Origin of the sequence: Streptomyces rubellomurinus (assembly GCF_000961885.1) — a bacterium.
In the GTDB taxonomy this organism is placed as follows: Bacteria; Actinomycetota; Actinomycetes; order Streptomycetales; family Streptomycetaceae; genus Kitasatospora; species Kitasatospora rubellomurina.
Genome location: NZ_JZKH01000057.1, coordinates 1 through 50,683, shown reverse-complemented (window position 1 = coordinate 50,683; position 50,683 = coordinate 1). Strand labels below are relative to the sequence as shown.

The 50,683-nt window shown below is 75.8% G+C and carries 55 protein-coding genes and 1 pseudogene; 27 read left to right on the top strand and 29 right to left on the bottom strand.

Translation table 11 applies throughout. From position 1 onward, the window contains the following. Window positions 1-395: pseudogene (locus tag VM95_RS24800) on the bottom strand (hypothetical protein); the annotation flags it as partial. Window positions 396-561: 166 nt separating this feature from the next. Beyond that, complete coding sequence (locus tag VM95_RS24795; protein ID WP_045700325.1) at window positions 562-1,341, bottom strand: SDR family oxidoreductase; 780 nt, start codon at window positions 1,339-1,341, stop codon at window positions 562-564. Window positions 1,342-1,528: 187 nt separating this feature from the next. Between VM95_RS24795 and VM95_RS24790 the strand changes: the two genes are divergently transcribed. From VM95_RS24790 to VM95_RS24775, 4 genes are all read left to right on the top strand, one after another. Further along, window positions 1,529-2,071 (top strand): MarR family winged helix-turn-helix transcriptional regulator, encoded by a 543-nt coding sequence (locus VM95_RS24790; RefSeq protein WP_045700323.1) that lies wholly within the window; start codon window positions 1,529-1,531, stop codon window positions 2,069-2,071. Further along, window positions 2,068-3,333, top strand: a complete 1,266-nt coding sequence (locus VM95_RS24785) for an MFS transporter (RefSeq protein WP_045700360.1) — start codon at window positions 2,068-2,070, stop codon at window positions 3,331-3,333. Before VM95_RS24790 ends, VM95_RS24785 begins: the two co-directional genes overlap by 4 nt. A gap of 10 nt (window positions 3,334-3,343) precedes the next feature. Continuing rightward, on the top strand, window positions 3,344-3,607 hold the full coding sequence (locus VM95_RS24780; protein ID WP_045700321.1) for a hypothetical protein: 264 nt from the start codon (window positions 3,344-3,346) through the stop codon (window positions 3,605-3,607). An 80-nt stretch (window positions 3,608-3,687) separates the two neighbouring features. After that, the gene (locus VM95_RS24775; protein WP_157882191.1) at window positions 3,688-4,329 is read left to right on the top strand and encodes a hypothetical protein; all 642 of its coding nucleotides are present in this window, start codon (window positions 3,688-3,690) and stop codon (window positions 4,327-4,329) included. 13 nt (window positions 4,330-4,342) lie between these two features. Here VM95_RS24775 and VM95_RS24770 read toward each other — a convergent pair whose 3' ends face one another. Beyond that, complete coding sequence (locus VM95_RS24770) at window positions 4,343-4,909, bottom strand: DUF4240 domain-containing protein (protein WP_045700357.1); 567 nt, start codon at window positions 4,907-4,909, stop codon at window positions 4,343-4,345. 142 nt (window positions 4,910-5,051) lie between these two features. Here VM95_RS24770 and VM95_RS24765 point away from each other — a divergent pair, with 142 nt between their 5' ends. The 4 genes from VM95_RS24765 (at window position 5,052) to VM95_RS24750 (ending at window position 10,052) form a co-directional block, all read left to right on the top strand. Continuing rightward, window positions 5,052-8,642, top strand: a complete 3,591-nt coding sequence (locus tag VM95_RS24765; RefSeq protein ID WP_045700317.1) for a hydantoinase B/oxoprolinase family protein — start codon at window positions 5,052-5,054, stop codon at window positions 8,640-8,642. Further along, window positions 8,639-9,106 carry a hypothetical protein gene (locus VM95_RS24760; RefSeq protein WP_045700315.1) on the top strand — a complete coding sequence of 156 codons (468 nt, stop codon included), beginning with the start codon at window positions 8,639-8,641 and terminating at the stop codon, window positions 9,104-9,106. Before VM95_RS24765 ends, VM95_RS24760 begins: the two co-directional genes overlap by 4 nt. Before the next feature lie 110 nt (window positions 9,107-9,216). Beyond that, window positions 9,217-9,654: a universal stress protein gene (locus VM95_RS24755; RefSeq protein ID WP_045700313.1), complete on the top strand. Its 438-nt coding sequence runs from the start codon at window positions 9,217-9,219 to the stop codon at window positions 9,652-9,654. 41 nt (window positions 9,655-9,695) lie between these two features. After that, window positions 9,696-10,052 (top strand): DUF488 domain-containing protein, encoded by a 357-nt coding sequence (locus VM95_RS24750; RefSeq protein WP_045700311.1) that lies wholly within the window; start codon window positions 9,696-9,698, stop codon window positions 10,050-10,052. A 45-nt stretch (window positions 10,053-10,097) separates the two neighbouring features. On the opposite strand, the gene VM95_RS24745 is transcribed toward VM95_RS24750, so the two are convergent. Continuing rightward, window positions 10,098-11,141 carry a hypothetical protein gene (locus VM95_RS24745; RefSeq protein ID WP_045700309.1) on the bottom strand — a complete coding sequence of 348 codons (1,044 nt, stop codon included), beginning with the start codon at window positions 11,139-11,141 and terminating at the stop codon, window positions 10,098-10,100. A 281-nt stretch (window positions 11,142-11,422) separates the two neighbouring features. Here VM95_RS24745 and VM95_RS24740 point away from each other — a divergent pair, with 281 nt between their 5' ends. The 3 genes from VM95_RS24740 (at window position 11,423) to VM95_RS24730 (ending at window position 12,927) form a co-directional block, all read left to right on the top strand. Beyond that, the gene (locus tag VM95_RS24740; protein WP_157882190.1) at window positions 11,423-11,629 is read left to right on the top strand and encodes a hypothetical protein; all 207 of its coding nucleotides are present in this window, start codon (window positions 11,423-11,425) and stop codon (window positions 11,627-11,629) included. 12 nt (window positions 11,630-11,641) lie between these two features. Further along, on the top strand, window positions 11,642-12,598 hold the full coding sequence (locus tag VM95_RS24735) for an NmrA/HSCARG family protein (RefSeq protein ID WP_045700305.1): 957 nt from the start codon (window positions 11,642-11,644) through the stop codon (window positions 12,596-12,598). A 161-nt stretch (window positions 12,599-12,759) separates the two neighbouring features. Beyond that, the gene (locus VM95_RS24730) at window positions 12,760-12,927 is read left to right on the top strand and encodes a hypothetical protein (protein WP_045700301.1); all 168 of its coding nucleotides are present in this window, start codon (window positions 12,760-12,762) and stop codon (window positions 12,925-12,927) included. Between the two features lie 111 nt (window positions 12,928-13,038). Here VM95_RS24730 and VM95_RS43795 read toward each other — a convergent pair whose 3' ends face one another. Continuing rightward, window positions 13,039-13,578: a hypothetical protein gene (locus VM95_RS43795; protein ID WP_045700299.1), complete on the bottom strand. Its 540-nt coding sequence runs from the start codon at window positions 13,576-13,578 to the stop codon at window positions 13,039-13,041. After that, window positions 13,575-14,189: a hypothetical protein gene (locus VM95_RS24720; RefSeq protein WP_045700297.1), complete on the bottom strand. Its 615-nt coding sequence runs from the start codon at window positions 14,187-14,189 to the stop codon at window positions 13,575-13,577. Before VM95_RS24720 ends, VM95_RS43795 begins: the two co-directional genes overlap by 4 nt. A 178-nt stretch (window positions 14,190-14,367) precedes the next feature. On the opposite strand from VM95_RS24720, the gene VM95_RS40620 reads away from it, so the two are divergent. The 4 genes from VM95_RS40620 to VM95_RS24695 all read left to right on the top strand — a co-directional run bounded on the left by VM95_RS40620 (window position 14,368) and on the right by VM95_RS24695 (window position 17,163). Then, window positions 14,368-15,105: an STAS domain-containing protein gene (locus tag VM95_RS40620; protein ID WP_052707549.1), complete on the top strand. Its 738-nt coding sequence runs from the start codon at window positions 14,368-14,370 to the stop codon at window positions 15,103-15,105. Between the two features lie 109 nt (window positions 15,106-15,214). Continuing rightward, the gene (locus VM95_RS24705; protein ID WP_045700295.1) at window positions 15,215-15,409 is read left to right on the top strand and encodes a hypothetical protein; all 195 of its coding nucleotides are present in this window, start codon (window positions 15,215-15,217) and stop codon (window positions 15,407-15,409) included. 55 nt (window positions 15,410-15,464) lie between these two features. Continuing rightward, window positions 15,465-16,175, top strand: a complete 711-nt coding sequence (locus tag VM95_RS24700) for a phosphoribosyltransferase (RefSeq protein ID WP_052707548.1) — start codon at window positions 15,465-15,467, stop codon at window positions 16,173-16,175. Then, window positions 16,144-17,163 carry a phosphotransferase gene (locus VM95_RS24695; protein WP_078860474.1) on the top strand — a complete coding sequence of 340 codons (1,020 nt, stop codon included), beginning with the start codon at window positions 16,144-16,146 and terminating at the stop codon, window positions 17,161-17,163. The genes VM95_RS24700 and VM95_RS24695 overlap by 32 nt, the downstream gene beginning before the upstream one ends. A gap of 57 nt (window positions 17,164-17,220) precedes the next feature. Here VM95_RS24695 and VM95_RS24690 read toward each other — a convergent pair whose 3' ends face one another. From VM95_RS24690 to VM95_RS24645, 10 genes are all read right to left on the bottom strand, one after another. Continuing rightward, window positions 17,221-17,457, bottom strand: coding sequence for a DUF6296 family protein (locus VM95_RS24690; RefSeq protein ID WP_045700293.1), 237 nt, complete (start codon window positions 17,455-17,457; stop codon window positions 17,221-17,223). 115 nt (window positions 17,458-17,572) lie between these two features. After that, window positions 17,573-18,730 (bottom strand): baeRF2 domain-containing protein, encoded by a 1,158-nt coding sequence (locus VM95_RS24685; RefSeq protein WP_045700291.1) that lies wholly within the window; start codon window positions 18,728-18,730, stop codon window positions 17,573-17,575. A gap of 71 nt (window positions 18,731-18,801) precedes the next feature. After that, a complete protein-coding gene (locus tag VM95_RS24680) occupies window positions 18,802-19,230 on the bottom strand; it encodes an ATP-binding protein (protein ID WP_052707547.1) in 429 nt (142 codons plus the stop codon). 81 nt (window positions 19,231-19,311) lie between these two features. Further along, window positions 19,312-19,764 carry a hypothetical protein gene (locus VM95_RS43790; RefSeq protein WP_063773556.1) on the bottom strand — a complete coding sequence of 151 codons (453 nt, stop codon included), beginning with the start codon at window positions 19,762-19,764 and terminating at the stop codon, window positions 19,312-19,314. A 49-nt stretch (window positions 19,765-19,813) separates the two neighbouring features. Next, window positions 19,814-22,171 carry a PP2C family protein-serine/threonine phosphatase gene (locus VM95_RS24670; RefSeq protein ID WP_045700288.1) on the bottom strand — a complete coding sequence of 786 codons (2,358 nt, stop codon included), beginning with the start codon at window positions 22,169-22,171 and terminating at the stop codon, window positions 19,814-19,816. Between the two features lie 77 nt (window positions 22,172-22,248). Next, complete coding sequence (locus tag VM95_RS24665; RefSeq protein ID WP_078860472.1) at window positions 22,249-25,611, bottom strand: hybrid sensor histidine kinase/response regulator; 3,363 nt, start codon at window positions 25,609-25,611, stop codon at window positions 22,249-22,251. 144 nt (window positions 25,612-25,755) lie between these two features. Next, the gene (locus tag VM95_RS24660; RefSeq protein ID WP_045700286.1) at window positions 25,756-26,136 is read right to left on the bottom strand and encodes an STAS domain-containing protein; all 381 of its coding nucleotides are present in this window, start codon (window positions 26,134-26,136) and stop codon (window positions 25,756-25,758) included. 215 nt (window positions 26,137-26,351) lie between these two features. Beyond that, complete coding sequence (locus VM95_RS24655; protein WP_052707546.1) at window positions 26,352-27,263, bottom strand: SigB/SigF/SigG family RNA polymerase sigma factor; 912 nt, start codon at window positions 27,261-27,263, stop codon at window positions 26,352-26,354. A gap of 400 nt (window positions 27,264-27,663) precedes the next feature. Beyond that, window positions 27,664-28,122 (bottom strand): ATP-binding protein, encoded by a 459-nt coding sequence (locus tag VM95_RS24650; RefSeq protein WP_244178932.1) that lies wholly within the window; start codon window positions 28,120-28,122, stop codon window positions 27,664-27,666. Between the two features lie 13 nt (window positions 28,123-28,135). Beyond that, window positions 28,136-28,567, bottom strand: a complete 432-nt coding sequence (locus VM95_RS24645) for an STAS domain-containing protein (protein WP_045700283.1) — start codon at window positions 28,565-28,567, stop codon at window positions 28,136-28,138. Window positions 28,568-28,850: 283 nt separating this feature from the next. On the opposite strand from VM95_RS24645, the gene VM95_RS42740 reads away from it, so the two are divergent. From VM95_RS42740 to VM95_RS24635, 3 genes are all read left to right on the top strand, one after another. Then, entirely contained in the window at window positions 28,851-29,027 is a 177-nt protein-coding gene (locus tag VM95_RS42740) for a hypothetical protein (RefSeq protein ID WP_157882189.1), read from the top strand. An 80-nt stretch (window positions 29,028-29,107) separates the two neighbouring features. Then, complete coding sequence (locus tag VM95_RS24640; protein WP_045700281.1) at window positions 29,108-29,317, top strand: hypothetical protein; 210 nt, start codon at window positions 29,108-29,110, stop codon at window positions 29,315-29,317. A 57-nt stretch (window positions 29,318-29,374) separates the two neighbouring features. Then, window positions 29,375-30,523, top strand: a complete 1,149-nt coding sequence (locus tag VM95_RS24635; protein WP_045700280.1) for an AI-2E family transporter — start codon at window positions 29,375-29,377, stop codon at window positions 30,521-30,523. A gap of 39 nt (window positions 30,524-30,562) precedes the next feature. Here VM95_RS24635 and VM95_RS24630 read toward each other — a convergent pair whose 3' ends face one another. Continuing rightward, window positions 30,563-31,138, bottom strand: a complete 576-nt coding sequence (locus tag VM95_RS24630) for a TetR/AcrR family transcriptional regulator (protein ID WP_045700277.1) — start codon at window positions 31,136-31,138, stop codon at window positions 30,563-30,565. Window positions 31,139-31,252: 114 nt separating this feature from the next. On the opposite strand from VM95_RS24630, the gene VM95_RS24625 reads away from it, so the two are divergent. Further along, complete coding sequence (locus VM95_RS24625) at window positions 31,253-32,014, top strand: SDR family NAD(P)-dependent oxidoreductase (protein ID WP_045700275.1); 762 nt, start codon at window positions 31,253-31,255, stop codon at window positions 32,012-32,014. Between the two features lie 96 nt (window positions 32,015-32,110). Here the strand turns inward: VM95_RS24625 and VM95_RS24620 are convergent, their stop codons facing one another. Then, window positions 32,111-32,680, bottom strand: coding sequence for a TetR/AcrR family transcriptional regulator (locus VM95_RS24620; protein WP_045700273.1), 570 nt, complete (start codon window positions 32,678-32,680; stop codon window positions 32,111-32,113). 89 nt (window positions 32,681-32,769) lie between these two features. Between VM95_RS24620 and VM95_RS24615 the strand changes: the two genes are divergently transcribed. Next, window positions 32,770-33,255 carry an FBP domain-containing protein gene (locus VM95_RS24615; protein ID WP_045700271.1) on the top strand — a complete coding sequence of 162 codons (486 nt, stop codon included), beginning with the start codon at window positions 32,770-32,772 and terminating at the stop codon, window positions 33,253-33,255. Between the two features lie 64 nt (window positions 33,256-33,319). Here VM95_RS24615 and VM95_RS24610 read toward each other — a convergent pair whose 3' ends face one another. Further along, window positions 33,320-34,987, bottom strand: coding sequence for a SulP family inorganic anion transporter (locus tag VM95_RS24610; protein ID WP_045700337.1), 1,668 nt, complete (start codon window positions 34,985-34,987; stop codon window positions 33,320-33,322). Window positions 34,988-35,312: 325 nt separating this feature from the next. On the opposite strand from VM95_RS24610, the gene VM95_RS24605 reads away from it, so the two are divergent. From VM95_RS24605 to VM95_RS24595, 3 genes are all read left to right on the top strand, one after another. Continuing rightward, on the top strand, window positions 35,313-35,666 hold the full coding sequence (locus tag VM95_RS24605; protein WP_045700269.1) for a zinc ribbon domain-containing protein YjdM: 354 nt from the start codon (window positions 35,313-35,315) through the stop codon (window positions 35,664-35,666). 66 nt (window positions 35,667-35,732) lie between these two features. Then, the gene (locus VM95_RS24600; protein ID WP_045700266.1) at window positions 35,733-36,071 is read left to right on the top strand and encodes a GNAT family N-acetyltransferase; all 339 of its coding nucleotides are present in this window, start codon (window positions 35,733-35,735) and stop codon (window positions 36,069-36,071) included. A gap of 197 nt (window positions 36,072-36,268) precedes the next feature. After that, window positions 36,269-37,045 carry a sigma 54 modulation/S30EA ribosomal C-terminal domain-containing protein gene (locus VM95_RS24595; RefSeq protein ID WP_045700264.1) on the top strand — a complete coding sequence of 259 codons (777 nt, stop codon included), beginning with the start codon at window positions 36,269-36,271 and terminating at the stop codon, window positions 37,043-37,045. Between the two features lie 6 nt (window positions 37,046-37,051). On the opposite strand, the gene VM95_RS24590 is transcribed toward VM95_RS24595, so the two are convergent. The 4 genes from VM95_RS24590 to VM95_RS42735 form a co-directional block, all read right to left on the bottom strand. Beyond that, the gene (locus VM95_RS24590; protein ID WP_045700262.1) at window positions 37,052-37,492 is read right to left on the bottom strand and encodes a DUF5709 domain-containing protein; all 441 of its coding nucleotides are present in this window, start codon (window positions 37,490-37,492) and stop codon (window positions 37,052-37,054) included. A 233-nt stretch (window positions 37,493-37,725) separates the two neighbouring features. After that, the gene (gene lpdA / locus VM95_RS24585) at window positions 37,726-39,132 is read right to left on the bottom strand and encodes a dihydrolipoyl dehydrogenase (protein ID WP_045700260.1); all 1,407 of its coding nucleotides are present in this window, start codon (window positions 39,130-39,132) and stop codon (window positions 37,726-37,728) included. A 222-nt stretch (window positions 39,133-39,354) separates the two neighbouring features. Continuing rightward, window positions 39,355-40,890 (bottom strand): M28 family metallopeptidase, encoded by a 1,536-nt coding sequence (locus VM95_RS24580; RefSeq protein ID WP_052707544.1) that lies wholly within the window; start codon window positions 40,888-40,890, stop codon window positions 39,355-39,357. A 79-nt stretch (window positions 40,891-40,969) separates the two neighbouring features. Next, a complete protein-coding gene (locus VM95_RS42735) occupies window positions 40,970-41,131 on the bottom strand; it encodes a hypothetical protein (RefSeq protein WP_157882188.1) in 162 nt (53 codons plus the stop codon). 75 nt (window positions 41,132-41,206) lie between these two features. On the opposite strand from VM95_RS42735, the gene VM95_RS24575 reads away from it, so the two are divergent. Both VM95_RS24575 and VM95_RS24570 read left to right on the top strand, forming a co-directional pair. Continuing rightward, window positions 41,207-41,797: a TetR/AcrR family transcriptional regulator gene (locus VM95_RS24575; protein WP_045700258.1), complete on the top strand. Its 591-nt coding sequence runs from the start codon at window positions 41,207-41,209 to the stop codon at window positions 41,795-41,797. Window positions 41,798-41,811: 14 nt separating this feature from the next. Next, window positions 41,812-43,245 (top strand): MFS transporter, encoded by a 1,434-nt coding sequence (locus VM95_RS24570; RefSeq protein WP_078860468.1) that lies wholly within the window; start codon window positions 41,812-41,814, stop codon window positions 43,243-43,245. On the opposite strand, the gene VM95_RS24565 is transcribed toward VM95_RS24570, so the two are convergent. Then, the gene (locus VM95_RS24565) at window positions 43,232-43,759 is read right to left on the bottom strand and encodes a DinB family protein (RefSeq protein ID WP_078860466.1); all 528 of its coding nucleotides are present in this window, start codon (window positions 43,757-43,759) and stop codon (window positions 43,232-43,234) included. The genes VM95_RS24570 and VM95_RS24565 overlap by 14 nt on opposite strands. Window positions 43,760-43,953: 194 nt before the next feature. Further along, a complete protein-coding gene (locus VM95_RS24560; RefSeq protein WP_045700253.1) occupies window positions 43,954-45,297 on the bottom strand; it encodes an MATE family efflux transporter in 1,344 nt (447 codons plus the stop codon). Window positions 45,298-45,458: 161 nt separating this feature from the next. Here VM95_RS24560 and VM95_RS24555 point away from each other — a divergent pair, with 161 nt between their 5' ends. Both VM95_RS24555 and VM95_RS24550 read left to right on the top strand, forming a co-directional pair. Further along, entirely contained in the window at window positions 45,459-46,052 is a 594-nt protein-coding gene (locus VM95_RS24555) for a PadR family transcriptional regulator (protein ID WP_045700329.1), read from the top strand. Between the two features lie 177 nt (window positions 46,053-46,229). Further along, window positions 46,230-47,108, top strand: coding sequence for a class I SAM-dependent methyltransferase (locus VM95_RS24550; RefSeq protein WP_045700250.1), 879 nt, complete (start codon window positions 46,230-46,232; stop codon window positions 47,106-47,108). 3 nt (window positions 47,109-47,111) lie between these two features. Here the strand turns inward: VM95_RS24550 and VM95_RS24545 are convergent, their stop codons facing one another. The 4 genes from VM95_RS24545 to VM95_RS24530 all read right to left on the bottom strand — a co-directional run. Then, entirely contained in the window at window positions 47,112-47,597 is a 486-nt protein-coding gene (locus VM95_RS24545) for a hypothetical protein (RefSeq protein WP_244178931.1), read from the bottom strand. A gap of 38 nt (window positions 47,598-47,635) precedes the next feature. Continuing rightward, on the bottom strand, window positions 47,636-48,496 hold the full coding sequence (locus tag VM95_RS24540; protein WP_244178930.1) for a hypothetical protein: 861 nt from the start codon (window positions 48,494-48,496) through the stop codon (window positions 47,636-47,638). Then, window positions 48,475-50,295 (bottom strand): GMC family oxidoreductase, encoded by a 1,821-nt coding sequence (locus tag VM95_RS24535; RefSeq protein WP_045700246.1) that lies wholly within the window; start codon window positions 50,293-50,295, stop codon window positions 48,475-48,477. The genes VM95_RS24540 and VM95_RS24535 overlap by 22 nt, the downstream gene beginning before the upstream one ends. Then, window positions 50,292-50,683, bottom strand: a 392-nt coding sequence (locus VM95_RS24530) for a hypothetical protein (RefSeq protein WP_045700244.1), incomplete at its 5' end; no start/stop codon positions are given. The genes VM95_RS24535 and VM95_RS24530, both read right to left, overlap by 4 nt.

Below are 50,683 nucleotides of genomic sequence, written 5' to 3'. Positions count from 1 at the left end.
GCCGCGGCCTCCGGGGCGGCGGACGGCGCGTCGGACGGCGCCGCCGCCGGAGCGGGCGCGCTCGGCGCGGCGGGCTGCGGCAGCGGCAGGAAGGGCGCGTTCACGGTCGGGCCGCCGAGCAGCGTGCTCGCCAGCAGCACCAGGTACCCGCCCGCCGGCACGGCCGCCACCGCCCCGAGCCGCCGCATCCGGCGCTGCCGCCGCCCGGACTCGTCCACGAACACCGGCGGGGGCGCCGGCTCGGCCGGTTCCGCGACGACCGGTTCCGCGACGACCGGTTCCGCGACGGCCGGCAGCTCGACCGTCGGTGCCCCCGCCGTCTCGTCACCGTGGGCGAACGTCTCGGCGGGCGCTCGCTCGGCGATCGGCCACGCATGGTCCAGGTGGGTGGTCACGGCATCGAGTCCAGGGAGGTAGTCGGTTCACGGGCCTGCCCGAGCGCGGCCGGAACGGGCCGGACGGACGCGCTGGTCGTATGGTTCAGCGCCGACGCCGTGCGGACTGTCACACCTCCCCGCGTGCTTTTTCGCCCGGCCCGGATCGTGCGCGGCCCGCCCCCGGTCAGGCCGGCGGGATCGGCCCGAGGTACGTGCCGCCGGAGGCGTCGACGGTCTGGCCGGTCACCCAGCCGCCCTGCGGGGAGGCCAGGAAGCCCACGACGTCCGCGATGTCCTCCGGCCGTCCGATCCGGCCCAGGGCGGTGATCGACTCCAGCTCGGCCATCGCCTCGGGGGCGCTCGTCCACCCGGCCGTCATGTCGGTGAGGACGACGCCGGGGTTGACGGTGTTCACGGTGATCCCGCGGCGGCCGAGCTCGTTGGCGAGCGGCGCGGCGAGGGCCGTCAGCGCCGCCTTGCTCAGGGTGTAGCCGATCTGGAGGGGTGAGCCGATCCGGGTGGCCGCGGAGGCCACGTTCACGATCCGCCCGCCGTCGCGGAGCAGCGGCAGCGCCCGCTGGATGACGAAGACCGGGGTGCGCACGTTGATCGTGACCGCCCGGTCGAACTCCTCCTCGGTGAGGTTTCCGATCGAGCCGACGAGGTGGATGCCGGCGTTGTTGACCAGCACGTCCAGGCCGTCCTCGCCGTGTTCGGCCAGTCCGGCGGCGAGGCCGTCGAACAGCTCGTCCAGCGCGCCGCGCTCGCCGAACCGGGCCCGCACCGCGAACGCCCGGCCGCCGGCCTCGGCGATCGACTTCACCGTTTCCTCGGCCGCCTCCTCGTTGCCGCCGTAGTGCACCGCGACCAGCGCGCCGTCGGCGGCGAGCCGCTGTGCGACCGCCCGTCCGATCCCGCGCGAGCCGCCGGTCACCAGTGCCGTCCTGCCGTCCGGTTCGCCCATGGCCGTTTTGCTCCGTTCGTACCGCACCGGCCGGTCCGGGGCCGCTTCCGGGTCGTCCGGGCCCGATGCCCGACGATCCCTCATGCATGCCCGGAGCCGGGGAACCGATGCCCGTCCGGGCCTCGCGATCTCCGCCTCCCCGATCAAATTACGACAGTACTTATATAAGTGCCGTTACGATGGCGCCATGGCCGACGACGACCGCACCCCCGCCCCGGACCGCGCCCCTTCCCCCGACCCCGATCCCGACCCCACCCGGCAGAGCCTGTGGCGCCCACTGCGACTCCTCCAGGCGTCGATGGACGCCGAGATCGGCCGGCTCTACGCCGAGGCCCGGGTCGACGGGCTCAAGCCGAGCTACGTGATGGAACTGCTCCGGCTGCACGCCCTCGGGCCGATGACCATCACCGAGCTCGCGGAGTCGGTCGGCCGGACGCACTCCGCGCTCAGCCAGAAGGTCGCCGCGATGCGGGCGGCCGGGTGGGTGGAGACCGTCCCCGGCGAGGACGCGCGCAGCAAGAAGGTCACGCTCACCGACCGGGCGCACGGCGTCGTCGGCCGGCTGGCGGCGGAGTGGCGGGCGACCGAGGCGGCGCTCGCCGAGCTGGAGGCCGAGGTCCCGTACGCGCTTAGCTGGGTCGTCAGCGACCTCGAGCGGGCCCTGGAGCGCCGAAGCTTCCACGACCGGATCGCCGAGAAGCTGGCCGAGGACCCGTCGTGGAACGCCTGAGGGGCGCGCTGCTGGACGTGACGCCGCTGCGCGCGTCCCCCGTCTTCCGCCGGCTGTGGGCGGGGCAGGCGCTGTCCTGGTTCGGCAGCCAGATGACGCTTGTCGCGGTGATGTTCCAGGTGTGGGAGGCGACCCGCAGCACCGCCTGGACGGGCGCGGTCGGCCTGGCCCAGGCGGTGCCGCTGGTCGGGCTCGGACTGTTCGCCGGCTCCCTGGTGGACCGGGTGGACCGCCGCGCGTTCTACCTGGTCACCACCGCCGGCCAGGCCGGGTGCTCGCTGCTGCTCGCCCTGCAGGGGGTCCTCGGCCGGCTGCCGGCCGGCGGGGTGCTGGCGCTGGTCGCGGCGCAGGCCTGCTTCGCGGCCGGGAGCGGCTCGGCGTCCCGGACGTTCATCCCGCAGCTGCTGCCGAAGGAGCAGGTGGCCGCCGGGCTGGCGCTGCGGATGGCCGCCTTCCAGGGCGCGCTGCTGCTGGGCCCGGCGCTGGGCGGGCTGATCGTCGGCTGGCGGGGCGTCGGCGCCTGCTACCTGGTCGACGCACTGACCTTCCTCGCCGCCTGCCACGGCGCGCTCGCGCTGCCCCGGCTGGGCCCCGGGGACGAGCCGGCCCGGCCGGGGCTGCGCGGGGTGGCGGACGGGCTGGCGTTCCTGGCCCGCACGCCCGTCGTCCGCGGGGCGCTGCTCACCGACCTGGCGACCACCGTGCTGTCCATGCCGATCAGCCTGTTCCCGCTGGTCAACGCGGAGCGCTTCGGCGACGATCCGCGCACGCTCGGGCTGTTCCTGACGGCGCTGGCGGTCGGCGGCATCGCCGCGTCGCTGTTCTCCGGGAGCTTCACCCGGCTGCCCCGGCCGGGCCTGGTGATGCTGGGCGGCTCGGCGGCCTGGGGTGCGGCCCTCGCACTGTTCGGCCTGGCGTCGAACGCGTGGACCGGCCTGGCGTTCCTGGCCGTGGCCGGCGCCGCCGACACCGTGGCGGTGGTGTCGCGCGGCACCCTCGTGCAGACCCACACGCCGAGCGGCATGCTCGGCCGGGTCGGGGCGGTCGAGCAGATCGTCGGGCAGGCGGGGCCGGACCTCGGCAACCTGCGGGGCGGGCTCGTCGCGCGCGCCACCTCCGGCACGGTGGCCGTGGTCGCGGGCGGGCTGCTCTGCCTCGGCGCCGTCGCCCTGATAGCGGCCGGCACGCCGGGGCTGCGGCGGGCCGTGACCGGCGGGGCGGCGCTCCGGGATCCCGGGCGCGAGGAGGCAACGGCCGCGTAGGATCGGGCGGTTGGGGGGCCCGCGAACGAACGGGCGCGGGCGGTCGACTCGCCGAGGGGCGGACCGCCTGCTCACCGCCCGGGTCCGCACCCTGGAGCACGCCGTCGCCCCCGCCCTCGTCCGTGCCCTGGCCGACGCCGGCCTCCCCGGGCCCCTGGCCGTCCGCGCCACGGCCTACGTCGACGCCCTCAAGACGGCGGTGGCCGGCTCCTACGCCTGGCACCGCACCACCGGGCGCTTCCACCGACCCCTGGAACCCGGCGCCGCACGCTGACGCACCCGGGCTCGGTGCCCCGTGGCCGCGACGATGGACACCCGTGGCGGGACACTGGTCGGGGGGCCTTGAGGACGGGAGTGAGCGGCATGTCCGGCGGCCCGCACGGCGAGCACCGCGCCCTGATCGGCGAGTTGGCGGCCCTGGTACGGCTGGCGCACACCGCGCTGCGCGCGGCGAGCGCCGTCCTCACCGATCCCGAGGACCCCGGCGGCGGCGACACGGGCATCCCCACCGCCGAGAAGGCGCTGGCGGAGCTGCGGGAGCGGATCGAGGAGGACGCCGCCGCCGTCGTCCCCGGCGGCCCGACCGGGCTCGTCCTCGGCGTGCACGTCGGCTGCGAGGTGGAGGCGCTCGGGCAGCTGGTGCAGCGCCTGCTGGAGGCCGCCTGGGCGCGCCAGGAGCGCGAGCCGTTCGCCGAACGGCTGCGCACGCCCCTGCGCGGGCTCGCGGGCGCCGCCGTGGAGCTGGTCGCGCGGGCGGCCGACGCCCTGGAGTCCGGCGCGCCGGAGGACATCGCGGACGTCCTCGCGCGGCTGCCCGAGGTCGGTCGGCGGCAGCGCGGGCTGTACGAGCTGCTGCTGGCCCCGGAGACGGACGGTGGAACGGACCCGGTCGACACCGCCGACCTGGTGCTGCTGTCCTGCTGCTACCAGCAGTGCGCCGACCGCGCGGCGGCCGTCGTCCGCCACACCGGGCTCCTCGCCCGCGCCGCGCGCTGAGGTCCGCCCGCTGTCAGTCCTCGCCGTCCCGGTCGAGGCAGAGCGCCGCGAGCCGGGGCAGCCGCCGCCGCATCTCGCCGTCGTCCGCGAAGTCCCAGGACTCGCCCATGTCCGGCTCGACGTCGGCGCGCTGCGGCCGCGCCGCCGCCCGGGCCTCCTGCGCCTCGTAGCAGCTGCCCTCGACCCCGGTCACCCGGTCGTGGGCCCGCAGCGCCGCGTAGGTGGCGTCCTCCTGGAGCAGCGCCTCCTCCAGGTCGTCCACAGAACCCCTGACCAGCGGGTGCTCGGCGAGCGCGTCGGGCGCGGCCGCCACCCGCTCGAACCACTCCCGCCCGAGGCCGATGAGGCCCGCGCGGAAGTCGATGAAGCCGTCGTCGGAGCACCCGCCGATGATCAGTTCGGCGGCCGCCCACACGTCCCACCGGTACACGGACGCGTGGACGGCGTCGAAGCGCTCGTCGTAGTCGAGGATGCGGTCCAACGGCAGCCCGGCCAGCACGTCGGTCAAGGCCTCGTCGAAGGGCCGGTCCGCCGCCGCGCGCGCCGTCTCGATGAGGGTCCAGAACTCGTCGGTCTCCATGACCGGGGACTCTGCCAGGCCCACCGACAGGCCGCCGGGAAGCGCCCGGCCGCCCCGGTCCGGCCGGCCCGGTCCGATTGCCCGCCCGCTCCACCCGGCCGGATACTTGGGGACGGGGTCGGCCCGGTGGAGGGAGCCCGTCATGGCCTCGTCCAGGGGCTGGCAGTTCTGGGTGGACCGGGGCGGCACCTTCACGGACGTGGTCGCGCTCGCCCCGGACGGCCGGCTGCTGACCCACAAGCTGCTCTCGCACGATCCGGACCGCTACCGCGACCCGGCGGTGGCCGGCATCCGCGCCCTGCTGCCGCCGGGCGCGAGCATCGAGGCGGACGTCGACGCCGTCCGGATGGGCACCACGGTGGCCACCAACGCCCTGCTGGAGCGCACCGGCGAGCCGACCGCGCTGGTCATCACCCGCGGGTTCGCCGACGCGCTGCGGATCGGCTACCAGAACCGCCCGCGGATCTTCGCCCGGGCGATCACCCTGCCCGAGCCGCTCTACGCCCGGGTGGTCGAGGTCGACGAGCGGATCACCGCCGACGGCGAGGTGCTGCGCCCGCCCGACCTGGACGGGCTCGCCGAGCGGCTGCGGGCCTGCCTGGACGACGGCATCCGCTCGCTCGCCGTGGTCTGCCTGCACAGCTACCTGCACCCGGCGCACGAGCGGGAGATCGGCCGGCTCGCCGAGCGGCTCGGCTTCGATCAGGTGTCGCTGTCGAGCGAGGCGAGCCCGCTGATGAAGCTGGTGCCGCGCGGCGACACCGCCGTGGTGGACGCCTACCTCAGCCCGGGCCTGCGCCGCTACGTGCGGCGGGTGGCGGACGAACTGACCGGCGTGCGGCTGATGTTCATGCAGTCGAACGGGGGCCTCGCCGAGGCCGGGCACTTCCGGGGCAAGGACGCGATCCTGTCCGGCCCGGCCGGCGGGATCGTCGGCATGGTGCGGATGTCCGAACTCGCCGGCTACGAGCGGGTGATCGGCTTCGACATGGGCGGCACCTCGACGGACGTCTCGCACTTCGCGGGCGAGTACGAGCGGGTGGTGACCACCCAGGTCGCGGGGGTGCGGCTGCGGGCGCCGATGCTGGCGATCCGGACGGTCGCGGCGGGCGGCGGCTCGGTGCTGCGCTTCGACGGGGAGCGGCTGCGGGTCGGCCCGGACTCGGCCGGCGCGGATCCGGGGCCCGCCTGCTACCGGCGCGGCGGGCCGCTCACCGTCACCGATGCCAACCTGCTGCTCGGCCGGATCCAGGCCGAACACTTCCCCCGGGTCTTCGGCCCGGACGGCGACCAGCCGCTCGACACCGAACTGACGGCACGTCAGTTCACCGAACTGGCGGGCGAGATCGGCGACATGTCGGCGGAGGAGGCCGCCGAGGGCTTCCTGCGGATCGCGGTGGGCAACATCGCCAACGCGATCAAGCGCATCTCCGTCCAGCAGGGCCACGACGTCACCCGCTACGCCCTGACCACCTTCGGCGGCGCGGGCGGCCAGGTCGCCTGCCCGGTGGCCGAGGAGCTGGGCATCCGCACCGTCCTGGTCCCGCCGATGGCCGGCGTGCTGTCCGCGCTCGGCATCGGCCTGGCCGACACCACGGTGCTGCGCGAGCACGCCGTCGAACGGCCCTTGGCGGACGGGGAGATGGCCGCCGTCCGGGACCGGGCGGACGAGCTGGCGGCCGCCGCCACCGGCGAGCTGCGCGACCAGGGCGTGCCGCAGGACCGCATCCGGCTGGCCCGCCGGGCCCGGCTGCGCTACCGGGGCACCGACGCCACCATCAGCGTGCCGCTGTCCGAACCGGCCGCCATGCGGGCCGAGTTCGAGGAGCGGCACCGGGCCGCCTACTCCTTCCTGATGGACCGGCCGCTGGTGATCGAGGCCCTGGCCGTCGAGGGCACCGGTGTCACCGAGCAGCCCGGCCTCGACGCCCTCGCCGCCGGCACCACCGCACCGGAGGCCCCCGCCGAGCCCGCCACCGTCCCCCTGCACACCGGCGGCGAGCGGCGACAAGTCCCGCTCCTCCAGCGGGAGTCGATGCGCGCGGGCGACACCGTCACCGGCCCTGCCGTGATCGCCGAGGCCAACGCCACCACCGTCGTCGACGACGGCTGGGGGGCGACCCTCACCCCCGCCGGGCACCTGCTGCTCGAACGGGTCCGGGCCACGGCCGGGGAGGACGTCGGCACCGCCGCCGACCCGGTGCTGCTGGAGGTCTTCAACAACCTCTTCATGGCGATCGCCCAACAGATGGGCGCCCGGCTGGAGTCCACCGCCCAGTCGGTCAACATCAAGGAGCGGCTGGACTTCTCCTGCGCCCTCTTCGACCCGGACGGCAACCTGGTCGCCAACGCCCCGCACATACCCGTCCACCTCGGCTCGATGGGCACCACCGTCAAGGAGGTGATCCGCCGCCGCGGCCCGGAGCTGCGCCCCGGCGACACCTATGCCGTCAACGACCCGTACCACGGCGGCACCCACCTGCCCGACGTCACCGTGGTGACGCCCGTGTTCGACGACTCCGGCGAGGAGGTGCTGTTCTTCGTCGCCTCCCGCGGCCACCACGCCGAGATCGGCGGCATCACCCCCGGCTCGATGCCCGCCGGGAGCCGCCGGATCGAGGAGGAGGGCGTGCTCTTCGACACCTGGCCGCTGGTGGTCGACGGGCGGCTGCGCGAGGCCGAGACCGTCCGCCTGCTCACCGGGGCGCGGTACCCCTCCCGCGACCCGGACACCAACCTCGCCGACCTGCGCGCCCAGATCGCCGCCAACCGCAAGGGGGTCGACGAAGTCGGCGCGATGATCCGGCACTTCGGCCTCGACGTCGTCCAGGCCTACATGCGGCACGTCCAGGACAACGCCGAGCAGGCGGTGCGCCGGACCGTCGACGGCCTGTCGGACGGCTCCTACCGCTACGAGACGGACTCCGGCGCGGTGATCGCCGTCGCCGTCCGGGTCGACCGCGAACGGCGCCGCGCCGTCATCGACTTCACCGGCACCTCGCCCCAGCTCGACGGCAACCTCAACGCCCCCTCCGCCGTCGTCACCGCCGCCGTGCTGTACGTCTTCCGCACCCTCGTCGCCGAGGACATCCCGCTCAACGACGGCTGCCTGCGCCCGCTGGAGATCGTCGTCCCGCCCGGCTCGATGCTCTCCCCCGAGTACCCGGCCGCCGTCGCCGCCGGGAACGTCGAGACCTCCCAGGCCGTCGTCGGCGCGCTCTTCGCCGCGCTCGGCGTGCAGGCCGAGGGCTCGGGCACGATGAACAACCTCAGCTTCGGCAACGCGGACCACCAGTACTACGAGACCGTCGCCTCCGGCTCCGGCGCCGGCCCGGACTTCGACGGCGCCGACGCCGTGCAGACCCACATGACCAACTCCCGCCTCACCGACCCCGAGGTCCTGGAGCACCGCCTGCCCGTCCTGGTCGAGGAGTTCGCCGTCCGCCCCGGCAGCGGCGGCGCCGGCCGCCACCACGGCGGCGACGGCGCCCTGCGCCGGCTGCGCTTCCGCGAACCGGTGACGGTCAGCCTGCTCTCCGGCCACCGCCGCGTCCCCCCGTACGGCCTGGCCGGCGGTTCCCCGGGCGCCCTCGGCACCAACCGCGTGCTGCGCGCCGACGGCACCGTCGAGGACCTCCCCGGCTGCGGCAGCGCCGACCTGAACGCGGGCGACGCCCTGGAACTCCGCACCCCCGGCGGGGGCGGCTACGGCGAACAGGAGGACAGCCGATGAGCGTGCCCCTCGCCCCCGGCCACGTGCTCGTCCGTCTCACGGACGGCGGGCCGACCGCGGCCGACGCCGTCCTCGACCGGCTCGAAGCCGTCTTCCCGACCCACACCGGCCGCGGCCGCACCAGGCTCGGCAACCCGTGGGACGACCCGCCCACGCTCACCTCCGAGGGCACCTGGACGATCGCCGCACCGCGCCCGGACGGCGCCGCCGAAGCCGTCCGGGCCCCGGGCCCGGCCCCGGCCGTCTCCCAGACCTTCGACGTCTCCACCGCCGCCCCCGCGAGCCACGGGTTCACCGCGGTCGGCGGCATCACCGCGGACCTCCTCGGCACCCCCGACGACGTCACCACGATGCTCCACGCCCTGGCCGCCCTCGGCCCCCTCTCCGAGGAGCACCGCGACCACCAAGGGCCACTCCTCGCCGTCCAGCTGCGGCTCGGCGGCACCGCCGGATCAGCTCCGTAGCGTCGACGTGCGTCGCCGCCGCCGGGTCACCCGGGTGCCGGGCCGTACTGGCGGCGGCGTCGGTCGGCCCGCACCGTGAGGAAGGGGCGACGAGCGACAGGACGGTGGACATGGACGCGAACGAGAACGCTCCCCGCGTGGTGGTCGGCGTGGACGGCTCGCCGTCCTCGCACGCCGCGCTGCGCTGGGCGATCCGGCACGCCGCGCTGCTCGGCGGGGTGGTGGACGCGGTCGGCGCCTGGGAGCCGCCGAGCCACTTCGGCTGGTCGGCCCCCGTGGTCGACCCCACCTTCGACCGGGAGCTGGCCGACCGGCGGTTCGCCGACCAGCTGGACACCGTGATCGGCCCGGACCAGCCCGTCCCGGTCCGCCGGGCGATGGTGCTGGGCGACCCCACCGACGTCCTCCTGGAGGCGGCGCAGGGCGCCGAGGTCCTGGTGGTCGGCAGCCACGGCCACGGCGGCTTCACCCGGGCGCTGCTCGGCTCGGTGAGCACGCGCGTCGCGCAGCACGCCGACTGCCCGGTCGTCATCGTCCGCGCGCAGTGACCGCCCGGCGGGCCGCCGAGCACGATCGAGAGGAGCCCGCCGTGGCCGCACGGATCGCCTACCGCCGGATCTACGAGGAGTCCTCGCCGCGGGACGGGCAGCGGGTGCTGGTCGACCGCGTCTGGCCGCGCGGGATGACGAAGGCGGACGCCCACCTCGACGAGTGGCTGCGCGACGTCGCCCCGTCGACCGAGCTGCGCCGCTGGTACGGCCACGACCCGGCGCGCTTCGCCGAGTTCCGCCGCCGCTACCTCGCCGAGCTGCGGGACGCCGGGCACCGCGAGGCCGCCGGGCACCTGCGCGACCTCGCCGCCCACGACACGCTCACCCTGCTGACCGCCACCAAGGACGTGGAGCACAGCCAGGCCGCCGTGCTCGCCGACTGGCTGACTGGCTGACTGGCTGACTGGCTGACGGCGCAGGAGCGGTGACCGGCGGGCGCCTCAGCCGAAGCCGAACGGGCGCGGCGCCGTGACGTCGAGGGTGTCCCGAAGCATCGCCAGCGCCGCGCCGAGCGGGCTGGACCGGCCGCCGCTGACGGTGATGTCCCCGGCGTCGGGGCAGCCGTAGACGACCGCCTTCTCCGGCCCGGTGAGCCCGTGCAGCGGGTCGCCGGGGGCCGTCCGCTCCAGCCGGACCTCGACCACGGCCGGGCGGTCCGCGGCGGCGCTCGCCACCGCCCGCAGCCGCAGCCCGTCCGCGGCGGCTGCCGCCGCCTCCCGGCCGGCCCGCTCGTCCACCGGCTGGGTGTCGACGCGCACGGTCGACGGGTCCCAGCCCCACACGAGGGCGGCGAGCAGCCGGACCTTGGTGGCCGCGTCGGCCCCGGAGAGGTCGGCCGAGGGGTCGGCCTCGGCGATGCCGCGGCGCTGCGCCTCGCGGACCGCCTCGGCCAGGCCGTCGCCGGCCGCCAGGCGGTCGAGGACGAAGGTGGCCGTCCCGTTGGGGCAGGCCCGGATCGTCCGGCAGCCGAGGCCGCGCACCCCCGTGCGGGCCAGGTCCGCCGCCGGGAGGGCGGCGCCGGTGGCCCCGGAGATCCGGATCAGGCTGCCGCCGGCCCGCGCGGCCTCGCCGAGCTCGCGCCAGTGGCTGAGCAGGTGGCTCTTGGTCGCGGTGACCACGTGGACCCCGCGGCGCAGCGCCAGCGCGGCCTCCTCGGCGGCCTGCTGCCGGGCCTGCGGCGAGGAGGGCAGGGCCTGGACGAGCACCCGGGCGCCGGTCCGTTCGAGGGTCTGCTCCAGCGGCGCGAGCGGGCTCCACGCCTCCCGCGCCGGGACGGGCTCGCCGTCCGGCGGCAGGACCTGCGCGGTTCCGACCCGTACGGCCGCGAGCCTCGGCCGGACGCCGTGCTCCCGGGCGATCTCCTCGCCCCGGGCGAGCAGCCGCTCGGCGTAGGCGCGGCCGACCGGCCCGTAGCCCGACAGCACGACGGCCGGGTCCTCGACCGGTCCCGGCGGTGTGCTGGTCCTACCGTGTGACGAAGGCATCCCGGCAGGATACCCCCGGGGGCCATCGGCCCCGAGCGGGCCGAAGCCCCGGGACCGGGCCGGGGATTGCCGACGATTGCCGACGCGGATCCGGGGCAGCCGCTCCGTACGTCCCGGTTCCGGAACGACCGCCGGGGCGGCCAACGCCACCGTGGTACCCGGCTCCGGCCCCGGGACCACGGTGGGCCTGCGGCCGGGCCGGATTGGCCGGCACCGAGGCGGGTAGCCGCGCGGTACCGGCGGGGCACCGGGCGCCCGCCCCGGACCCAGCGGAGGCCGTGATGACCGTCAGACGAAGGTCGTGGGCCGTGGCGATGCGCGGGCGGACGACCGACCGCCGCCACCCCCCGCACGAGGAACCCGACCGCTCGCCGCTGGACGGCAGCGGTTCGCCGCACCCCCGGCCGTCGATCGCCGACGCGCCGGCCGCCGGCCGGGACGACGAGGACCGGCCGGAGCCCCCGGCGGCGGACACCGCCGCACCGTGAGGGGGCTGAGCCATGTCAGCACGCAGAACCATCACCGTCCTCGGCGCGACCGGCCGTCAGGGCGGCTCCGTCGCGGCCGCCGCCCTCGCCGAACCGGACGGCGCCTTCGCCGTCCGGGCCGCCACCCGGCACCCCGAGTCGGCCGCCGCCCGGGCCCTCCAACGCGAGGGCGCCGAGGTGGTCCGGGCCGACCTCGACGACCCGCCGAGCCTGGAGCGGGCCTTCGACGGCGCGTACGGGGCGTACCTGGTGACCAACTTCTGGGAGCACATGTCCGCCGACCGGGAGCAGGCCCAGGCGAAGGCCCTCGCCCTCGCCGCCGAGCACGCCGGCCTCCAGCACGCGGTGTGGTCGACGCTGGAGGACACCCGGGACTGCATCCCGCTCGACGACGACCGGATGCCCACGCTCCAGGGCCGCTTCAAGGTGCCGCACTTCGACGGCAAGGCCGAGGCGGACCACTACTTCACCGACGCCGGGGTGCCGACCACCTTCCTGCGGCTGACGTTCTACTGGGAGAACCTGCTCGGCCCGTTCCACCCCCAGCGCGGCGAGGACGGTGCCCTGCGACTGGTCCTCCCGATGGGCACCAGCCGGCTCGCGGGCATCGCCGTCCAGGACGTCGGGCGCACCGCCCTGGCGATCCTGCGGCGGGGCACCGACCTGATCGGCGCCACCGTGAGCATCGCCGGCGAGGCCCTGACGCTCACCGAGATGGCGGCGGCCATGACGACCGCCCTCGGCGAGCCGGTGACGTACCGGCCGCTGACCCCGGACGCGTTCCGGGCGCAGGACTTCCCGGGGGCGCAGGAGGCGGGGAACATGTTCCAGTACTACGCCGACTGCGAGCGCCGCTTCCTCGCCCCGCGCGACCCGGCCTCCGTCCGGCTGCTCGACCCGCAGCTCCAGGACTTCGGCGACTGGCTGACGGCCCACCGCGCGGAACTGCGCGCGGCGCTGGCCGACTGACCTCCGTGCTGGTCACCGACGGTACGGGCGTCGGCACGGGCGGCGGCGGAGGGATGTCACGAAATACGCGAAAACGGATTCGTGCGCAGCTGAATGGATCGGCCCTGGTCGGGCACACGCCGTGTCCGAACGTCCGTACCTCGAAGAAAGGGCCGATTCCCGTGCTGATCCTCGTCCTCGTCCTGCTCCTGGCCCTGATCCTGGGCGGCGCCGGCTTCGCCATCCACATCCTGTGGTGGATCGCCCTGGCCGTCCTCGTCATCTGGGTCCTCGGATTCGTCTTCACCGCGGGAAGCGGCGGCAGCCGCGGCCGGTGGTACCGATGGTGACCATCCGCACCGCCTCCGAGCGGGGCCGGCCCTGACCGGCTCCGGAGTACGGGACCGGAGCGGCCCGAGGGCCGCTCCGGTCCCGTTTTCCGGTCCCGTTCGACCGTCCGCTCAGCTGCTGAGCAGCCGGTCGAAGAAGGCGCGGTACTGCTTCAGCGCCATGCGGAGTTCCTCCGTGTCCGTCTCCCCGTCACGGTTCCAGCGGCTCTCCAGGCCCTGTTTGCGGCCCGCGAAGTACTCGGCCAGGCGCCGCATCAGATCGGCGACCAGCTCGTCCGCGTCGCGCACCGCCTCGCGGGGGTCGTCGACGAAGCGGGTCTGGATCTCCTGCCACCGGGTGCGCAGTTCGTCCGCCTCGTCCGGCGGCAGGAGGGGGTCGTGTCCCTCCCGGTCGCCGTCGGCCCGCGGCTCGCCCTCGACGGCCCGGCCGGTCGTTCCTCCGGCCGCTTCCGCTCCGCCGTCCGGTTCCTCCCGGTCCTCCGCGTACTCCGGACGCTCCGGATCGTCCGTCCGCGGCTCCTGCGCCGCGGTGGTGGCCTCGCCGGGGTAGACGGGCCGTTCCCGCGTCACCGGTTCCTCGTCGGCCCGCACACCCGCGAGGATGTCCTCGGTCGACGTCCGTCGCTCGTCGTCGTGGTTCATCGGTGTCATCTCGGTCGCTCCGTTCCGCCTCGTTCCGTCCCGCCCCTCCCCGGTTCGCCCGGGCCGCCCGTCCCGCCCGTCCCGCCCGGACCGCCGTCGAGGAGCTCGTCGAACAGCGCGTGGTAGTGCACCATCGCGCCGCGCAGTTCCTCGGTGGTGGCCTCGCCGCGGTCGGCCCGGCTGTTGACGGCGTGCGCGGCCCGGTAGTGCTCCAGGGTGCGGCCGTGCTCGACCGACAGGTCGCGCAGCCGCTGTTCGTAGTCCTCCGTCGGGTAGCCGCGGTCCCGCATGAGCGTGGTGACCAGGCGGTCGGCGTCCTGCACCGCTTCACCGGGCCGGTCCACGAACTCCTGTTGCACATGGGTCCAGTCCCGGCCGTAGCGCTGCCTCGCCTCGACCGTCAACGGTCGGATGTCCAGCTCACGGTGGCGCAGTTCGCGCTCCCGCAGCTCGCGTTCGGCCGCCAGCCTGCTGTCCGACCGGTCCACGGTCCGCTCGTACTCGGGGCCGAAGCGTTCCCGCAGCCGGCGGCGGCGGTTGACGAACCACAGCACCGCCGCGACGAGGACCACCACGACGGCGATCGGCACGATGATCGCGACCAGTTCTCCTGTCGACATCGGGCCCTCCTTGTTTCCTAGGTCCCGCGCCACTGCCCGGAGTCGACCAATCGAAACGCCCGTGTCGGGAGGAATCGGGCGCACCCCGCCACCGGGTGATTGCCGCACCCGCAACCGGGCAGCCGCCCGGCGGACAGCTTTCCTCACGAGGAGGGAACCCGGAGGAGGGAGCCCGCTCGTGTCCAGACGCGCCATCCCGACGAGCGCGGGCAGCGCCCTCGGGCCCGCCCTGCGCATCACCGTGCTGGCGACCGCGACGGACGTCGTGTGCCGCCTGGAAGGTGAGGTCGACAACCGCCAGCGGGCGAGGCTGGAGAACGCCCTCGCACGCGCCGCACGGAACCGTCCGTCCCAACTGGTCCTCGACATGGCCGGGGTCGGCTTCTGCGACTCCGCCGGACTCGACGCCCTCGTCACCGCCCACCAGGGCGCCGCACTGGCCGGCACCCGGCTGGTCCTGGTCGCCCTCCCGCCCCAGGTCGGCCGGCTCCTGGAGATCACCGGCACCGACCGGCTGTTCACCGTCCGTGACAGCGTCCGCGCGGCCCTCCACGACGGCCGCGCGGACGCTGTCACGGCCGCGGGTGATCCCCGCCCCGGACGGCCCACCCCGGATGTGGGGGCGGCGGCGGTGCCCGAGCCTCGACGCATGGGATCGATCGTCGTGCTCTTCGAGCTGGAGCCGGAACGGGAGCTCGGCCCGGAAGGGGTCGGGCCCGCGGTGCTCGCGGTGCACGCCGCCGGTGCCGATCCGGACGTGCCCGAGGACCCGCAGCCGTACACGCTCTGCGGGCTGGAGAGCGCTCCGATGGAGCACTCGCACTACCGGCCCACCCGGCCGGGCGAGCCGTGGTACCCGCCCCCGCTGGCCGACCGGCGCTGCCACGAGTGCGAGCACGCCCTGCGCGCCCGCTGACCGCCGCGGTCCGGTGCGTGAGGATCCTCCTGATCCGGGCAGACGCCCTGGTGGGACGCCCGCGGCGGCGCGGGCGTCCCACCCGCCCGATCTGTCAGGAGCGACCGAGATGACCACCACACCCGCCTCCGGCCCCGCCCCCTCGCGCGCCCTCGCGCAGCCCTGCCCGGTCTGCGGACACCCGCGCTGCTGGATCCTCGGCGCGGCCGTCGCCCTGGACGGCCCGCGGGCCGGCGCCTGGCAGCCCGAGCCCTGCCCCGACCCGCACTGCCCCGGCGCGCGGGCCCTCGGCGCGGCCGAGTGACCGCGGCCGAGTGACCGCTGCCGGGAGGCCCTGACGACAGGAGGAGGACGGACCCGTGAAATTCCCCGACCGGATCACCGCCGGACGCCAACTCGCCGAGGCGGTGGCCCCGTTCATCGACGGCCGGAGCGACGGCGGGGTCGTCGTCCTCGGCTTGGCCCCCGGCGGGCTGCTCGTCGCCGCCGCGCTCGCCGAGGAGTTGGGCGCCCCGCTGGACGCCACGGTGGTACGGCCGTTGAACGTGCGCGGGCACGACCAGCCGGTCGGCGCGGTCGCCGACGGCGACCCGCCGCTGTTCGACCGCGACTGCCTCAAGAACCTCGATGTCACCCCGCTGGAGCTCGGCGAGAGCCTCAAGCGCGAACGCGCCGAGGTGCACCGGCGCGAGGCGCTGTACCGCGAGGGCCGGGCGCCGCTGCGGGTGCGGGGCCGCACCGCCGTCCTGGTCTCGGACGGCCTGACCGACGCCCTCACCGCCCGCACCGCCGTCCGCGCCCTGCGCGGCGACCGCCCGCATCGCCTGCTCCTCGCCGCGCCGGTGTGCGACGCGCGGATCGCGGACGAGCTGCGCCGGGACGTGGACGCCCTGGTCTGCCTGCACCTGCCGCTGTACGCGCACGCCGCCGGCCCCTGGTACGGCGAGTTCCACGACGTCACCGACCGCGAGGCCGCCCTGCTGCTGCGCCGCCACGGCTTCGGCCCGGCAACGGCCGTGCGCGGTAGGGTCGCTGCCGATGGACACACCAGCGCAGACCGCAGCCACTGAAGCCCCTGACCCGACGCCACGTGCCGGCGGCCGGATCGACGTCGACGCCGACACCGTGCGCGCCCTGCTGCGCGAACAGCACCCGGACCTCGCGGAGCTGACGCTGCGCCGGGTGGAGGGCGGCTGGGGCCACCGGATGTGGCGGCTCGGCGAGGAGCACGTGCTGCGGATGCCGCGGGACCAGGACACGCCCGTGAGCTTGCGCAAGGAGCTCCGGTGGCTGCCGGAGCTGGCGCCGCGGCTGCCGCTGCCCGTCCCGGAGCCGCGGCGGACCGGCGGGCCGGGGGCCGGCTACCCGTACCGGTGGGCGGTGCTCTCCTGGGTGCCCGGCGATCCTGCGGACCGTACGCCGATCGCCATCGAGCACGGGCCGCGCTCGGCCGAGGTGCTCGCCGACTTCCTCCTCGCCCTGCACCGGCCGGCCCCGGCCGACGCCCCGGGGGCCGGGGCGCGCGGCGGCCCGCTCGCCCCGGTCACCCCCGACTTCGAGCGGCGGCTGGCCGCGTTCGAGGAGCAGCTGCACGAACTGGCGCCGGGCATCCGCGCCGAGGAGCTCCGGGCGGTGTGGGAGGACGCGGTCGCCGCCCCGGTCTGGGCCGGCCCGCCGGTCTGGCTGCACGCCGATCTGCACCCGGCGAACGTCGTGGTGGTCGACGGGGCGCTCGGCGGGATCGTCGACTTCGACGCCCTCGGCGCCGGCGACCCGGCGGGCGACCTCGCGGCGGCCTGGCTGCTGCTGCCGGCCGGCGCCGACCGGCCGTGCCTCGAACGCTGGCTCGCCGCCCAGCCGGCCGACGAACGGGACGCGGCCGAGGCGACCGTCCGCCGCGCCCGGGGCTGGGCCGTGCTGCGCGCCCTGATGCTGCTCGGCATCGGGCGGGCGGGGCTGCACGGGCTGCCGGGCGGCAAGCCGACCTGGGGGCCCGCCGGGCGGGCGGCACTGCAGCGGGTGCTGGCCCACTTCCGGCGGGCCGGCGGCGCGGGGTAGGCCCGGCCGGCCCGGGCACCGCGACGGACCGTCAACTGCCCTCCCCATAAAGCTGGTTCAGGGCAGCTCGACGGCGTACAGGCACGGGTGCCGCAGCTGCGCGTCGGGCGTCGCGAGGACGGTGGCGACCTCCCCCGAGATCTCCACCCGGAACTCGCCGTCCGTGCTCTCCCACACCAACGTGCCGCCCGGGCCGAGCGCGTCGGTGGCGTGGACCACGACGACCGTCGGCGGGCCGTGGCCGGCCACCTTCCCCGGCAGGGTCACCGCGTAGCGGCGTTCGAGGCTGCTCATCTCCTGGCCTCCTGCTTCATCACCCCGCCCGGTACCACCGATTCTCCTCCCCACCCCGGCAGTTGTACACGTACCGTCATCGACCCGGATTCGGTCACCAGCGGTCGCCCGGCGGTCACTCCGACCACCGCAGCACCGCGCCCAGGCCGCCCGGCGGGCCGTCCGCGGCCTCGGGCACCAGCAGCGCCTCGGCGCCGGTGGCCGCGGCGGCGCGCAGCAGCGCGTCGGCGGCGGGCGCCTGCTCGGGGTGGCCGACGCCCATGCCGCGGACCTCGGCCCGTTGGACGCCGATGTGCTCGGGCTGCGGCCCGGTCCAGACCGGGCGTTCCGGGTCGTGGCCGCCGGTCTGGAGGAGCAGGGTGGCCAGCTGGTGCTGCCGGGCGGCGGTGACCACGGCGGGGATGCCGAGGGCGGCCGCGCCGGGCGCGGTGTCGGTGCCGCTGCTGTCGGTGGTGTGTTCGCCGGGGCGGCCGAGGCCGGCGTGGAAGGCGTCCAGCGCCGCGTCCAGGTGCCGACGCCGGTGGGCGGTCCAGGCTTCGCCGATCCGCCGGCCGAAGGCCGCCCGGTCGACGCCGTCCGCCCGGCCGCCGCCGTCGACCTCGACGGTGCGCGCCCGCAGGTGCAGCGGCAGCCGCTCGTGGACGGCCCGGCGCTCGCGGGTGTCGCCGGTGAGGACGAGCAGGTCGGCGCCGCTGTCGGGCCAGGTCCGGCCGAGGTGGTCGGCGATGGCGGCGGCGGTGCGCTCCCAGGCGTCCTCGACGCGGTGCCGGTAGTGCCATTCGTGGCGGTCGGCGGGCGGGGCGCGGTGGCCGCGGCCCTGCCACGGCCGGCCTTCGACGCTGCCGAGCGGCGCGGCGCGTCCGAGGTCGTACCGTTCGAGGTCCGCGCCGGTGCGGTCGACGGCGGCGACCAGGCAGCGCGGCGCGGCGTCGTCGAGGAGGTCGAGCAGCGGGGCGGTGTGCGGCAGCGGGGCCCACGCGGCCGACGCGTCGGGCGGGCTCGCGACGAGCGGGACGTCGAGCGCGACCTCGCCGTCCGCGGCGAACAGCGCCCGGCCGGGCGGGGAGTCGGCGGCCGGTTCGGCGGCCAGCCGGTCGCGGACGGCGGCGCAGGTGCGTTCGTCCGTGCCGAGGGCGGCGAGCCGCTGGACGGCGGTGCGGTCGAGGAGCGCCCGGCGGCGGGCGGCGTCCTCGGTGGCGCGGGAGGTGTCGAGGTAGACGGAGGCCCAGGGGCCGGGACGGTCGAGCAGGGGGGTGAGGAGAGCGAGCTGCATGGCGGCCTCCCGTGGTCGGTGCTCGTCCGCGCGCCTACCCCGCCCCGGGCGCGGAACACCCCGGGCGGGCGTCAGGGCGCGGGCAGCCGCAGGTCGCACCAGACGACCTTGCCCGGGCCGCTCGGGCGCCAGCCCCAGCACAGGGCGAGGCGGTTCAGCAGGAACAGGCCGAGGCCGCCCTCCTGCTCCGCGCCCTGCGGCGGGCGCGGCAGCGGGGGGCGGGGGCTGGCGTCGCCGACCTCGATCCGCAGCAGGCCGGGGGCGCGGATGAGCAGCAGCCAGCGGGGCGCGCCGGTGTGGCGGACGGCGTTGCCGACGAGTTCGGAGACGAGCAGGACGGCGTCGGCGACCACCATCGAATCGGGCACGTCGGCGAGGAAGCCGAGGGTGCAGGAGCGCGCCTCGGCCACGCAGCCGGGCCGGGCGGTCAGCGGCAGTCGGCGGGCCCACGGCCATGCCGAGGAGCGCGGCGGTGCGTGCGGCCGCGCTCCGGTGGTCATCCGACCGCACCTCCTTCGGTCCCGTCCTCACCCGGCGGCTCGGGCCGGGTCCAGCCTCAGTGCCCGAACACGGGTCCAGCCTCAGTGCCCGAACAGGTGCAGGCCCCGGCGCCACCTCGGCGCGCGGCGGACGGCGGCCTCCCGTCCGCCCTGCTCGGCGGCCCGCTCCTCCGCCGTCGGCCGCGCGTCGCCCGGCGGCAGCGGCACGTCGTCCCGCAGGGGTTCGCGGGATCGCGCCGATGTCCGGGGCACCTCGTCCGACAGCGGCGCGCGACGCTCCACCGGCTCGGCCGCCCGGACCGGGACGCCGCGGCGGCGCACCGCCCGCCGGGAGGCGCCGATCATCGCCAGGCCCAGGCAGAACACCAGGGCGAGGGCCACGCCGGCGAGGAAGATGCCGAGGCTGTCGAGCCTCACCAGGTCGTTGCCGAGCACCGTCACCTGGTACTCGGGCCCGCCGGAGAGGTTGTCGGCGATCAGCAGCCCGATGAAGGCGCCGGACGATGCCAGCAGCAGGAGTCCTAGCAGCACCATGGGAAGTCCCCTTCCGTCCCGGTTCCGTCCCCCTCCACCTCGCGGGCGCCTACCCGGGCGGCCCCCGTCGTAACGCGCTGCGGCGGACCGGTGCCCGTTCGACCCGGACGGCGATCAGGCAGGCGTCGTCCTCGGTGTCGGCGGGGCTGAGGTCGAGCAGCCGGTCCAGGTAGCGTTCGAGGTCCGGTCCGGGCGGGCCGGCGGTCCGGATCAGCTGGTCGATGGACTCCTCGACGGGCCGGTCCCGCCGCTCCACCAGGCCGTCGGTGTAGAGCAGCAGGACGTCGCCGGTGGTCAGCCGCGCGGCGTGTTCCTCGTACTCGGTGTCGTCCAGCGCGCCGAGCAGGACGCCGTGCGGCAGCGGCAGCACGTGGGCGCCGTCGGCGCCGAGCCGGATCGGGGGCAGGTGGCCGGCCCGGGCCCAGCGCAGCTCGCCGGTGGCCGGATCGAACAGCGCGCACACGGCGGTGGCGGTGACCTGACCGGGTTCGCGCACGGCGACGGTGTTGACCCAGGCCAGCAGTCGGCCGGGCCCGGCGCCGGTGACGGCCAGGCCGCGCAGGGCGTGGCGCAGCGCGACCATGCCGGTGGCCGCGCCGACGCCGTGCCCGGCGACGTCGCCGACGGCAAGCAGGACGCGGTGGTCGGGCAGGACCAGGACGTCGTACCAGTCGCCGCCGACCCGGTCGCGCTGGGCGGCCGGGCGGTAGCGCACGGCGGCGCACAGGCCGGTGGCGTCGAGCGGGGGCGGGGCGGCGGGCAGGATGGCCTGCTGGAGGCGCAGGGCCAGCTGGCCGCGTTCGGCGGACTCCTGCTCGCTGTCGGCGAGTCGTTCCCGGGTGGCGCCGAGGGCGACCTCCGTCCAGTGCTGCGCGGACACGTCGTGGTAGGCGCCGCGGATGGCGAGCAGTCCGCCCTCGTCGTCGAGGACGGGCTCGGCGATGACCCGGGTGTAGTGGTAGCTGCCGCCCGGCCGGGCGAGCCGGAAGACGGCGGAGGCGGCGCGGTGGCGGTGCCGGACGGTGTCGACGAGGCGGCGGACGGCGGGTTCGTCGTCGGGGTGGGCGTGCCGGGCGAGGTGGGAGAGCGGGACGGCCGGGGCGCCCGGGGGCAGGCCGAAGAGGTCCCGCAGGCCGTCGCTCCAGCGGATCCGGCCGTGTTCGGGGTGTTCCTCGAATCCGGCGACGCGGGCCAGCCGTTGGGCCAGCCGCAGCAGCGCCGCCTCGTCGTCGCCGGGCGCGGCGCGGTCCGTCTCCAGCCGCCATTCGACCAGCAGCAGGCCGCCGAGCGGGGCGATCGCCAGCCGGGCGGTGGCGGGCGTCGCCGACCGGCTGTGTTTCAGGACGAGTGGGACGGTCTCGTCGGGCAGCGGGGTGCCGGTGCGGTGGGCCCGGAGCAGCTGTTCGAAGAGGCCGCCGGCGGCGGCGACCGGGTAGGCGGCGAGGAGCGAGGTGCCTTCGAGCGCGTCGCGGGTGCGGCCCAGCGGGTCGCGGAAGCGGGTGTTGGCCCGGCGGATGGTGAAGTCGGCGACCGTGTCGCCGTGGAGGACGGGTTCCAGCAGCAGGGCGGGGGTGAGCAGCCCGTCGACGACGTCGGTGACGTCCTCGGGCGGCGAGGTGTTCCCGGTCGGGGCGAGCAGGGTGGCGCACAGGTCGGCGAGGGCGCGGAGCCGGCGGCGGTCGGGCGGGGCGAGGTCGGGTGCGGCGCCCGGCCACAGCAGTTCCAGCGCGCCGCGGCACCGGCCGCCGTCGAGCAGCGGCAGGACGGCGCGGGCGGTGCCGCTGTCGGGGCCGGATCCCGTGCCGGTGCCGATGCCGAGGCCGATCGAGGGCCCGGCGCCCGCCGGGTCGCCGGGCCACAGCTCGGCCGAGTCGCCGCCGACGACGCGCCGGGCGGGCGTCGCGACGCCGGGCGGGACGCGGCTCCAGGCGGCGGCCTCGGCGGCGGGCAGTCCGGCGTGCGCGGCGAGGGCGAGGGCGCCGCCCGGCAGGCGCCGCCAGACGGCGACGGCGTGTACGCCGAGCGCGGCCCCGACCTGTTCCAGGACGGCTTCGGCGGCCTGCTGCAGGTCGGGTTCGACGGCGGCGGCCGCCGGTTCGGCGGCCGCGGGAGTGACGGGCGGCGGGGGCGCGGCGGCGGCCGGGTCGGGTTCCTCGCCGGGCCGGCGGGCGAGGTCGGCGGCGAGGGTGGCGACCGGGACGCCGGCCTCGCGGGCGAGCCGGGCGAGCTGGGCGGCGGCTTCGACGGGGAGGACGCCGAGCCGTTCGGCGAGGATGCCGGTGGCCAGGTCGACGAGGCTGCGGGTGCGGGCCTCGGCGCGGGCCCGGGCGGCGGCGGCCTGGAGTCGGCGGACGGTGAGGGCGAGGGCCCGGGCGGTGGGGTCGGCCTTGTGCCCCCGTTCCTCCACCGGCCCGCTACCCGGGCGGGGTCCCGGGCGGGGTTCGGGGTCTCGCCCGGGGTCGGCTTCGGGACGGGGTCCGCCGCTCACGGCGAGTCCAGCCGGTGGCGGATCCGGTCGAGCAGCCGTGTGGTGTCGACGGGCTTGGCGACGTGGTCGTCGGCACCCGCCGCGAGGCTCTTGTCCCGGTCCCCGGGCATCGCCTTGGCGGTGACGGCGATGACGGGCAGGTGCGCGAAGCGCCGGTCGGCGCGGATGGCCCGGATGGCGGCGTAGCCGTCGACGCCGGGCATCATGACGTCCATCAGGACGAGGTCGGTCTCGGGGTGGGCGCGCAGCAGGTCGAGTCCGCTGCGGCCGTCGCCGGCGCGCAGGACGGTCAGGCCGCTCTGTTCGAGTGCGGCGGCGAGCGCGAGGACGTTGCGGTCGTCGTCGTCGACGATCAGGACGGTCCGTCCGGCGAGGGATCCGGCGAGGGTTCCGGCGGGCCGGTGGCGCGCGGGCCGGGCGGCGGGTGCGGCCGTCCGCCGACCGGCGAGCAGCTGGACGACGCGCTCCCGCAGGTCGTCCAGCCCCCGGACGAGGTCCACGCCGGGCGGTGCGTCCGGCGTGCCGTCCGCCCGGTAGCCGAGCACGGGGGTGCCGTCCGGGCGGGCGTCGAGCAGGACGGGCGCGAGCGCTCCGGCCCGGGCGAGGTCGAGCACGACGACGCGCCGGGGCCCGGCGGCGGCGAGCGCGGCGCGCAGCCCGGCCTCGTCCGCCACGCTCTCGACCGGCACCGACGTCGGCACCGGCAGCGCGTCGCCGGCACCCGGCGGGTCGGCGGCGCCCGGCGGCTCGGCCGCGCCCACCGACGCGCCCACCGACGCGGCGGCCGCCCGCGCGAGCAGGGTGAGCAGCCCGGGCGGGTCGGGTTCGACGACCAGGATCCCCGGCTCGGTCCGCGGCTGCCCGTCCTCCGGCGCCGGGTCGTCGGCCGCCTCCGGGCCGGTCTCGGTGACCGGCAGGTAGAGCGTGAAGCGGCTGCCCTGCGCCGCCGTGGAGACGACGGTGATGGTGCCGCCGAGCAGCCGGGCGAGCTCCCGGCTGATGGACAGCCCGAGGCCGGTGCCCCCGTAGCGGCGGCCGGTGGAGCCGTCGGCCTGCTGGAAGGCGCCGAAGATGGCGTCCAGGTGGGCGGGGTCGATGCCGATGCCGGTGTCCTCGACGTGGAACGCCACCGCGGCCTCGGCCCGGCCGAGTTCGGCGGGCAGCCCGGGCGCCCCGACGCGTTCGATCCGCAGCTCGACCCGGCCGGTGTCGGTGAACTTGACGGCGTTGGAGAGCAGGTTGCGCAGCACCTGCCGCAGCCGGGCCTGGTCGGTGACGAGCCGGTCCGGGACGCCGGGCCCGACGATGGCTCCGAAGGCGAGGCCCTTCTGGTCGGCGAGCGGCTGGAAGGTGGACTCGACGTATTCCAGCAACTCCCGTACGGCGAAGGGCTCTGGCGTCAGCTCCATCTTCCCGGCCTCGACCTTGGAGAGGTCGAGGATGTCGTTGATGAGCTGGAGCAGGTCGGTGCCGGCGGAGTGGATGACGCCCGCGTACTCGACCTGTTTGGGGGTGAGGTTGCCGGTGGCGTTCTGGCTGAGCAGCTGGGCGAGGATGAGCAGGCTGTTGAGCGGGGTGCGCAGCTCGTGGCTCATGTTGGCCAGGAATTCCGACTTGTACCGGGAGGTGAGGCTCAACTGCCGTGCGCGCTCCTCCAGTTCCTGACGGGCCTGTTCGATCTCCAGGTTCTTGGCCACGATGTCGCGGTTGCGCTCGGCGAGCAGTCCGGCCTTCTCCTCCAGCTCGGCGTTGGAGCGCTGGAGTTCCTCCTGGCCCGCCTGCAACTGCTCGGACCGGGCCTGGAGTTCGGCGGTGAGCCGTTGGGATTCGCCGAGCAGTTCGTCGGTGCGGGCGTTGGCGAGCAGGTTGCCGATGTTGACGCCGCAGGTCTCGGCGAACTGTTCCAGGAAGTCGCGGTGGACCTGGGTGAAGGCGTGGACGGAGGCGAACTCCAGCACGCCGAGCAGCCATTCCTCCAGCGCGATCGGCAGGATGACCAGCGAGCGGGCGTCGGCGGCCCCGACTCCGGAGGCCACGGTCGCGTAGCCGGGCGGCAGTTCGTCGACCACGATGGGCCGCCTGGTCCGGGCGGCCTGGCCGACCAGCGACTCCCCCAGCCGCACCCGCTGCTCCCGCAGCCCTTCGGCGGGCCGGCCGTAGACGCTGATCGGGACGAGCTCGGCGCCGCGGGTGGTCTCCTCGGCGAGGAAGAAGGCGCCGTACTGGGCCCCGACCAGTGGGGTGAGCTCGTCGGTGATCAGCTCGGCGACGGCCTGGATGTCCCGGCGGGCCTGGACCTCGGCGGAGAAGCGGGCGAGGTTGGTCTTCAGCCAGTCCTGCTCCTGGTTGGCGAGGATAGTGTCGCGCAGCGATCCGACCATCGCGTTGATGTTGTCCTTGAGGTCGGCGACCTCTCCGGAGGCGTCCACGCTGATCGAGCGGGTGAGGTCCCCGGCCGCGACGGCGCTGGTCACCTCGGCGATCGCCCGGACCTGCCGGGTGAGGTTCCCGGCGAGTTCGTTGACGTTCTCGGTGAGGCGCTTCCAGGTGCCGGAGACGCCCTCGACCCGGGCCTGGCCGCCGAGCCGCCCCTCGGTGCCGACCTCCCGGGCGACCCGGGTCACCTCGTCGGCGAAGGACGACAGCTGGTCGACCATGGTGTTGACGGTGGTCTTCAGCTCCAGGATCTCGCCGCGCGCGTCCACGTCGATCTTGCGGGTGAGGTCGCCCTCGGCGACGGCCGTGGTGACCTGGGCGATGTTGCGCACCTGGCTGGTGAGGTTGTGCGCCATGAAGTTGACGTTCTCGGTGAGGTCCTTCCAGGTGCCGGCGACGTTGGGCACCCGGGCCTGGCCGCCGAGGATGCCCTCGGTGCCGACCTCGCGCGCCACCCGGGTGACCTCGTCGGCGAAGGACGACAGCTGGTCGACCATGGTGTTCAGGGTGGTCTTCAGCTCCAGGATCTCGCCGCGCGCGTCCACGTCGATCTTGCGGGTCAGGTTGCCCTCGGCGACGGCCGTGGCCACCTGCGCGATGTTGCGCACCTGCCCGGTGAGGTTCCCGGCCATCGCGTTGACGGCCTCGGTCAGGTCCAGCCACGTCCCGGTCGCGTCCGGCACCAGCGCCTGCCCGCCCAGGCGCCCCTCGGTGCCGACCTCCCGCGCCACCCGGGTCACCTCGGAGGTGACCCGCGCGAGCTGGTCGGACATCCCGTTGAAGACCGTGGCGATCTCCCCGAGCACGCCCGGCCGGCCCGGGTCCAGCCGGGTGCGGAAGTCGCCGTCGCGGACGGCCGTGAGCCCGGCGAGCAGCGGGCGCAGCGCCTGCTCGGCCTGCCCCTCGGCAGGGTGCTCGTCCATCGGTGCCACCGTCCGGATCGCCGTACGGCCGGGGCCCGGTCCGCCGGAACGCCCGGCCCGGGGCAGCGGACCGCCGCCCCTGTTCCCACTGTGCCACCGCGGGCCGCGGGGCGACACCCGCGATCGGCCGGGGCGGGACGACGCTCAGGCGGGCAGGGTGTCCCGGATCCGGAAGGCGTCCGTCGCGCCGGTGAGTTCCAGCATCCGCAGCACCAGCGGCCGGGGGCGGGCCAGTTCGATCCGGCTGCCGTCCGCCTCGGCCCGGGCCTGGCCGCGCAGCAGCGCGTTGAGCCCGGTGGAGTCGCAGAACTCCAGCCCGGCGCAGTCGACCACGACGACGGTGGCGGGCTCGCCGAGGGCCGCCGCGAGGACGCCGTCCAGCTCGGCGGCCGAGTCGAGGTCGAGCTCGCCGTACAGGGAGACGACGGTGCCCTCGGCCCAGGGCGACACCTCGACGCTGAATCCGCCGGGCACGTCGGCGTGGTCGAAGGTCCGGTGCGGGGACTTCGGTGAGCGCCGTGACATCGTCCCGACTCCTCTCGCCAAGGGAGGGCCAGCCGGGTGGGAGGACTCCCACCGGCGAACGGCCCCACCAGGGCGGCTGTCCACTGGGGCGGTCCGGAAACGCCCCGCGGCGGTGCGGGCCCGGGTTCGGGCGGTTTCGGGCTTCGGGGATTGCAGGCTCCGGCGGGTCAGGCCTCGGACGGGTCGGGCTTCGGCAGGCTCGGGCGTCCGCCGGCTCAGGCTTCGGACGGGTCGCCCCAGCCCGGGGCGTCCCGGTCCTCCAGCCGCTCGCGCAGCCCGCCCAGGGCGGCGGCCAGCAGCCGGGACACGTGCATCTGGGACACACCGATCCGTTCGGCGATCTGCGACTGCGTGCAGCCGTCCCAGAACCGGAGCTTGAGCACCGTCTGCTCGCGGCGGGGCAGCTCGGCGAGCAGCGGTCGGACGGCGGTGCGGAAGTCGGCGAGTTCGAGGGCGGGGTCGCAGGCGCCGAGCCGGTCGAGCCGGGCGCTGCCGGCCTCCTCGCCGTCGTGCTCGCGCAGCGCGTCCAGGGAGCTCGGGCGGTAGACCTGCCCGGCCAGCAGCCCCTCGGTGGCCTGCTCGACACTCAGGTGCAGGTCCTCGGCGATCTCCTCCGGGCGCGGCAGTCGGCCCAGCTCCTGCTCCAGCCGGTCGGAGCCGCGGGCCACCGTCAGGTAGAGCTCCTGCACGCTGCGCGGCACCCGCACCGGCCAGGAGGTGTCGCGGAAGAACCGTTTGATCTCGCCGGCGATGGTGGGGATCGCGTAGGTGACGAACTCGACGCCGCGGCCCAGGTCGTAGCCGTCGACGGCCTTGATCAGGCCGATCGTGCCGACCTGCAGGATGTCCTCCAGGTCCTCGGCACGGTGCCGGAAGCGGGCCGCGATGAACCGCACCAGCGGCATGTTGAGCTCGATGACGGTGCCGCGCACGTAGCTGTACGCGCGACTCTCCCGGGGCAGGTCGGCCAGCCGCCGGAACAACGCGTCGCTGAGCTCCCGGGCCTCGGCCTTGCCCATCCCCCGCAGCTGCGCCTCGCTCGGGCGCGGGGGCACGCCGGGCGGGACGCCGGGCGGCGGGCTCTGCGCCGGTCCGGAGCGGGGCGGGGCTTCGAGGTCGGGGGTCATGGTCGTGCTTCCGGGGAACGCGGCGGAGGGCCGGTCACGGACGACCGCCGCAAGGGTGTTCTACCCGGCCTGCGGTGACCGACGCCCGAATCCTCCCGATCAGCCGGGTTCCTGATGAACCGCACGATTCGCCCCGCCTCCGGACGGGTACACGCGTTCGCGCATCAGCCTCGGCGAGCGAGGAGGGCGAGGTCATGTCCGTTCCGACGTCCCACCCCCACCCCCGTCCCGGACCACGGCCGGGCGAGGAGCCCCACCCCGAGCCCCCGCCGATCCCGCCGTTCCCCCGGCCCGAGCCCTTCCCGGACCCGGATCCGGCGCCGCCGCCCCAACCGGAGCCCGGCCCGGCCTGACCGGCCCGACTTGAGCGGCCCGACTTGATCGGCCCGGCCTGCGGGGCTCAGCGCGGGAAGTGCCGGTCCAGCGGCGACGGCACCTCCAGCCAGACCTGCTTCCCGCCCCCTTCCGGCAGCGAGCCCCAGGCCCGGGCGAGCCGGTCGACCACCCGCAGGCCGTGGCCGCCCGGGATGGCCGGGTCGGCGTTCGATCGCAGCCGGGGCGGCACCGGGCTGGCGTCCGCGACCTCCACCCGCAGCCGGTCGCCGTCCCAGTGCAGCCGCAGTTCGCGCGGCCCGCCGGGGGCATGCAGGCACGCGTTGGTGACGAGCTCGGAGACCATCAGCAGGACGTCCTCCGAGACCGCCTGCTGCTCCTCGTCGACGGCGGGCAGCCAGTGCCAGGACAGCAGGGCCCGCCGGCTGAAGTCGCGGCAGAGCTGCACGGCACCCTCACTGCCCGCCAGCGCGAGCCGCCTGGTCTGCCCGCGGTCCGGCAGCGGCACGCTCGCGACGGGGTCCACTCCGCGCCTCCTCTCACTGCGGACCGGCGCTCGGGCCGGGCCACTCCCCTGGGTCGGTCGGCTTCTCCGGGCCCAGCGCCGTCGCGCGATCGGGGTGGATCCGCAGCACGCTGTCGGCTCCGGTGATCGCGAACAGCCGGGCCACGGCGGGGCGCGGCGCGGCGAGTTCGAGCGTCCACCCCGCCGCGTCCGCGTCCAGCCGGGCGCGCAGCAGGATGTTCAGGCCGGTCGAGTCGCAGAACCGCAGGCCGTCCAGGTCGACCAGGATCCGGTCCAGGCCGTCGAGCAACGGCTCGGCGAGCGCCGCGCGCAGCCCGTCGGCGGTGTCGTGGTCGAGTTCGCCGACCACCGTGACGACCCGCACCGGGCCCTCGTCGACCACCGTCACGCTCAGCCCCCCGGGTTCGAACGCCCCGTCGCCGGGGTCCTCGGTCGGCCGTGGCATGGCACGCTCCCGGTCCGCTCGGGACGGCGGACTGCCGTCCCGACCATCATGCCGCGCGGCTCCGCCCGCCGCGCGGACGGCCGGAGTCGCCCGGCGGTCCCGGGCGCGGACGGGGCCGTTGCGGGCCGGTCGTCCACTGCGGCGTCTGCCCACCCGCGCCGCGGCCACACCCGGGCCGCTCCCCGGGGGCGCGTCGGAGGGCCGCGCATGGAACTCCGCGTCCCGGGCACACGCCGCGCGGGGCGGACCTCGCCCTCACCGAACGCCGGGAGGAGCGTGCGCCATGGGCATCGAGGAGCAGATGCGCGGCCTGACCGACGAGACCGGCGAGAAGGCCGGCGACAAGGCCGGGAAGGGCGCGGACGCCCGCCAGGACGAGGCCGAGGAACGCGCCCGGGAGATGAACGACGACCTGCAACGGGCCGCGGAGGAGCGGCGCGAGGACAGGGGGAGGCGCTGAAGCCCGCCCGGCGGCCGTCCGTCCCCGTACGGCCGCCGGGCGGTCGGCCCACCCCGCAACCGGATCCGGAGGCTGGACGCATGAGCAACCAGGACACGCCCGAACCGCAGGAGCCGCAGGCCACGCCCGTCCCCAAGGACCCGCCGGTCCCGGTCGAGACGCCGGAGTCGCGGACGGCGGGCGAGGGCGGCCCGGCGCCGGAGCCGGAAACGCGGGACGATCGAGAAGGGCCGGCCCCGGAGCACACCGAGCCGGCCCACGAACCGGAGCCGCACGAGCCGCCCGACTGAGCCGGTGCGCGAGTCGGATCGGCGCCCGCGTCGGGCCGAGCGCGAAGGAGGTCGTCCGTGACGACGAACGGACCCGGCCGCCGCCCGGCCCGCCGCCCCCGGCGCGCCCGGCCGCTCGGCAGCCGCCCGTCCCCGGTGCCGCCGCACCGGGGGCGGCCGGTGCCGGCCGACGACCACGTGCCGCCCGGGCTGCGCACCGCCGCCGGGTACACCTGGCGGCTGCTGCTGCTCGGGGTGGCCGCGTACCTGGCCGTCGACGTGCTGGCGCGGCTCGTCCTGCCGGTCGTGGCGGTCTTCGTCGCCCTGGTGATCACCTCCGTGCTGCGCCCGCTGGTGGACCTGCTCGCCCGGCTGCTGCCCCGCTCGCTCGCGGTGCTGCTCTCCTTCCTGCTGGCCGGCGCACTGGTCGGCGGGATCCTGGCGCTGGTCGGCACGACCGTCGCCGACGAGTGGAGCCGACTGGGCACCGAGCTGCGCGGCGGCCTCGGCCGGATCGACCACTGGCTCACCGGCGCCCCCTTCCACCTGCGGCCCGGCACCGTCACGGACCTGCGCGCGAAGATCGGCTCGTTCGTCGCCGCGCACCGCACGGCGCTGCTGAACACGGCGATCAGCCAGGCGAGCCGGGTGGTCGAACTGGTCACCGGGCTGGCGCTGGCGGTGTTCTGCTCGGTGTTCTTCCTGCACTCCGGCGACCGGATGTGGCGCTGGGCGGAGTCCCTGCTCCCGCGCCGCGCCCGCCCGGTCTGGCACCGGGCGGGGCGGGCCGCGTGGCGCAGCTTCGCCGGGTACACCCGCGGGGTGCTGATCGTGTCGGCGACCAACGCCGTGCTGGTCGGCATCGCGCTGGCCGTGCTGCGGGTGCCGCTGGTGCTGCCGTTGATGGTGCTGGAGTTCGCGGCGGCGCTGGTGCCGCTGATCGGCTCCCCGATCGCGCTGGCCGTGGCGGCGCTGGTGGCGCTGGCCACCCGGGGGCCGGTGGTGGCGCTGCTGGTGCTCGCCCTGATCGTGGTGATCGGCCAGATCGAGGGCCACCTGCTGCACCCGCTGGTGATGGGCTGGTCGGTGCGGATCCACCCGGTGGCGATCGCGCTGTCGGTGACCGGCGGCGCCGTCCTGGCGGGCGTGCTGGGCGCGGTGGTGGCGGTCCCGGTGGTGTCGGTGGCCTGGGCGGTCATCGGCGAACTGCGGGACCACGATCCTTAGCGCCCGGCCGCCCCGGAGTCCCACCGCCGGTCGGCCCGGTCAGCGCCGGTCGGTGCTCAGGCCGTCCAGGGTGAGGTCGAGGAGGCGTTCGGCCTGCTCCCGCTGCTCCGGCTTTCCCGAGGTGAGGGCGATGCCGGTGAGGGCGGCGAACATGTCGGCGGGGCCGATGTCCGAGCGGACGGTGCCGGCTTCGACGCCCGCGGACATGAGCGAGGTCAGGGCGGCCGTCATCATCTCGTGGCTCCGGGCGTAGGGGTTGACGCCGGATTCGACGAGGGCGCGCAGGGCGTCGGCCATGCCGAGCTTGGCGGTCGCGTAGTCGATGAAGCGGCCCATCCAGGCGCGCAGGGCCTCGCGCGGGGCCAGCGCGGCCAGCAGGTCGGGGGCCGCGTCGCACAGTCGGACCAGCTCGTTGCGGTAGGCGGCCTCGATGAGGGCCTCCCGGGTGGGGAAGTTGCGGTAGAGCGTGCCGGAGCCGACGCCGGCCTCCTTGGCGATGCGCTCCAGGTGCGCTTCCAGTCCCTCGTCGGCGAATACGCGGACCGCGGCCGAGAGGATCTTGTCCCGATTGCGCTGCGCGTCGGCCCGCAGCGGGCGCCCTGTCTCCCGGACCATCCGCGGTCTCCTGTCATCCCGAGCTTGCTAACCGGCGACGCCTCCACTTATGGTGAAGGAACCGGAGGCGCCTCCACTTCCACTCTAGGGCATGCATTCCAAGGAGAAGAACCCATGAGTCTCCCGCTCGCGGAAAAAGTCGCCGTGGTCACGGGCGGCGCGTCCGGGGTCGGCCTGGGCATCGCCCAGGAGTTCGTCGCCAACGGCGCCCACGTGGTCATCACCGACCTGCACCAGGAGGCGCTCGACGAGGCGGTCGCGGTGATCGGGCCGAACTGCTCGGGGATCGTGGCCGACGTCACCGAGCTCGCCGACATGGAGGCCGCCTACCGCCGGGTGAAGGAGCGCCACGGGCGCCTCGACGCGGTCGTGGCCAACGCCGGGATCGGCGCGCACGCCCCGCTCGGCGCCATCACCGAGGAGCAGTTCGACCGGACCTTCGACGTCAACGCCAAGGGCGTCCTCTTCACCGTTCAACCCGCGCTCGCGCTGCTGCCGCCCGGCGGCACCGTCGTCGTCATCGGCTCCACCGCGTCCATCCGGCCCCCGCGCGGGATGAGCCTGTACGGCGGCTCGAAGGCCGCGGTCCGCGCCTTCGTCCGGGCCTGGATCCAGGACACCAAGGGGTCGGGGATCCGCATGAACATCCTCAGCCCCGGCGCGGTCGACACCGACTCCCTGCGCAGCGCACTGGCGATGGCCCAGGGAGCCGACCACGTCGACGCCGCCGTCAGGGCCATGGGAGAGGGCAACCCGACCGGGCGGATCGCGGACCCGCGCGAGATGGGGAAGGCCGCGGTCTTCCTCTCCAGCGACGCCTCCAGCTTCATCACCGGCGTCGAACTCTTCGCGGACGGCGGCATGGCCCAGGTGTGAGCCGGCCGGCCCGGCGGTCCGGCCGACCCGGCCGACCCGGCCGACCCGGCCGGACCGCCCCCGCCCGGCGCGTCGCGGCGATGCGCCGGCTGCGGGTCAGGCCTTCGGCCAGTTGCGCAGCAGCGCGTCGAGGGCGTCCAGGATGCGCGGCCAGGTGGCCTCGGTGCCGCGCGGGGTGTGCTGGAAGCTCCCGGCCCGCTCCAGGGTGACGTAGCCGTGGAAGGTGCTGCCGAGCAGCCGGACGGCGTCGGTCTCGTCGGGCTCGGCGAGGTGGTAGCCGCGCAGGATGGCGCGGGTCATCCGGGAGTGCCGGACGGCGGCGCTGGCCCGGGCGGTCTCGGGGTCGAGCTGGAGCTGCGCGGCGGCGTAGCGGCCGGGGTGCTCGCGGGCGTAGTCGCGGTAGGCGTCGGCGAAGGCGGTGAGGGCGTCGCGGCCGGCGCGGCCGGCGATGGCGGCGCCGACCCGGTCGGCCAGTTCCTCGAGGGCGAGCAGCGCGATCCGGGTCTTGAGGTCCTGGGAGTTCTTGACGTGCGAGTACAGGCTGGCGTCCTTGACGCCGAACTGTCGGGCGAGCGCCGAGACCGTCACCTTGTCGAAGCCGACCTGGTCGGCGAGTTCCGCACCCGCCCGGGCGAGTCGTTCCGCGTTCAGTCCCACGCGCGCCATGCCGTTCCCTTCCGCCGCTTCCGTCACGTCCGTCGCCTGAGGCCATTATACGTTTGCCTAATACTCCTAGGTAATTTACGTTGGCTCCTATGAAGCCATTGACCGAACCGGAGATCCGCGCCGCCTTCGTGAACTGCACCAAGGGCGAGGCGAAGCGCCTGCACGTCCCCCGCGACCTGGCCGAACGGCCGTGGGAGGACCTGGATTTCCTCGGCTGGCGGGACCCGCAGGCCCCCGACCGCGCCTACCTCGCCGCCGAGCTGGACGGCCGCACCGTCGCCGTCGCCCTGCGCTCCTCCGGCGCCGCCTCCTGGCAGGCCCGGCGCAGCATCTGCTCGCTCTGCGTCACCACCCACACCGGCGGCGTCTCGCTGCTGGTCGCGCCGCGTGCCGGGGCGGCCGGCAAGCAGGGCAACTCGGTCGGCGCCTACATGTGCGCCGACCTCGCCTGCTCGCTGTACGTGCGCGGGAAGCGGGAGGTCGGGACGAAGCTGCACGAGTCGCTGAGCCTGGAGGAGAAGGTCCGGCGCACGGTGGCCAACCTCGCCGCCTTCGTCGCCAAGGTCACCGCCTGAGCCGCCCGGAACCGCGTGATCGTCTGAGCCGCCCGCCCGAGCGCCCGGCCGGACGGCGGCCGGCTCACCCGGCGGCGACGCCCGCGCAGGCCGGGCGCCCGTGCAGGTGCGCGCGGGCGTGCTCGACGGCCTCGGGGGTGCCCGCGAAGACGTGGCCGTCCGCGCGCAGCGCGTCGAGGACGCCGAGGGCGTCGAGCGGGCGGTGGTGCTCGTCGCGGATGCCGGAGACCAGGACGAGGGTGCCGCGCCGCCGGAGCTCGGCGACGGCGTCGCCGAGCACGGTGGCACCGCTGGCGTCGATGGCGCTGACCCTGGACATCCGCAGGATCGCGACCTCGGCCTCGGCGGCCTCGGTCAGCTCCAGCAGGAAGCGGTGCGCGGCGGCGAACAGCAGCGGCCCGTCGATCCGGTAGGCCACGATGTGCTCGGCCAGCAACGCCTGCTCCTCGGCGTGGTGGTCGGCCGGCGGCAGGTCGGCGTGCAGCGGGACCTGCTCGATCCGCGCCGCCCCGGCCACCGCCGCCAGCGCCAGCACCCCGGAGACCAGCAGCCCGACCACCACGGCGGTGACCAGGTCGAAGGCCAGCGTGGCGGCGGCGGTCAGCAACAGGACGGCCGCCTCCCCGCGCCCGGTACGGCCGATCGCGCGCAGCGAGCCGACCTCGACCATCCGCGCGGCGGTGGCGATCAGCACCCCGGCCAGCGCCGCCAGCGGGATGCCGGCCACCAGGGGCGCGGCGGCGAAGACGATCACCGCCAGCACGCCGGCGTGGACGAGCGCGGCGAGGCGCGAGACCGCGCCGGAGCGGACGTTGACGGCGGTACGGGCGATCGCTCCGGTGGCGGCGACCCCGCCGAACAGCGGCGCGGCCAGGTTGGCCAGCCCTTGCCCGAACAACTCGCGGTCGCTGTCGTGCCGCCCGGACAGGCTCATGGCATCGGCGGCGGTCGCGGACATCAGGGACTCCAATGCCGCCAGCGCCGCCACCGCGCAGGCGGAGGGCAGCAGCGAGGGGACGGCCGAGACGTCCAGGAAGGCGAGCGAGGGCGCCGGCAGCCCGGCCGGCAGGTGGCCGATGGTCGCCACCGGCAGATCGGCGAACCGGGCGACCAGGGTCGCGGCGACGACCGCGATCAGCGAGAACGGCAGCGCGGGCCGCAACCGCGCCCCCACCAGCATCAGCGCCGCCACCCCCAGGGCCAGCCCGAGGGCCGCCCAGTGCGGCGCCGACCCGAACTCGACCACCGCCCTGGCCGCCACGACGGCCGGGTTGTCACCCTCGGGCTTCTTCACCCCGAGCGCTCCGGGCACCTGCTGCAGGCCGATCACCCCGGCGATGCCGAGCGTGAAACCCTCCACCACCGGCACCGGCACGTACGCCATCCACCGGCCGGCCCGCAGCAGTGCCAAGGCGACCAGGAGCACGCCCGCCAGCAGACCGACCGTCAGCACTCCGCCGCTGCCGTAGCGGGCGACGATCGGCACCAGCACGACCGTCATGGCACCGGTCGGCCCCGACACCTGCAGGTCGGACCCGCCGAACACGGCCGCCAGCGCCCCGGCCACCACGGCCGTGGCCAGCCCGGCCTCCGCACCCGCGCCCGACGAGATCCCGAAACCCAGCGCCAACGGCAGCGCCACGATCGCGACGGTGAGCCCGGCCACCAGGTCCTTGCGCGGCGAACGCCCCGTGGTCGCGAGGATCCGCCGGTTCGGCAGGACGGCGCGCATCCGGCCCAGGACGGCGCTCACGACCGGACCACGGCTTCCGTGCTCCCCCACCTGCTGCCGGACGACCCTTGCCATGCGCTGAACCCTTTCCTCGCCCGCCGGCCCGCCGGGGCCGTCTCGGGCGCCCCGTACCGGGTCGGACAGCCCCACATCATGTGCGGACTTGAAGAATTTCGCAACTTGCACATTCGTCATCTGATGGATTCGAAAACTCCTGAAGACCGCCCGCCACCTGCGACGACGCACCGCCCCGAGCCGTCCGCGCACACCCTGCCGGGCACTCCGCCGGTCCGGGACGTTTCCGCAGGTCGGCTACTCTCATCGCATGAGCGACAACCTGCCCCCGTGTCCCCGCTGCTCCTGCGAGTACACCTATGAGATGAACGCGCTGCTGGTCTGCCCCGAGTGCGCCCACGAGTGGGAGCCCGCCGCGGCCGGCGCCGAGTCGGGCCCGGGCGAGCGGGTCATCAAGGACGCGGTCGGCAACGTGCTGAACGACGGCGACACCGTCACCGTCGTCAAGGCCCTCAAGGTCAAGGGCAGCGTCTCCGGGATCAAGGCCGGCACCAAGGTCCGCAACATCCGCCTGGTCGACGGCGTCGACGGCCACGACATCGACTGCCGCGTCGAGGGCTTCGGCGCCATGCAGCTCAAGTCCAGCGTCGTCAAGAAGGCCTGACCGGACCGGCCTTCCCCGCCGCACGGTAGGTTCCTCACCGCAAGGTTCCCCACCGAAAGGCGACCCATGTCCACGTCCAGCAGCAGCGTCGTCGTCGAGAACGCGGCGGAGCGGCAGCGGTACGAGATCCACGTCGACGGCGAGCTCGCCGGCTTCACCGAGTACCGCGACCGCGACGCGCAGCGCGTCTTCTTCCACACCGAGATCGACGACGCGTACGCCGGCCAGGGCCTGGCCGGCCGCCTCGTCGAGGAGGCGCTGACCGACGTGCGGGCGAAGGGGCTGCGCCTCGTGCCGGTCTGCCCGTACGTGGCCAAGTTCCTGGTCAAGCACCAGGAGTTCGCGGACATCACCGACCCGGTCACCCCCGAGGTCTCCGAGTGGCTGCGCGCGCACCTGCGCTGACCCGGACTCGACCAACAGGCCTCTCCCGTCCACCCGTTCACCACCGGCACCACGCACGGGACGGCCGGATCCGGCCGGGCGCACGCGCCCGGCGCGCCAGGGAGCCGTTGGGCCCTGGACCGGCCGGCGCGGGGTCGGTCATGCTGGTCGCCGGGCCGGCCGAGCGGCCGCGCCCGTGTGGCGAAAGGGCCTGGACGATGGGCGAGTTGGTGACGGTACGGACGTTCGGGGCGGTTCCCGGCGAGGTCCTGGCCGAGGCCCGGGCCCGGGTCGCCGCCGTCGCGGCGGCCGCCGGGCAGGGCACCCTGGTGGAGGCGCTGCGGATCCGGCTGGCCGCCGCGGCCGGCGGCCTCCTGGCGCACGACGGGGTGCTGGCCCAGGTGAACGCCGAGGTGGACGGGCGCCGCATCCGGGTGCAGGCCGCGGCGGCCGGCCCGGGCGACCCGCTCGACCGGGTCGCGGAGGCGCTGCGCGCCCGGATCCGGGCTACCACCGGCGACTGGGTGCCCCGCCCCTGGGCCGCCTCCGCCGTCCCTCCCGCCCCCGTCCCGGTCGGCCTGCCGGCGGAGGGCACCCGGCACATCGTCCGCCGCAAGCGGCCGTGGCTCGTCCGCTGCACGCCGGAGGCGGCCGCCCGCACGATGGACGCGATGGACTACGACATCCACCTGTTCACCGACCCGGCGACCGGCACCGACGCCGTCGTCTACCGCGTCGGGCCGACCGGCTACCGACTGGCCCGCACCCTCCCGGCCGGACCGGCGGCCCGCCGCCGCACGCCGATCACGCTCAGCCCGCACGGCGCGCCCCGGCTCACCGAGGAGGAGGCCGTCGACCGGCTGACCGCCGCCGAGCTGCCGTTCCTGTTCTTCGCGCACCCCGCGAACGGGCGCGGCCGGGTGCTCTACCGCCGCTTCGACGGGAACCTCGGGCTGATCGCCGGCCGGGACCGACCCGGCCCGGCCCTACCGTGACACCCGTCACTCGATGACGGCCTCGGGGTCGTCCGTGGTGTGCATGGCCGCCTCCTCCGCCGAGGCGGCGCCGCCCGAGATCCCCACGTCCTCCGCGATCAGGTCGCTGCGCGACCCCGCGGACAGCACCAGCCGCCCGGTGCGCACCTCGCCGGCCTCCGGGTCGAGCGGCTCGCCGTCGGTGCCGTAGCAGTCGCCGATGCCGTCCCCGTCCGGCGCCGCGACCTCCGGCAGCTCCTCCGCCAGCCGCTGGTCCAGGCTCTCGCGCACCCGCTGCTCCGCCGCGGTCACGCCGTGGCGCCGCACGCCGAGCGGGCGCTCCGGGGGCGCGTAGCCCTCGTCGAGCGCCGAGTCGAGGCCGCGGTCCTCCAGGGTGTCCTCCGGCTCCAGGGGCCCGATGTCGTCCTGCACCTCCGAGCCGTCCGGCTGGTACACCTGGTCGCCCATCAACGCTTCGTCCGACACGAGTTCCTCCTTCGCCGGCCGAGCCGACCGCACCGGTGCCCGGCCACTGCCCGTCCGTACGGCGGGCGACCGCCGGGCCCGGACGGCGGCGGTCCGTCCGGGTTCACTCCCCAGAGTCCCATGCGGCGGCGATCTCCGCAGGGGCTGCCGGGCCCGGACGTGCCACCGCCCCGCCGGGCGGTCGCTCGGGCGGGGCGGTGGCGGGAGGGTGCGCGTCACATGTTGATCATGTGCCCGGCCAGGCCGTGGATGGCCTCCTTGACCGCCTCGCCCAGGGTCGGGTGGGCGTGCACGTTGCGCGCCACCTCGTGCACGGTGAGGTCCCACTGCTGCGCCAGGGTCAGCTCGGGCAGCAGCTCGGTGACCTCCGGGCCGATCAGGTGGGCGCCGAGCAGCTCGCCGTACTTGGCGTCGCTGATCACCTTGACGAAGCCGATCGGGTGGCCGAGGCCGTGCGCCTTGCCGTTCGCGGTGAACGGGAACTTCGCGACCTTGACGTCGTGGCCCAGCTCGCGGGCCTGCGCCTCGGTGTAGCCGAAGGAGGCGATCTGCGGCTGGCAGTAGGTGGCGCGCGGGATCATGGCGAAGTCGACCTCCATGGTCTCCACCCCGCCGATGGTCTCGGCGGCGATCACGGCCATCGTCTCGGCGGCGTGCGCCAGCATCAGCTTCGCGGTGACGTCGCCGATCGCGAAGATGTGGTCCGCGCTGGTGCGGCCCCGGCCGTCCACCGCGATGGCCCCCCGGTCGGTCAGCTTGACCCCGGCGTTCTCCAGGCCGTAGCCGTTGACGCGCGGCGCGAAGCCGATCGCCTGCAGCACCTTGTCGGCCTCCAGCACCTGCTGCTGGCCGTCCTTGCTGACGGTGACGCGGACCTTGGCGTTCGGGTCGCTGTCGTCGATCGACTCCACCCGGGTGGAGGTCAGCACCTCGATGCCCAGCTTGCGGTACTGCTTGGCGAGCTCGGTGGAGACCTCGACGTCCTCCAGCGGCACCATCCGGTCCAGGAACTCGACGATGGTGACCTTCACGCCGTAGTTGTGCAGCACGTACGCGAACTCGACGCCGATCGCGCCGGCGCCCGCGATGATGATGCTGCCCGGCAGCTCCTCGGTGAGGATCTGCTCCTCGTAGGTGACCACGCGGTCGCTCAGCTTGGTGCCCGGCAGCAGGCGGGTGGTGGCACCGGCGGCGATGATGCAGTGGTCGAAGGTCACCACGTCGAAGCCGCCGCCGCTCAGCGCGACCTGCAGCGTGTGGTCGTCGACGAAGGTGCCCCAGCCGTCGTACTCGGTGATGCCGTTCTTCTTCATCAGGTAGTGGACGCCCTTGACCCGGCCGTCCGCCACCGCCCGGCTGCGCTTGAACGCCTCGCCGAAGTCGAAGCTCACCGTGCCCTCGACCTTGATGCCGAAGGTCTTGGCCTCCTTGGTGAAGATGTGCGCCAGCTCGGCGTTGCGCAGCAGGGCCTTGGAGGGGATGCAGCCGACGTTGAGGCAGACGCCGCCCCAGTACTTGGCCTCGATGATCGCGGTCTTCAGGCCCAGCTGCGCCGAACGGACGGCGGCGGTGTAGCCGCCGGGGCCCGCGCCGAGGACGACGACGTCGTAGTGCGTGCTCATGTTGCTGACTCCTCCGAGGGTGTCACGGTGTCGTGATCTCGGTCCCATGGTGTCAGGACCGGACCCGGCGCACCCACCGGGTCTCGGCGGACGCGCACCGCGCGGAACCGTACCCGTCCGGAGGGCGGGTTGTCAGTGGCGTCCGCTACGGTGCCGGGCACCGGCGCTCCTCCGGGCCCGCCTTCCGGTGGTCGGCGGGCCCGGAGGAGCGTCGGGCGGGGCTCAGGCGGTGAGGCCGTGGGCGTCGCCGCCGGCGGGGGCGGTGACGACGGGGGCGGTGACGACGGGGGCGGTGACGGCCTGGCGCTGGGCCGGGGCGGGGCGTTGGAGGGAGGAGAGGTCCCAGGCGTAGGTGCCGACGGCGTGGGCGATCACGTCGATGTTGACGTCGAAGGCGCCCATGTCGAGGTTGGCCAGGTCGTCGCAGGCCCGGTGGTAGCAGGGGTCGAAGGCGGTGCCCGCCGTGCCGCCGTAACGGGCCGCCTGCTCCGGGGACTTGACGACCTCGGCGCCGGTGTCGGTGCCGCCGGCCGGGATGCCCGCGTCGATGAACGGGCCGTAGTCGGAGCGGCCGTTGAAAGCGGTCGGCTCGTGCGGGACGGCCCGGCCGTCGAGGTAGCCGGTGAGGTCCCGCTCGATCTGGGCCGAGCCTTCGGGGCCGGCGCCGCCGCCGCTGCTGCCGGAGCCGTTGTAGACGAACTGCGCGAAGTTGGGCGAGGCGATCATGTCGAAGTTGAGGTAGAGCCGGATCTTCTTCTTGTCCGCGTCGGAGAGCGAGTTGACGTACGCTTCGGAGCCCTTGAGGCCGAACTCCTCGGCGGACCACCAGGCGAAGCGGACCTTGTTCTTCACCGGGTGGACGTTCAGGTTGCGCGCGACCTCCAGGATGCCGGCCGAGCCGGAGCCGTTGTCGTTGATGCCGGGCCCGGCGGGCACGGAGTCCAGGTGCGCGCCGACCATCACGGTGTTCGCCGGGTCGCCGCCCCTGGTCTCGGCGAGGACGTTCCAGGTCCTGCGCGCCTCCATGAAGGTGCGGATGTCCAGGGTCACCCGGACGGGCCCGGCGGCAGCCTTGGCGGCCAGCGCCTCGCCGGCGTCCCGGGAGATCCCGCCGGTCGGGACCTTCCCGGCGGCCGGGTCCCCGAGGGTGCCGTTCAGGTCGCCGTCCGCGTTGTTGTAGACCAGCGCGCCGACCGCGCCCGCCCCGGCCGCGGCGGCCTGCTTGGCGGCGAAGCTGCACCCGCCGCGCCGGATCAGCGCGATCCTCCCGGCGACCGAGCCGGCCGGGTAGTCGGCGGCCGTGCAGCCGGTGGCCGCGCCGACCGGCGCGACGCCCAACTCGGCGGTCAGGCCGCCGTCCGGGCCGCTCGCCGAGTAGGTCATCGCGATCACCGGCACGGTCTCGGCCTGCGGCGAGAGCACCTCCAGCCGCTGCGCGCGGGCCTCGAAGTACGTGTACACGAACTCCTGCCGGGACACCTTGAGCCCGGCGAGGCGCGCCTGCTCGTAGACGTACTGCGCCGACTCGTCGTGGCCCTTGGAGCCCGCGGCCCGGGTGCCGCCGTTGCGGGTGGCGATGCGCTGGAACGCGGCCAGGGTGTCGTGGGCGTCCTCGGCGCTGCTGGCCGCCACCAGCCGGGCGGCGAGCTTGGCGGCCTTGCGCGCCGGATCGGGGTCGGCGGCGGCCGGGCCGGCCCCGGCGAGCAGCAGCGGGGCGGCCAGGGCGGCGGCGGTCAGCCGACGGGTACGCGACTTCAAGAGAGCTCCTTCAGACGGTCCGTGAAGTCACGATTGGACAGGACGGCAAAGCCCTTGCCAAGCCCATCACACGATTCGGTCAACGGGAGTCGCCGCTCCGGCCGTCGCCCTCCCCGCCCGCGCCGCCCTCCTCGCCCGCGCCGCAGTTCTGGCACGGCTCGGGGCCGGGCCGCTCGCGCAGCCGTCCGCACTCCGGGCACACCCGGTCCAGCCAGCAGGCCGGCTCGCCGCCTTCGTCCATGCCGCCGATTCTGCTCCTCCCGCGCCCCGGCCCGCGAGTAGACAGTGTCTACGCCCACCTGCTAGACAGTGCCCCATGATCGATCAGGAGCTGGACCTGCGGGCCCGACTGGTGGCCGCCGGCGTCGAGTTGGTGAACAGCGAGGGCGTCCACGCGCTCGGCCTGCGCGAGATCGCCCGCCGGGCCGGCGTCTCGCACGGCGCACCGCGCCGCCACTTCCCCACCCACCGGGAACTGCTCTCCGCCATCGCCCGGCAGGGCTTCGGCCGCCTCACCGACACCCTGGCCGGCGCCGACGCGCTCGCCGCCGGCACCGGCGCGGACGCCCGCACCCGGCTCGGCGCGCTCGCCCGCGCCTACCTCGCCTTCGCGGCGGCCAGCCCGGGCATGTTCGAGCTGATGTTCCGCCACGACCTGCTGGAGGGCAGCGGCGCCGAGCTGCGCCGCACCACCCTGCCGCTGTTCCGGACGATGGCGCGGCTGGTCGGCGAGTGCCACCCGGACTCCGACGACCCGACCGCCGCCACCGCCGCCCTGTGGGCCAACCTGCACGGCCTCGCCCAGCTGCGCGCCACCGGCAGCCTCGGGCTCGCCACCGGCGGCGACGACCTCGAACCGGTCCTGCGCGCCGCCCTGGACGCCCACCTCGGCCCGGCCGCCCGGTGAGGCCCGCACGGCCGATGCGGCCCGCACAGCCGGCCGGGCCCGCGCAGCCGGTGACGTCCGGCCGCCCGGTGCGGCAAGCGCCCCGCCCCGGGCTGGTCCTCGCCGCGAGCGTGACGGGCGCCGTCCTCGTCGCCCTGGACGGAACGGTCCTGACGGTCGCCCAGCCCACCCTCCAGCACGACCTGCACGCCTCCGTCCCCGCCGTCCAGTGGACCAGCACCGGCTACCTGCTGACCGTCGCCGCCCTGCTGGTCCCGGCCGGCCGGCTCGGCGACCGCTACGGCCACCGGCGCCTCTTCACCCTCGGGGTGGCCGGCTTCGCCGCCGCCTCCGCCGGGATCGCGCTCGCCCCCGGCATCGGCTGGGTGATCGCCCTGCGGGTCCTCCAGGGCGTGGCCGGCGCCCTGCTGCAGCCCGCCACCCTGGGCCTGCTGCGCACCGCGCTGCCCGCCGAGCGGCTGCCCGGCGCGATCGCGGCCCGCACCAGCGCGATCGGGCTGGCGGCGGCCGCCGGGCCGCTGGTCGGCGGTGCGCTGACCACCCACCTGGGCTGGCGGGCGGTGTTCCTGCTCGGCATCCCGCTGGCCGCGGCCGCCGGGCTGCTCGCCCGGGGCCCGCTGGCCGTCCCGGCGGCAGCGCCCGAACCGGCGGCCGGCCGCGCCGGCTTCGACCTGCCGGGCGCGGCCCTGCTGGCACTCGCGCTGGCCTGCCTGGTGCACGCGCTCACCGCCCTGCCGGGCACCGGCTGGTCGGCCACCACCCTGCTCGGCCTGGCCGCCTCCGCCGGGTCCGGCCTGGCGCTGCTGCGGCAGGAGCGGCGCGCCGCCCGTCCGCTGCTGCCGCTCGACCTGCTCCGCTCGGCGGCGGTGGCCCCGGCGCTCGGCATCCTGCTGACGGCCTCGGCGGCGCTGTTCGGCACGCTCTTCCTCGCCACCTACTACCTGCAGGACGCGCTCGACCTGAGCCCGCTGCGCAGCGCCGTGCGCGCGGCGCCGCTGGCCCTGGCGATGGTCCTCGCGGCACCGGCCTCGGCGACGTCGGCGAAGCGCCGGGGCCCGCGCGGCGCCCTGCTGCTGGGGACGTCGCTGATCACCGGGGGCGCGCTGCTGATCGCGCGGCTCGGCCCGGGCGCGGGAGCCGTCGAGGTCGGCGGCTGCTTCCTGCTGCTGGGGGCCGGGTTCGGCACGGTGATGGCCACCGCCACCGTGGCGATCGTCCGGGGCGCCCCCGCCGCCGAGGCCGGGGTGGCGGGCGGCCTGCAGCAGACGGTGCTCAACATCGGCCCGGCCCTCGGCGTCGCCCTGGCCACCACCATCGCCGGCCGAACCGCACCCGGCGCCGCACTCGCACCGGGCGCGTCCGCGCTCGCCGCCGTCGCAGCGGTCGGCGTCCTGCTCGCCGCCCGCCTGCCCGCCGAGGCGGCGCAGCCCGCGCTCACACGCCGGTGACCCCGTCGATCCCCTCCCGCAGCAGGTCGGCGTGGCCGTTGTGGCGGGCGTACTCCTCGATCAGGTGCAGCAGGATCCAGCGCAGCGAGACGGTCGCGGAGCCGAGCGCGGCCGCGTCCTCGGGCAGCAGGTGCCCGGGGTCGTCGAGCGAGGCGTCGGCGATCAGCGCGCGGCCGCGTTCGACCTCCGCGTCCCACTCGGCGAGCGCGTCGGCCATGCCGCGGTCGGGCGTCAGCGCGAAGCCGTTCCGGCCGTCGTCCCCGTGCGGCGCGGGCGCGTCGAGGCCGGCGAACACCCGCTGGCACCACTGGCGTTCGACCTCGGCGAGATGCTGGACGAGGCCGAGCAGGGTCATCGGCGAGGGCCCGGCCGAGGCCGTCCGCACCTGACGGTCGTCCAGGCCCTCGACCTTGAGCGCGAGCGTCGCCCGGTGGAAGTCCAACCAGGCCTCCAGCATGGCGCGTTCATCGGCGTGCGGGGGCGGAATCGGCCGCCCGTCCGGGAGCGTCTGCATGCCGACCACCTTGGCACGATGCCCGGTCCCTCGACGGGATTTGCTCCCCGCCGTCCGCGAGTTGACGTGCGGCCACGCCCCACGGGCCGGCTGACGGTCCGACACACCACCGGGCCGTCGGTGCGGGTGGGTCCGTGCGGGTGAGGGGGAAGAGGGCCCGGATCCGGACCGATCCGGGCCCTGCGCGCAGCCGGCTATCGGGCGGCACCCTCGTGCTGCGGCCGCACGGCCCGATGCGGCGTCGACCGGTCGCCGATCGCGCCGCGCCCGAGCAGCATCAGCGCCGTCAGCTGCACGACCGCCCCCACCGCCGGCCCCGTCCACACGCCGACCACGCCCAGCGGCCCCGACAGGCCCACCGAGGCGGCGAGTTGGGCGCCGAGCCCGAGCAGGACGGAGACCACCACGGGCCGCCCGGCGCCCGCCCCCTGGTACACGCCGCCGAGCGCGACCACCAGCGCGTACGGCAGCAGGTAGAGCGCCGCCGTCCGCAGGAAGGTCTCCGACTGCCCGGCCACCGCCCGGTCGCTCGTGAACTGCGCCGTCAGCGGCCCGGCGGCCGTCGCGGCGAGGAGGGCCGCGACGGCCCCGGTCAGCGCGGCCGACCGGCCCACGGCCCGGTGCAGCTCGCGCAACGCCCCGCTCGCGCCAGCGCCGCCGAGGCGGGCGGACTCGATCGCGGCGGCCTGGCGCAGCGCGTAGAAGGCCATGGTGGCGACGAGCAGCAGCCGGTAGCCGACCCCGTACCCGGCGACCGCCGCGACGCCGAAGCCCGCGGTCAGGGCGAGTTGGGCGGTGCCGACGGCCATCCGGACGGTGAAGTCCAGGCCGAACGGCAGCCCGGCGCGCAGGATCCGTCCGGCCGCGGCGCCGACTCCGGTGGGCGCGCCGCCGGCCGCGGGAACCGTGCGGGGCCGCAGCCGCAGGGTGACGGCGAAGGCGATCGCCCGGGCGCCGGTCAGCGCCAGCGCCGCGCCGGTGACTCCGAGGGCGGGCAGCGGCCCGGGGCCGAGGACGAGCAGCGGGTCGAGGAGGAGCAGCAGGGCGTTGGAGAGCAGGGCGATCCGCATGGGGGTGCGGGTGTCGCCCGCGCCCTTGAAGAGCTCGTCGGCGACGCGCTGCCCGAAGAAGAGCCCGAGGGCGGGCAGGGCGACGGCGAAGTAGTCGGCGGCGAGGGCGGCGGCCCGGCCGTCGAGGAAGGTGTCGGCGAGCTGGTGGCGCAGCAGGTAGCCGGGCAGGGCGAGGGCGAGCGTGGCGGCGGCGCAGAGTCGCCAGGCGGCGCGGGTGGTCCGGGCGGGCTCGGCGGGGTCGTCGGCGCCGCGGGCGCGGGCGAGGCGGATGCTGGTGCCGGAGGCGACGACCAGGATGACGCCGAGCAGCAGGTTCTCGACAGTGCCGGCCAGGGTCACGGCGGCGACGGCGGGGGCGCCGAGGCGGGCCACCCAGAAGGTGCTCACCACCGTGGCGAGGACGCCGGAGAGCAGTTCGACGTAGACCGGTCCGGCCAGTGCGCCCAGTCGTCGCAGGTGTCCGCGCATGGTTCCCCCCTGAGGATCGCTGATGCCTCGCCGAGGCATCGCCGAGGCATCGTGGTACCTCGAAGTGAGGTACACCGATATGAGATACATCGAATCGATGCACATCGGCAAGAGGTAAAATGATCGCGTTCCCCGGCGCACCCGACGAAAGGGCTCCGCACGTGCTGACCCTCGCGATCCTCGGCTTCCTGTACGACCAGCCGCTGCACGGATACGAGCTGAAGTCCCGGATCACCGGCCTGACCGGGCACGTCCGCCCGGTCAGCGACGGCGCGCTCTACCCGGCCATCACCCGGCTGGAGAAGGCCGGGCTGCTGCGCCGCCGCACCGAGCCGGGCACCGGAGCCGCCCCGCGCCAGACCCTGGAGCTGACCGACGAGGGCCGGGCCGAGCTCCAGCGGCGGCTGGCCGATCCGGAACAGGCCGAGATCACCGACCAGATCCGCTTCTTCGCGCTCGCCGCCTTCCTCCACCACCTCGCCGACCCGGTCCGCCAGAGCGCGGTGCTGCGCCGGCGGCTGGCCTTCCTGGACGAGCCGAGCAGCTTCTTCTACGACGGCGACGGGGAGCCGGTCCGCGCCGAGACGGAGCCCAACCCGTTCCGCCGGGGCATGCTGTTGGTCGCCCGCGCCTCCACGGCGGCCGAGCGCGCCTGGCTGGCCGAGACGATCGCGGCGCTCGAACCGGCAGCGCTCGAACCGGCACAGCTCGAACCGGCGGAGCTCGAACCGACCGTCCGACGCCGGCCGGAGTGACCCCGGAGCGAACGGTTCCGAACGGTTGAGCGAGCCCGTGGGCGGCCCGGATCCGCGGTGTTCGACACCTGGTCCCACCAGGGCCCGGCGTCGCTATGATGATCCGCCACACGACCTCGGCGCTCACCCGCCGCGGCGTGCACCGTCTCCGCGTCCGTCCCACCCCTGGAGGCTGCCGTGCCCACCACAGAGACCGCGGCCGACCAGCCCGCCCCGCTGAAGCGGGACGACATCCCCGGCTGGTTCTTCGGCCTCGACCGGGCCGCCTTCCGCCATCTGCTCGCCGCCCAGACCGCGGCCGGCCTCAGCGGCGACCTGCTGGAGCTGGGCAGCTACCTCGGCCGCAGCGCCGTCCTGCTCGGCGACCACCTCGCGCCCGGCGAGCGGCTGACCGTCTGCGACCTGTTCGACTCCGAGGCCGGGGACAGCGAGAACGCCGCCGAGATGGAGATGTCCTACCGCCGGACGCTCACCCGCAGCGCCTTCGAGGCGAACTACCTGGCCTTCCACAGCGAGCTGCCCGCGATCGTCCAGGCGCCGACCTCCGTTCTCGCGGACGGCCGGATCCCGGCCGGCAGCTGCCGGTTCGTCCACGTCGACGCCTCGCACCTGTACGAGCACGTGGCCGGCGACATCGCGGTGGCCCGGGCCGCCCTGGTCGAGGACGGCCTGATCGCCCTCGACGACTACCGCTCCGAGCACACCCCGGGCGTCTCCGCCGCCGTCTGGGAGGCCGTCTTCACCGGCGGGCTGCGGCCGGTGCTGCTCACCCCGATGAAGTTCTACGGCACCTGGGGCGACGCCGAAGCCGCCCGCCGGGTGCTGCTGCGGCGGGACTGGCGGGCCGAGGGCTACACGGTCGACGAGGACACCATCGCCGGCGCGCGCGTGCTGCGGCTCAACTACCGGGTGAAGGCCCCCGTCCTGCCCCCGCAGCGCTCCGCCCCTCGCCGGCTGGCACTCGACCTCCTCCCGCCGGTCGCCACCCGCGCCACCCGCCGGGTGCTGCGCACCCTGCGCGAACGCCGCGCCGCCCGGCCGGCGCCCGGGGCCTGAGCCTCACGCGGCCGTTCGTGCCGCCAGCGCCCGGGTGATGCCGCGGCGCAGCCGGGCGGAGGCGCCCGGGAGCCGGCCGAGCGCCCGGATCCGCTCGGCGGGCAGCTCCGGCCGGGCGGCCAGCCGCAGCACCGCCGCGTACGGCCGCTCGCCCTCGGCGAGGAGCGCGGCCACCGACTCGACCAGCCCGTCCAGGGCGGCGCCGGTGACGGCGGGGTGCGCGGCGAGCAGGTGCGTCAGCCGGTTGTCGTTGTGGTCGCTGTTCCGGCGGCCGACCAGCGCGGCCAGCGCCTCGGTGGGCGCGGCGGCGTTCCTGGCGATCGCCTGCCACACGAACGGGTACTCGGCGCGGCGGGCGAGTTCGCCGAGCACCGCCGGGTCGGCGGTCCGTTCGGCGAGCCGCAGGTAGTCGGCACCGGTGTGCAGGTGGTTCAGGGCCTCGGTGTCGTCCATGCCGTCCATGCCGTCCATGCCGTCGATGCCGTCCATCTCGGCCGTCAGCATAGGGCCCCGCCGCCGGGCCCGGCTCAGCGCACGTAGTACGCCCGGTTGTGGGCGGCGACGGGCGCGGACTGGTAGGTCCAGACGCCGACCGCCGGGGCGTCGGCGATCAGGTGGGCGAGGTCGCGGGCCGGCTCCTCGGCGGGGTTGCCGAGGTCGAGGCGGACGCGACCGGCCGTGCGGTCGTCCAACGGGTAGGAGCGGTACGGCTGGTAGACGTTGAGCGGCCCGGCGAGCAGCCGGCCCTCGTCGTCGGTGCCGTAGCCGGTGATCGGGGTGTTGGTGACGGCCTCGGGGGTGAGGCCGGTCAAGTCGACGTCGAGGGCGAGCAGTTTCTCGTCGTGCCGGGTGAGGCCGTCCGCCCCGAGGCTCGCCCGGCGGCAGGAGACCGACCAACGCTCGTGCACGGCGGCGGCGTTGAGCGAGGGCAGGGTGGTCTCGAACCAGCCGGGGTGCTTGGGCTCGGCGTACAGGCGGCGGCCGGCGTCGATGGCGAGCGGGTTGTCGCAGAGCACGTGCAGCCGGGCGATGCCGAGCAGTTTGGTCTGGTCGTGGCCCCGGGCGTACTGGCGGTAGTCGAGGGCCGGGATCCGCTCCTCGGCGAACGCCGGGTGGGCGATCAGGTTGATCTCCAGCTCCTCGGTGACCCCGCCGCCGCCCGGGTACTGGGCGAAGTAGAGCTGGTAGTTGAGGGAGACGCAGGCCGCGCCGTCGAACACGGCCGCGACCAGGCCGGGGTGGCGCTTGGCGAGCAGGTCGCGGGCCCGCTGCGGCTCGACCAGGTAGTCGACGCCGATGTTGTGCAGCGCGCCGTAGTGGAACGGCAGGTGGTAGGGCTCCGGTACGGGCGGCAGCGGCAGGCCGGTCATGGCGTCTCCGAGGGGCATGGCGTCTCCGAAGGTCGGGGGGAAGCAAAGGGCGTGGGCGCGGCGGGCCGGTGCAGCTCCCGCAGGTCCCGGTCCATCCGCTCGGCGCTGCGCAGCGCGAGGGCGGCCATGGTGAGCGAGGGGTTGGAGGTGCCGAGGGAGGGCATCGAGCCGCAGCCGACCGCGTACAGGTTGGGGTGGTCCCAGCTGCGCTGCCAGTGGTCGACCACCGAGGTGCCGGGCGAGCTGCCCATCACGTGGGTGCCGCCGGCGTGGCCGGCACCCCGGTAGCCGTAGGCGACGCCCCGGTGTTCGAGCCGGCCGGGCCAGCCCGGCCCTGCGGGGTAGGCGGTGTGGTCCTCGGCGCCGAGCAGGGCGAACAGCTGGTCGGAGACGGCGCGGGCGGAGGCCATGCCCTCGCGGACGTACTCGTCCAGGTCGTAGCGGACGGCCGGGCTCGGCAGCCCGAGCGGGTCGCGCCGCGTCGGGTCGAGGGTGACCCGGTTGGCCGGGTCGGCGGGCTGTTCCAGCTCGAACTGGAGCGAGAACTGGCGGCCGATCCGGTCGCCGAGCCGCTCGCGCAGCTCCTTGCCGCGCAGGCCGGTGGCGACCAGCGCGGCGGCCACGGCCCCGGGTGTGCCGCCGGCCCAGGACCAGCCCCAGTTGCCGATCTCGATCCGGAACGGCGCCCGGCGGCCGCGGGCCGGGCCGAAGCGGAAGGCCTCCAGGCCGCTGGTGGAGCCGGGCCCCCGGTAGGGGCCGACCGGTCGGGGCATCAGGCCCCAGGTGAGCAGGGCCGGGTGGTCCATCAGGTTGCGGCCGACCTGGTCGCTGCGGTTGGCGAGGCCGGAGAGCAGCAGCAGCCGGGCGTTCTCGATCGCGTGCGCGGCCAGCACCACGAGGTCCGCCGCCGCCCGGTGGCGGGTGCCGCCGGCCAGGTACTCGACCTCGGTGGCCCGCCCGGTCGCCGGGTCGGCGAGGACCCGGCTGACCACGGCCTCGGTGCGCAGTTCCACGCCCGCCGCCCAGCGGGCCTGGGTGCGCAGCGGGGTGTACTTGGCGCCGGTCGGGCAGACCGGCACGCAGCTGGCGCTGCCCGCGCAGGGCGGCCCGGGTACGGCGTCACCGGGCCGGGTGGGCAGGCCGTTGCGGGCGTGCGGGGTGGCGGTGACGGCGAGTCGGGCGGGGGCGGGCATGGCGGGGTCGTGGACGGTGCGGCCGTCGAGGGCGTGGGCGACCTGCCGGTCGAGGTGGCTGGCCGGGACGGCCCGCATGGGGAAGTCGTAGTCGTCGGGGATCGGGAGCCCGACCGCGCGGCGCTGTTCGTCGGCGTCCGCGGCGACGCCCAACTCCCGTTCCGCCTCCCGGTAGTACGGTTCCAGGTCGGCGTAGCCGATCGGCCAGTCGCGGCCCTGCCCGAGGGTGCCGGTGCGGAAGTCCTCGGGGTGCATGCGCGGGGCGAGGCCGGTCCAGAGCAGTCCGGTGCCGCCGTTGGCGCGCAGGTAACCGCTGGCGTACGGCAGCGGGCCGTACTGGGCGAGGTGCCCGGTGGCGGTGAAGCCGCCGTCCGGGAGGCCGGTCAGGTCGGTGACGTCGGGCGAGGGGGCGTCGGGGTGGTGCGGGTAGGGCGAGGTGGGCGGGCCGCCGCCGGCGGCGCGCAGGGCGGCGGCGGTCTCGGCGGCGGGCGGCACGGTGCGGCCGGCTTCCAGGACGAGCACCCGCCAGCCGCGGGCGCCGAGGCGTTCGGCGACCAGCGAGCCGGCGAAGCCCGCGCCGACCACGACGGCGTCCCAGCGCGGGGCCCGCGGTTGGGCGCTCATCGCTCCTCCCGGGGTGCCTCGGCCCAGCTGCCGTGTCCGGGGGCGGCGGCCCCGGGCGGGTCGGCGCGGAAGGTCCGCCAGACCAGGGCCTGGTCGTGGGCGCGGAGGGAGGTGGGCGGCTCGCCGGGCCAGGAGCCGACGTACCAGAGGTGGAGCAGTGCCCGCTCGTCGCGGGCGGGGTGGGCGAGCGCGGTGCGGTGGTGCTCGGCGGCCAGGCCGGTGGCGCGCAGCTCGGGCACGTCGAAGCCGGTCAGCTCGGCACTGAGCCGCAGGAACGCGTCGAGGTCGGCGAGGTCGGCGGGGTCCGTGCGGTCGGCGGGGTCCGTGCGGTCGGCGGGGTCCGTGCGGTCGGCGGGGTCCGTGCGGTCGGCGGGGTCCTGGCCGTCGG

What these genes read in the sequence shown, in the direction of transcription:
- VM95_RS24665 (WP_078860472.1), bottom strand. Translation starts at nt 25,611, where the DNA reads ATGGACGAGCACCCTGCCGAGGGGCAGGCCGAGCAGGCGCTGCGCCCG.
- VM95_RS43790 (WP_063773556.1), bottom strand. Translation starts at nt 19,764, where the DNA reads ATGGTGCTGCTAGGACTCCTGCTGCTGGCATCGTCCGGCGCCTTCATC.
- VM95_RS24630 (WP_045700277.1), bottom strand. Translation starts at nt 31,138, where the DNA reads ATGGTCCGGGAGACAGGGCGCCCGCTGCGGGCCGACGCGCAGCGCAAT.
- VM95_RS24705 (WP_045700295.1), top strand. Translation starts at nt 15,215, where the DNA reads ATGACCACCACACCCGCCTCCGGCCCCGCCCCCTCGCGCGCCCTCGCG.
- VM95_RS24645 (WP_045700283.1), bottom strand. Translation starts at nt 28,567, where the DNA reads ATGCCACGGCCGACCGAGGACCCCGGCGACGGGGCGTTCGAACCCGGG.
- VM95_RS24590 (WP_045700262.1), bottom strand. Translation starts at nt 37,492, where the DNA reads ATGGGCGACCAGGTGTACCAGCCGGACGGCTCGGAGGTGCAGGACGAC.
- VM95_RS24535 (WP_045700246.1), bottom strand. Translation starts at nt 50,295, where the DNA reads ATGAGCGCCCAACCGCGGGCCCCGCGCTGGGACGCCGTCGTGGTCGGC.
- VM95_RS24595 (WP_045700264.1), top strand. Translation starts at nt 36,269, where the DNA reads ATGGGCGAGTTGGTGACGGTACGGACGTTCGGGGCGGTTCCCGGCGAG.
- VM95_RS24755 (WP_045700313.1), top strand. Translation starts at nt 9,217, where the DNA reads ATGGACGCGAACGAGAACGCTCCCCGCGTGGTGGTCGGCGTGGACGGC.
- VM95_RS24740 (WP_157882190.1), top strand. Translation starts at nt 11,423, where the DNA reads ATGACCGTCAGACGAAGGTCGTGGGCCGTGGCGATGCGCGGGCGGACG.
- VM95_RS24605 (WP_045700269.1), top strand. Translation starts at nt 35,313, where the DNA reads ATGAGCGACAACCTGCCCCCGTGTCCCCGCTGCTCCTGCGAGTACACC.
- VM95_RS42740 (WP_157882189.1), top strand. Translation starts at nt 28,851, where the DNA reads ATGGGCATCGAGGAGCAGATGCGCGGCCTGACCGACGAGACCGGCGAG.
- VM95_RS24745 (WP_045700309.1), bottom strand. Translation starts at nt 11,141, where the DNA reads ATGCCTTCGTCACACGGTAGGACCAGCACACCGCCGGGACCGGTCGAG.
- VM95_RS24735 (WP_045700305.1), top strand. Translation starts at nt 11,642, where the DNA reads ATGTCAGCACGCAGAACCATCACCGTCCTCGGCGCGACCGGCCGTCAG.
- VM95_RS24655 (WP_052707546.1), bottom strand. Translation starts at nt 27,263, where the DNA reads ATGACCCCCGACCTCGAAGCCCCGCCCCGCTCCGGACCGGCGCAGAGC.
- VM95_RS24570 (WP_078860468.1), top strand. Translation starts at nt 41,812, where the DNA reads ATGCGGCCCGCACAGCCGGCCGGGCCCGCGCAGCCGGTGACGTCCGGC.
- VM95_RS24615 (WP_045700271.1), top strand. Translation starts at nt 32,770, where the DNA reads ATGAAGCCATTGACCGAACCGGAGATCCGCGCCGCCTTCGTGAACTGC.
- VM95_RS24790 (WP_045700323.1), top strand. Translation starts at nt 1,529, where the DNA reads ATGGCCGACGACGACCGCACCCCCGCCCCGGACCGCGCCCCTTCCCCC.
- VM95_RS24795 (WP_045700325.1), bottom strand. Translation starts at nt 1,341, where the DNA reads ATGGGCGAACCGGACGGCAGGACGGCACTGGTGACCGGCGGCTCGCGC.
- VM95_RS24560 (WP_045700253.1), bottom strand. Translation starts at nt 45,297, where the DNA reads ATGCGCGGACACCTGCGACGACTGGGCGCACTGGCCGGACCGGTCTAC.
- VM95_RS24760 (WP_045700315.1), top strand. Translation starts at nt 8,639, where the DNA reads ATGAGCGTGCCCCTCGCCCCCGGCCACGTGCTCGTCCGTCTCACGGAC.
- VM95_RS24565 (WP_078860466.1), bottom strand. Translation starts at nt 43,759, where the DNA reads ATGCAGACGCTCCCGGACGGGCGGCCGATTCCGCCCCCGCACGCCGAT.
- VM95_RS24600 (WP_045700266.1), top strand. Translation starts at nt 35,733, where the DNA reads ATGTCCACGTCCAGCAGCAGCGTCGTCGTCGAGAACGCGGCGGAGCGG.
- VM95_RS24690 (WP_045700293.1), bottom strand. Translation starts at nt 17,457, where the DNA reads ATGAGCAGCCTCGAACGCCGCTACGCGGTGACCCTGCCGGGGAAGGTG.
- VM95_RS24770 (WP_045700357.1), bottom strand. Translation starts at nt 4,909, where the DNA reads ATGGAGACCGACGAGTTCTGGACCCTCATCGAGACGGCGCGCGCGGCG.
- VM95_RS24685 (WP_045700291.1), bottom strand. Translation starts at nt 18,730, where the DNA reads ATGCAGCTCGCTCTCCTCACCCCCCTGCTCGACCGTCCCGGCCCCTGG.
- lpdA (WP_045700260.1), bottom strand. Translation starts at nt 39,132, where the DNA reads ATGAGCACGCACTACGACGTCGTCGTCCTCGGCGCGGGCCCCGGCGGC.
- VM95_RS24680 (WP_052707547.1), bottom strand. Translation starts at nt 19,230, where the DNA reads ATGACCACCGGAGCGCGGCCGCACGCACCGCCGCGCTCCTCGGCATGG.
- VM95_RS24660 (WP_045700286.1), bottom strand. Translation starts at nt 26,136, where the DNA reads ATGTCACGGCGCTCACCGAAGTCCCCGCACCGGACCTTCGACCACGCC.
- VM95_RS42735 (WP_157882188.1), bottom strand. Translation starts at nt 41,131, where the DNA reads ATGGACGAAGGCGGCGAGCCGGCCTGCTGGCTGGACCGGGTGTGCCCG.
- VM95_RS24640 (WP_045700281.1), top strand. Translation starts at nt 29,108, where the DNA reads ATGAGCAACCAGGACACGCCCGAACCGCAGGAGCCGCAGGCCACGCCC.
- VM95_RS24620 (WP_045700273.1), bottom strand. Translation starts at nt 32,680, where the DNA reads ATGGCGCGCGTGGGACTGAACGCGGAACGACTCGCCCGGGCGGGTGCG.
- VM95_RS24575 (WP_045700258.1), top strand. Translation starts at nt 41,207, where the DNA reads ATGATCGATCAGGAGCTGGACCTGCGGGCCCGACTGGTGGCCGCCGGC.
- VM95_RS24610 (WP_045700337.1), bottom strand. Translation starts at nt 34,987, where the DNA reads ATGCGCGCCGTCCTGCCGAACCGGCGGATCCTCGCGACCACGGGGCGT.
- VM95_RS24720 (WP_045700297.1), bottom strand. Translation starts at nt 14,189, where the DNA reads ATGTCGACAGGAGAACTGGTCGCGATCATCGTGCCGATCGCCGTCGTG.
- VM95_RS24625 (WP_045700275.1), top strand. Translation starts at nt 31,253, where the DNA reads ATGAGTCTCCCGCTCGCGGAAAAAGTCGCCGTGGTCACGGGCGGCGCG.
- VM95_RS24695 (WP_078860474.1), top strand. Translation starts at nt 16,144, where the DNA reads ATGGACACACCAGCGCAGACCGCAGCCACTGAAGCCCCTGACCCGACG.
- VM95_RS24540 (WP_244178930.1), bottom strand. Translation starts at nt 48,496, where the DNA reads ATGCCCCTCGGAGACGCCATGACCGGCCTGCCGCTGCCGCCCGTACCG.
- VM95_RS24545 (WP_244178931.1), bottom strand. Translation starts at nt 47,597, where the DNA reads ATGGACGGCATCGACGGCATGGACGGCATGGACGGCATGGACGACACC.
- VM95_RS24765 (WP_045700317.1), top strand. Translation starts at nt 5,052, where the DNA reads ATGGCCTCGTCCAGGGGCTGGCAGTTCTGGGTGGACCGGGGCGGCACC.
- VM95_RS43795 (WP_045700299.1), bottom strand. Translation starts at nt 13,578, where the DNA reads ATGACACCGATGAACCACGACGACGAGCGACGGACGTCGACCGAGGAC.